General features: G+C 57.0%; 44 protein-coding genes, 1 other RNA gene and 3 pseudogenes. 26 read left to right on the top strand and 22 right to left on the bottom strand.

Annotated features, from left to right (window positions below):
- The 8 genes from P8O11_RS00875 to P8O11_RS00840 all read right to left on the bottom strand — a co-directional run.
- The coding region (locus P8O11_RS00875; RefSeq protein WP_300290667.1) for a YmdB family metallophosphoesterase at positions 1-108 on the bottom strand (108 nt) is incomplete at its 3' end.
- 27 nt (positions 109-135) lie between these two features.
- Complete coding sequence (locus P8O11_RS00870; protein ID WP_300290657.1) at positions 136-606, bottom strand: OsmC family protein; 471 nt, start codon at positions 604-606, stop codon at positions 136-138.
- Positions 607-703: 97 nt separating this feature from the next.
- Positions 704-1,261 (bottom strand): 5-formyltetrahydrofolate cyclo-ligase, encoded by a 558-nt coding sequence (locus P8O11_RS00865; protein ID WP_300290655.1) that lies wholly within the window; start codon positions 1,259-1,261, stop codon positions 704-706.
- Positions 1,258-2,640: a magnesium transporter gene (mgtE, locus tag P8O11_RS00860; RefSeq protein ID WP_300290653.1), complete on the bottom strand. Its 1,383-nt coding sequence runs from the start codon at positions 2,638-2,640 to the stop codon at positions 1,258-1,260. Before mgtE ends, P8O11_RS00865 begins: the two co-directional genes overlap by 4 nt.
- 98 nt (positions 2,641-2,738) lie before the next feature.
- Positions 2,739-3,083: a CAP domain-containing protein gene (locus P8O11_RS00855; RefSeq protein WP_300290650.1), complete on the bottom strand. Its 345-nt coding sequence runs from the start codon at positions 3,081-3,083 to the stop codon at positions 2,739-2,741.
- A 95-nt stretch (positions 3,084-3,178) separates the two neighbouring features.
- Complete coding sequence (locus P8O11_RS00850; protein WP_300290648.1) at positions 3,179-4,513, bottom strand: 8-oxoguanine deaminase; 1,335 nt, start codon at positions 4,511-4,513, stop codon at positions 3,179-3,181.
- A gap of 98 nt (positions 4,514-4,611) precedes the next feature.
- A complete protein-coding gene (locus P8O11_RS00845) occupies positions 4,612-5,409 on the bottom strand; it encodes an inositol monophosphatase family protein (RefSeq protein WP_300290646.1) in 798 nt (265 codons plus the stop codon).
- Positions 5,410-5,482: 73 nt separating this feature from the next.
- Positions 5,483-5,854: a helix-turn-helix transcriptional regulator gene (locus P8O11_RS00840; protein ID WP_300290644.1), complete on the bottom strand. Its 372-nt coding sequence runs from the start codon at positions 5,852-5,854 to the stop codon at positions 5,483-5,485.
- Between the two features lie 385 nt (positions 5,855-6,239).
- Here P8O11_RS00840 and P8O11_RS00835 point away from each other — a divergent pair, with 385 nt between their 5' ends.
- Both P8O11_RS00835 and P8O11_RS00830 read left to right on the top strand, forming a co-directional pair.
- The gene (locus P8O11_RS00835) at positions 6,240-7,199 is read left to right on the top strand and encodes an NADPH:quinone oxidoreductase family protein (RefSeq protein ID WP_300290665.1); all 960 of its coding nucleotides are present in this window, start codon (positions 6,240-6,242) and stop codon (positions 7,197-7,199) included.
- 147 nt (positions 7,200-7,346) lie between these two features.
- The gene (locus P8O11_RS00830; protein WP_300290642.1) at positions 7,347-8,081 is read left to right on the top strand and encodes a Bax inhibitor-1/YccA family protein; all 735 of its coding nucleotides are present in this window, start codon (positions 7,347-7,349) and stop codon (positions 8,079-8,081) included.
- A 215-nt stretch (positions 8,082-8,296) separates the two neighbouring features.
- Here P8O11_RS00830 and P8O11_RS00825 read toward each other — a convergent pair whose 3' ends face one another.
- Both P8O11_RS00825 and rpmG read right to left on the bottom strand, forming a co-directional pair.
- On the bottom strand, positions 8,297-8,857 hold the full coding sequence (locus P8O11_RS00825) for a CIA30 family protein (protein ID WP_300290640.1): 561 nt from the start codon (positions 8,855-8,857) through the stop codon (positions 8,297-8,299).
- Positions 8,858-9,056: 199 nt separating this feature from the next.
- Positions 9,057-9,224, bottom strand: a complete 168-nt coding sequence (rpmG, locus tag P8O11_RS00820; RefSeq protein WP_068241894.1) for a 50S ribosomal protein L33 — start codon at positions 9,222-9,224, stop codon at positions 9,057-9,059.
- 158 nt (positions 9,225-9,382) lie between these two features.
- On the opposite strand from rpmG, the pseudogene P8O11_RS00815 reads away from it, so the two are divergent.
- Positions 9,383-10,231: pseudogene (locus P8O11_RS00815) on the top strand (DMT family transporter); the annotation flags it as partial.
- 20 nt (positions 10,232-10,251) lie between these two features.
- On the opposite strand, the gene rnpB reads toward P8O11_RS00815, so the two are convergent.
- From rnpB to gatC, 5 genes are all read right to left on the bottom strand, one after another.
- An RNA gene (gene rnpB / locus P8O11_RS00810) (RNase P RNA component class A) lies at positions 10,252-10,622 on the bottom strand.
- A gap of 149 nt (positions 10,623-10,771) precedes the next feature.
- Complete coding sequence (locus P8O11_RS00805; RefSeq protein ID WP_300290636.1) at positions 10,772-11,455, bottom strand: N-acetylmuramoyl-L-alanine amidase; 684 nt, start codon at positions 11,453-11,455, stop codon at positions 10,772-10,774.
- Entirely contained in the window at positions 11,452-12,213 is a 762-nt protein-coding gene (locus P8O11_RS00800; RefSeq protein ID WP_367186808.1) for a hypothetical protein, read from the bottom strand. Before P8O11_RS00800 ends, P8O11_RS00805 begins: the two co-directional genes overlap by 4 nt.
- A gap of 45 nt (positions 12,214-12,258) precedes the next feature.
- On the bottom strand, positions 12,259-13,746 hold the full coding sequence (gene gatA, locus P8O11_RS00795; RefSeq protein WP_300290634.1) for an Asp-tRNA(Asn)/Glu-tRNA(Gln) amidotransferase subunit GatA: 1,488 nt from the start codon (positions 13,744-13,746) through the stop codon (positions 12,259-12,261).
- Positions 13,746-14,033, bottom strand: coding sequence for an Asp-tRNA(Asn)/Glu-tRNA(Gln) amidotransferase subunit GatC (gene gatC / locus P8O11_RS00790; protein ID WP_300290632.1), 288 nt, complete (start codon positions 14,031-14,033; stop codon positions 13,746-13,748). Before gatC ends, gatA begins: the two co-directional genes overlap by 1 nt.
- A gap of 188 nt (positions 14,034-14,221) precedes the next feature.
- Here gatC and P8O11_RS00785 point away from each other — a divergent pair, with 188 nt between their 5' ends.
- A complete protein-coding gene (locus tag P8O11_RS00785; RefSeq protein WP_300290630.1) occupies positions 14,222-14,917 on the top strand; it encodes a metal-dependent hydrolase in 696 nt (231 codons plus the stop codon).
- A gap of 112 nt (positions 14,918-15,029) precedes the next feature.
- On the opposite strand, the gene P8O11_RS00780 is transcribed toward P8O11_RS00785, so the two are convergent.
- Positions 15,030-15,476 (bottom strand): nucleoside deaminase, encoded by a 447-nt coding sequence (locus P8O11_RS00780; RefSeq protein ID WP_300290628.1) that lies wholly within the window; start codon positions 15,474-15,476, stop codon positions 15,030-15,032.
- Positions 15,477-15,538: 62 nt separating this feature from the next.
- Here P8O11_RS00780 and P8O11_RS00775 point away from each other — a divergent pair, with 62 nt between their 5' ends.
- The 7 genes and pseudogenes from P8O11_RS00775 to P8O11_RS00745 all read left to right on the top strand — a co-directional run bounded on the left by P8O11_RS00775 (position 15,539) and on the right by P8O11_RS00745 (position 22,529).
- On the top strand, positions 15,539-16,360 hold the full coding sequence (locus tag P8O11_RS00775; RefSeq protein ID WP_300290626.1) for a pseudouridine synthase: 822 nt from the start codon (positions 15,539-15,541) through the stop codon (positions 16,358-16,360).
- A gap of 200 nt (positions 16,361-16,560) precedes the next feature.
- Positions 16,561-17,445 (top strand): annotated as a pseudogene (locus P8O11_RS00770) (5-bromo-4-chloroindolyl phosphate hydrolysis family protein).
- 25 nt (positions 17,446-17,470) lie between these two features.
- A pseudogene (locus P8O11_RS00765) lies at positions 17,471-18,667 on the top strand (toxic anion resistance protein).
- Between the two features lie 4 nt (positions 18,668-18,671).
- Positions 18,672-19,646 (top strand): DUF2927 domain-containing protein, encoded by a 975-nt coding sequence (locus P8O11_RS00760; RefSeq protein WP_300290624.1) that lies wholly within the window; start codon positions 18,672-18,674, stop codon positions 19,644-19,646.
- Positions 19,647-19,668: 22 nt separating this feature from the next.
- A complete protein-coding gene (locus P8O11_RS00755) occupies positions 19,669-20,775 on the top strand; it encodes an SPFH domain-containing protein (RefSeq protein WP_300290622.1) in 1,107 nt (368 codons plus the stop codon).
- 48 nt (positions 20,776-20,823) lie between these two features.
- Complete coding sequence (locus P8O11_RS00750; protein ID WP_300290620.1) at positions 20,824-21,867, top strand: primosomal protein N' (replication factor Y) - superfamily II helicase; 1,044 nt, start codon at positions 20,824-20,826, stop codon at positions 21,865-21,867.
- Positions 21,867-22,529, top strand: a complete 663-nt coding sequence (locus P8O11_RS00745) for a nitroreductase (RefSeq protein ID WP_300290618.1) — start codon at positions 21,867-21,869, stop codon at positions 22,527-22,529. Before P8O11_RS00750 ends, P8O11_RS00745 begins: the two co-directional genes overlap by 1 nt.
- Positions 22,530-22,534: 5 nt before the next feature.
- Here the strand turns inward: P8O11_RS00745 and P8O11_RS00740 are convergent, their stop codons facing one another.
- Positions 22,535-23,050 carry a peptidoglycan-binding domain-containing protein gene (locus P8O11_RS00740; RefSeq protein ID WP_300290616.1) on the bottom strand — a complete coding sequence of 172 codons (516 nt, stop codon included), beginning with the start codon at positions 23,048-23,050 and terminating at the stop codon, positions 22,535-22,537.
- 189 nt (positions 23,051-23,239) lie between these two features.
- On the opposite strand from P8O11_RS00740, the gene P8O11_RS00735 reads away from it, so the two are divergent.
- Genes P8O11_RS00735 through P8O11_RS00720 form a run of 4 tightly spaced genes read left to right on the top strand, consistent with a single transcriptional unit; the run spans position 23,240 to position 25,690 of the window.
- Complete coding sequence (locus tag P8O11_RS00735; RefSeq protein ID WP_300290613.1) at positions 23,240-23,563, top strand: 2Fe-2S iron-sulfur cluster-binding protein; 324 nt, start codon at positions 23,240-23,242, stop codon at positions 23,561-23,563.
- A gap of 2 nt (positions 23,564-23,565) precedes the next feature.
- The gene (locus tag P8O11_RS00730) at positions 23,566-24,327 is read left to right on the top strand and encodes an FG-GAP repeat domain-containing protein (RefSeq protein ID WP_367186807.1); all 762 of its coding nucleotides are present in this window, start codon (positions 23,566-23,568) and stop codon (positions 24,325-24,327) included.
- A 21-nt stretch (positions 24,328-24,348) separates the two neighbouring features.
- The gene (locus P8O11_RS00725; RefSeq protein ID WP_300290610.1) at positions 24,349-25,407 is read left to right on the top strand and encodes an alpha/beta fold hydrolase; all 1,059 of its coding nucleotides are present in this window, start codon (positions 24,349-24,351) and stop codon (positions 25,405-25,407) included.
- A gap of 13 nt (positions 25,408-25,420) precedes the next feature.
- A complete protein-coding gene (locus tag P8O11_RS00720) occupies positions 25,421-25,690 on the top strand; it encodes a DksA/TraR family C4-type zinc finger protein (RefSeq protein ID WP_300290608.1) in 270 nt (89 codons plus the stop codon).
- 61 nt (positions 25,691-25,751) lie between these two features.
- Here the strand turns inward: P8O11_RS00720 and P8O11_RS00715 are convergent, their stop codons facing one another.
- The 3 genes from P8O11_RS00715 to P8O11_RS00705 all read right to left on the bottom strand — a co-directional run bounded on the left by P8O11_RS00715 (position 25,752) and on the right by P8O11_RS00705 (position 28,875).
- Positions 25,752-27,572: a M3 family oligoendopeptidase gene (locus tag P8O11_RS00715; protein ID WP_300290606.1), complete on the bottom strand. Its 1,821-nt coding sequence runs from the start codon at positions 27,570-27,572 to the stop codon at positions 25,752-25,754.
- Positions 27,573-27,648: 76 nt separating this feature from the next.
- Positions 27,649-28,581 (bottom strand): alpha/beta fold hydrolase, encoded by a 933-nt coding sequence (locus P8O11_RS00710; RefSeq protein ID WP_300290604.1) that lies wholly within the window; start codon positions 28,579-28,581, stop codon positions 27,649-27,651.
- Positions 28,582-28,875 (bottom strand): SCP2 sterol-binding domain-containing protein, encoded by a 294-nt coding sequence (locus tag P8O11_RS00705; RefSeq protein WP_300290602.1) that lies wholly within the window; start codon positions 28,873-28,875, stop codon positions 28,582-28,584. It abuts the gene before it with no gap.
- A gap of 68 nt (positions 28,876-28,943) precedes the next feature.
- Here P8O11_RS00705 and P8O11_RS00700 point away from each other — a divergent pair, with 68 nt between their 5' ends.
- The 5 genes from P8O11_RS00700 to P8O11_RS00680 all read left to right on the top strand — a co-directional run bounded on the left by P8O11_RS00700 (position 28,944) and on the right by P8O11_RS00680 (position 33,897).
- Positions 28,944-29,504, top strand: a complete 561-nt coding sequence (locus tag P8O11_RS00700) for a tetratricopeptide repeat protein (protein ID WP_300290600.1) — start codon at positions 28,944-28,946, stop codon at positions 29,502-29,504.
- 57 nt (positions 29,505-29,561) lie between these two features.
- Positions 29,562-32,330, top strand: a complete 2,769-nt coding sequence (locus P8O11_RS00695) for a helicase-related protein (RefSeq protein WP_300290598.1) — start codon at positions 29,562-29,564, stop codon at positions 32,328-32,330.
- Positions 32,330-32,707: an RNA-binding S4 domain-containing protein gene (locus P8O11_RS00690; protein ID WP_300290596.1), complete on the top strand. Its 378-nt coding sequence runs from the start codon at positions 32,330-32,332 to the stop codon at positions 32,705-32,707. Before P8O11_RS00695 ends, P8O11_RS00690 begins: the two co-directional genes overlap by 1 nt.
- A 96-nt stretch (positions 32,708-32,803) precedes the next feature.
- Positions 32,804-33,142 carry a ferredoxin FdxA gene (gene fdxA / locus P8O11_RS00685; protein ID WP_089889705.1) on the top strand — a complete coding sequence of 113 codons (339 nt, stop codon included), beginning with the start codon at positions 32,804-32,806 and terminating at the stop codon, positions 33,140-33,142.
- Between the two features lie 245 nt (positions 33,143-33,387).
- Positions 33,388-33,897, top strand: coding sequence for a CarD family transcriptional regulator (locus P8O11_RS00680; RefSeq protein WP_089889702.1), 510 nt, complete (start codon positions 33,388-33,390; stop codon positions 33,895-33,897).
- A gap of 236 nt (positions 33,898-34,133) precedes the next feature.
- On the opposite strand, the gene P8O11_RS00675 is transcribed toward P8O11_RS00680, so the two are convergent.
- Together P8O11_RS00675 and P8O11_RS00670 are read right to left on the bottom strand one after the other, a co-directional pair.
- On the bottom strand, positions 34,134-34,721 hold the full coding sequence (locus tag P8O11_RS00675) for a biotin transporter BioY (RefSeq protein ID WP_300290592.1): 588 nt from the start codon (positions 34,719-34,721) through the stop codon (positions 34,134-34,136).
- A 79-nt stretch (positions 34,722-34,800) separates the two neighbouring features.
- Positions 34,801-35,187 (bottom strand): DUF6314 family protein, encoded by a 387-nt coding sequence (locus P8O11_RS00670; protein WP_300290590.1) that lies wholly within the window; start codon positions 35,185-35,187, stop codon positions 34,801-34,803.
- Between the two features lie 119 nt (positions 35,188-35,306).
- On the opposite strand from P8O11_RS00670, the gene purB reads away from it, so the two are divergent.
- From purB to P8O11_RS00640, 6 genes are all read left to right on the top strand, one after another.
- Positions 35,307-36,614, top strand: a complete 1,308-nt coding sequence (purB, locus tag P8O11_RS00665; RefSeq protein ID WP_300290659.1) for an adenylosuccinate lyase — start codon at positions 35,307-35,309, stop codon at positions 36,612-36,614.
- 100 nt (positions 36,615-36,714) lie between these two features.
- A complete protein-coding gene (locus P8O11_RS00660; protein WP_143037421.1) occupies positions 36,715-36,867 on the top strand; it encodes a chitin-binding domain-containing protein in 153 nt (50 codons plus the stop codon).
- 145 nt (positions 36,868-37,012) lie between these two features.
- Complete coding sequence (locus tag P8O11_RS00655; protein ID WP_300290583.1) at positions 37,013-38,092, top strand: FliG C-terminal domain-containing protein; 1,080 nt, start codon at positions 37,013-37,015, stop codon at positions 38,090-38,092.
- Positions 38,093-38,175: 83 nt separating this feature from the next.
- Positions 38,176-39,042, top strand: a complete 867-nt coding sequence (locus P8O11_RS00650; protein WP_300290581.1) for a DMT family transporter — start codon at positions 38,176-38,178, stop codon at positions 39,040-39,042.
- A gap of 6 nt (positions 39,043-39,048) precedes the next feature.
- Positions 39,049-39,933: a lauroyl acyltransferase gene (locus tag P8O11_RS00645; RefSeq protein WP_300290579.1), complete on the top strand. Its 885-nt coding sequence runs from the start codon at positions 39,049-39,051 to the stop codon at positions 39,931-39,933.
- 356 nt (positions 39,934-40,289) lie between these two features.
- Positions 40,290-41,660, top strand: coding sequence for a DUF2927 domain-containing protein (locus P8O11_RS00640; RefSeq protein WP_300290577.1), 1,371 nt, complete (start codon positions 40,290-40,292; stop codon positions 41,658-41,660).
- The last annotated feature ends 156 nt before the right edge of the window (positions 41,661-41,816 follow it).

The following is a 41,816-nucleotide window of genomic DNA, read 5'->3' as shown; positions in this document are numbered from 1 at the left end:
CACCACAACAAAATCGAGCCCCCACGCTGCACGCAAGCCGGCAAGCCTCTCGCTCACAGCCCGCCGCCCTGAGCGGCCCATAACATCTCCAAGAAATAGTATTTTCATGCAAAACCCATAGGCCGCAGGGCCGCCTTATGCAATCACGTATCGTGCCGCATAATACACTGGAAAGGCTACAGAGCGCGCCATGAAGCACACTTTATGGATCTCATGGTGTACGGCCTCAGCGCGCGCAAGATCCGTGCCCTCTGCTACGGTGATCCGCGGGCGCAGCTGAGCGCTCACAAAGCGCCCCGCTCCACTTGGCTCGCTTTCCCCGTGTCCGACAGGATCGTCCTCATATCCGAGCACAACAACTCCTGCATCATGCGCCAGATGCAAATACCAAAGCATATGACAGGCCGAAAGCGCCGCAATCAGCATATCCTCGGGATTGTGCAGCTGCGGGTTCCCACCCAGAAGTGGGTCATTCGAACATTTAATTACAGTTTTACCAGGTGTGCGCACCTCCCATGTGCGCGCATACCCCTGATAGCGAGCATTACCTGTGCCTTGATTGCCCGTCCAAACCACTTTGGCGTCAAAATCATGTGTCACGTTCATGCTTAACTCCCTTACATCCACAAAAATGTCTCTTCAGACAAAAGCCCAAAGTCCTTGCGTAGGTTGGGGGACGGGAGAGTACGGCGGAGAACGGGTCTCACACCGTTATAATCCCGCGCTCCGTCACAATCATATCGAGCGGTTGGTCAGTCGCCTCAAGCGGCAAGTTTTCAGCTTCTTGCGCGGCAAAAGCAAAGCCGATGGCCAGCGTCGCCCGCTTTGTACGCAAGCCTTCCAAGCTACGATCATAAAACCCGCCACCATAGCCGAGCCGGCCACCGCTTCGATCAAAAGCGACCAGCGGCACAATCAGAATTTCTGGCTCAAAATATTGAAGCGTCGCGGGGACCATTGCCTTGAATGGTCCTTCCACCAAATCACAGTCAGGCTCCCAACGCGCAAACTTGAGCGCCTGCCCAGCGCCCTGAATAACAGGCACACCCACAGGCCCGTGCGCCGCGGACTCTTCCATCGCAGCGAGCGGATCAATCTCGGTTCTTATTGGCATATAGCCCGCAAGCGCGACGCCGCGATGCCCTGCCAAAATCTCGGAGAGATAACCCGCCTGCGCCTTACAGGCCATTTCAAACGCGACCTTGCGCCGTGCAAAAGCCGCCTTTCGCGCCGCCGCTTTGGCTTCTGTCAAATCCATCATACCAAGACCAACGCTGCCAACCCAAGGAAGGCAAAAAAACCAACAATATCTGTTACGGTGGTCACAAAAGCCCCCGAGGCCAATGCAGGATCAACTCCTGCCTTCTCCAAGGCCACAGGAATAACCGTCCCAGCAAACCCTGCCACAACCAGATTGATCACCATCGCAGAAGCAATGACCAAGCCTAGAGTCGCCGAGGAGAACCACAACAGACACACAGCCCCCATCACCAGCGCAAAAATCGCACCGTTCACCGCGCCCACCAGGACTTCACGACGGATCACCCGCCAGACGTTAGAGCCAGTAAGGTCTTTCGTCGCAATCGCGCGCACCGCAACAGTAAGGCTCTGGGTTCCCGCATTCCCACCCATCGAAGCCACAATCGGCATCAAGACCGCCAGCGCCACGAAATCACTGATCACACCTTCAAACTGGGCAATCACAAGGCTCGCCAGAACCGCCGTCACAAGGTTTACAGCCAGCCATGGAAAGCGCCGCTTGGTTGTGCTGATCACACGATCGGTCAGACTGCCCTCACCAACACCCGCAAGACGCAGAATGTCTTCCTCATGTTCTTCATCCAAAACAACCATGGCGTCATCAATGGTAATCACTCCAACGAGCCGCCCCTCATCATCCACAACGGGCGCTGAAATTAAGTGATATTGGTTGAACGCATAGGCCACATCGCCCTCGTCCTGATCGACTGGGATAATCTGGAAAACCTCTTCGGTGAGATCGCTCAAAGGCTGCTTGCGTGGCGCGCCCATAATACGCCCAAGTGTGACATTACCCACAGGGTGCATTCGCGGATCAACCAGAACGACATGATAAAACTGCTCTGGCAAGTCTTCGGATGAGCGCATGAAATCAATCACATCACCCACACACCAATGCTCAGGCGCGGCAACAACCTCGCGCTGCATCATCCGGCCCGCAGAGTCTTCAGGATAGCTTAGTGCTTGACGCGCAACCATCGCATCCGCGTCATCAAGCGCATTAAAAATTGCATCTTGCTGCAGCTGTTCCAGGTCTTCCAAAAGGTCAACGACGTCATCGGATTCCAACTCCCGAACCGCCTCGGCCAGAACCTCAGGGCGCAGTGCAGAAATCACATCTTCGCGGATACTTTCGTCGAGCTCCGACAGAATCTCGCCATCAAACTCTACACCATAAAGCTCAATCAGCGCATATCGGTCTGCCGAACTGATCTGTTCAAGCAAGTCAGCAATGTCGGCCGCATGCATCGGCTCCATGAGCGAAATCAGCTCATCGCGGGCACCAGCCTCCACAGCCTCCAGAACAGCTCCAACATCACGGCGACTTAGCTCGTAAACTTCGTCTTCGGACTCAAATGTATCTGTCTCGTATTCGCTCAAATCAGCCCCCGTTTTCTTGCCCTTAACCTAAGCGCAAGCTATCAAAGGAGCAATCGGCGAATTGAGTTTTCAGCAGGTTCCGCGCTTGGCCGCCAGCATCAAACCCAGTTGTTGTTTGGCCCACGGACCACGGCAATATCGCGCGCCTTTGGTTTAAGCATATTCTTACGGTGCCCTGGCGAGTTGGCCCAAGCCTGCATAACCTCAGCAGAGCTTTCCTGACCAGCCGCAACATTTTCGGCCACCGTACAAAATTTGTAGCCCGCCCGCTTAGCACGCTTAGCAGGGGTCGATACGTTTGAACCCGTGTGGGTAAACACGCCGCGCCGCGCTATGTCACTTGCGTGTAGGTCTGCCGCTTTTTCCAGCTGCGGGCTCACATTCAAAGCATGCAATCCATTTTCAGCGCGAAGCTTATTTACCATGGACACGACGTCTCGCATGGGTTCCGCCTGTAAAAGCCCTGCTGGGGCCAAACAAAAGATTCCACACAAAAATACCTGTTTTAGACTCATACCACATCCTCTCACGCCAAACCTTAACTCATCAATTTTTGCGCCAACTTATTCTGTCGCGCGATAGCGCCGCCAAGGTCAAGATGCTTCATATGTCCATCCTGCACGATATGCCTACCCTCGACAAACAAATCTTTGACTCGCGTTGGCCCTGCAAGCAAAAGCGCCGCCGCATCCCAGCTGCCTGCGCTTTCAATGCCGCGTGTGTCCCAGAGCGCGATGTCAGCGCGCTTGCCCACAGCAATTTGGCCACAGTCCCTGCGTCCAAGCACTTCGGCGCCTCCACGTGTCGCAATTTCAAGCGCCTCTCTCGCGCTCATCGCATCGGCGCCAAAAGCAACCCTCTGTAAGAGCATCCCTTGCCGCGCCTCGGCCATCATCTGCCCAGTATCGTTGCTCGCAGAGCCATCTACACCAAGACCAACTTTCACATTCGCGTGTCGCATCGCCCGCACAGGTGCGATGCCCGATCCAAGACGGCAGTTCGAACAGGGACAATGAGCGACACCCGTTCCTGAGCGTGCGAACAGATCAATCTCTTGCCCATCAAGCTTGACGCAATGCGCATGCCAAACATCAGGCCCTGTCCATCCCAGATCTTCCGCATACTGCCCGGGGCGGCAACCAAATTTCTCAAGGCTATAAGCGACGTCTTCGTCGTTCTCTGCCAAATGCGTGTGCAGCATCACGCCTTTATCACGGGCCAAAATAGCGGCATCCCGCATCAGATCTCTGCTCACAGAAAACGGCGAGCAGGGCGCAACCCCGACCCTGACCATCGCGCCTTCGCGAGAATCGTGGTGCGCGTCAATCACGCGAATACAATCTTCAAGGATATCTGCTTCGCGCTCTACCAAACTATCAGGCGGCAATCCGCCGTCACTCTCACCAATACTCATAGCGCCCCGCGTAGGATGAAACCTGAGACCAACTTCCGCCGCGGCCGCAATCGTGTCGTCAAGCCGTGATCCGTTCGGATAAAGATAAAGATGGTCCGAGCTCATGGTGCAGCCGGTCAGCGCCAACTCCGCCAACCCTACTTGCGCACTTATAAACATCTCCTCTGGACCAAATTTGGCCCAGATCGGATAAAGTGTCTGAAGCCAACCAAACAAGAGCGCATCCTGCCCACCAGGAACAGCTCGGGTGAGACTTTGATACAGATGATGATGCGTATTCACGAGCCCTGGCGTAACCACGCAGCCCGCTGCCTCAAGTACCGCACCAGAGGTGGCTAACCCGTACCCCACGGCAGCAATCGCACCCTCACGGAGCAAAATATCCGCCCCTTGGAGCTCCTCGCGCCTGTCGTTCATTGTCAGGATATGGTCCGCGCCGCGGATGAGTGTTTCGCGCATGAGAGCTCCTCGCTTCAAACGCCCCCTCATCTCGAAAAACAGGTTGCGCTGGAAAAGGGCCGAGAAGCGCGTGTGTTTAGGCTAACGCCAATCTCAGCTCAAGAAAAGCGTGAGAGGATATCAAGTGCTGCTTTGTGCTGTTCTTCTCCCGCCGCCGCCAAGACCCGCCCGCCGTCATGGGCCTTGTCGCCCTTCCAGTCTGTGACAATGCCACCAGCGGCTTCAATGAGCGCGATGGGCGCACAGATGTCATAGTTAGAAAGCCCCGCTTCGATCACTAGATCAATCTGCCCCGCCGCCAAAAGCGCATAAGCATAACAATCTATGCCAAAGCGCGTGAGCTTCACATGCTGGGCAACCGCCTCAAAGCCTGCGCGCTCCGCCATGGTTCCGACTTCGGGAAAGGTCGTAAACAAAATCGCCTCGCTCAGCGCACGACTGCCGCGGACGCGCAAGGAGGAGTCACCCATCGGCCCAGTCATTTCTGCCGTGCCGAACCCGCCCCAAAAGCGCTCGCCCACATAAGGCTGATCAATCATGCCAAATATCGGGCCACCCGCGTCGCAAACCGAGATCAATACTCCCCAAGTCGGCGTGCCCGCCAGAAACCCGCGCGTTCCGTCTATTGGATCGAGAACCCATGTCAGACCGCTTCGCCCCGCGCAGACACCGAACTCTTCACCAATAATTGCATCATCAGGGCGCTGTTCTGCCAAAACAGAACGCATCACTTGCTCCGCAGCCTTGTCCGCCGCTGTAACGGGATCGAATCCTTCGCTGAGTTTATTTTCCGCGCTCAATCCAGCCGAGCGGAAATAAGGCAGCACGACACCCCGCGCAGCCTCGGCCAGCGCGTGTGCTGTGCGTGTGATCTCTTGAAAATCATGCTGTGTCATGGGCGTCTCCTCGGGGTGTCTATGCCGCAGGAGCACTCATGGGCACAAGCCCCGCCATCAGAGCTGCGATGGCTCAGGCCACATCACTCAAGACACGTGCCAGATCAAACAAGCGTTTGCGCTGGTTCTCGGGGATAGAGTAGTAAGAGCGGATCAACTCCATTGCCTCTTTGTCGCCCATCAGGTCCGATGGCATACGCTCTTCCTTCGCGACCGCTGCCTGATCGACATCCAGTCCTTCAAAGAAAAACGACACAGGCACATCCAACACTTCGGAAATGTCCCAAAGTCGAGATGCACTGACGCGGTTTGCACCCGTCTCATACTTTTGAATCTGTTGAAATTTAATGCCGACTTTTTCGGCCAATTGCTGTTGTGTCATGCCAACAAGCCAGCGTCGGTGACGCACTCGCTTACCTACATGAACGTCCACTGGGTGAGCCATATTCTACTCCTAAATTCACACTCGCACACTTAGAACGCGTCCAATCTCCTGGATCGTTCGACCGGTCAACCCCACACGGCTCAGCGAGAGATACTCTCTTACGCCGCGAAAACAAACAATAATCTGTGAGCACCGGTATGCACATGTAAGAAAGACTACCGCATAAAGCTAAACAAAATCTTACGCACACGCATTACGCGTTTTTGATCCGCCTTTGTCAAGTAGGGGGCCTTTTGCCCTGCGCATCTCTGCCTATTGCGCGGAAGCTCGAGCCAGACATACTTTTTGCATGAAAGTCTCTCATAGGAGTAGAAACCCCGCAAAAATCTAGGCAAACTGCGGCTACGATCAAGCCAAAGGACCAAGACCAATGAGCCCAACAACGATGCGCGCCCTGCGCTGCATGACCAAAGGTCAATCACCTGAAATTCAAGAGATTGCACGTCCTGAGCCCGCAAAAGGCGAACTGCGTATCAAGGTGTCGGCCTGCGGATTGAACTTTGCGGACTTGCTCATGGTTCAAGGCACCTATCAAGACACCCCGCCCTATCCTTTTACGATGGGCATGGAAGTCGCCGGCATTGTCGATGCACTGGGGGATGGCGTGAACGGCCCTGCCGTAGGCACTCCTGTAATGGTATTTGGCGGCCAAGGCGGCCTTGCCGAATATGCCTGCTACGACGCCGCGCGCGTAACCCCGTTGCCAGACGGAGCCAATATGAACGAAGCTGCTGCTCTTCAGGTCGCCTATGGCACAAGCCATGTGGCACTTGGCTATAAAGCTGGCCTGAAAGCCGGTGAGACACTGCTGGTGCTTGGTGCAGCAGGTGGCGTCGGCCTCACAGCCGTCGAAATCGGTAAGCTCATGGGCGCAAAAGTAATTGCCTGCGCGCGTGGTGCAGACAAACTTGCCGTGGCAAAAGCTGCTGGAGCGGACCATTTGATCGATGCAGAAACAGACGATATCCGCGAGGCTGTGCGCGCTCTTGGCGGAGCGGATGTTGTTTATGATCCTGTCGGTGGAGATCAATTCAAAGCCGCCATGCGCGCCTGTAACCCAGAAGCCCGGATTTTGACAATCGGGTATGCTTCAGGCGAAGTGCCCCAAATCCCTGCCAATATTCTACTCGTCAAAAACCTTACAGTCATGGGGTTTTACTGGGGTGGTTACCTAGCCTTTAAGCCATCGGTCATCACAGACAGTCTCGCAGAACTGGTCTGCTGGCATGCAGAAAAAAAGATTAAACCTCATGTGAGCAATAGCTTGCCGTTAGAGCAAGCCACGGAAGGTATGGAACTTCTGCGCTCCCGCAAATCTACGGGGAAGGTCGTGATAACCCTTTAGCAGCTCATACTGAAAAAAACGCTCGATTCCTGACTAAATCGCTAACGGTAATGCTTGAAAAAGTGGCCCGCCTCACCGATATTTGCTCTGAGGGCTCTGTGAACAGGCAGGGCCACACAAACGCCTATGCAACCTCGGAGGCTACACATGGCAGAATTTGACACCGTCCATTCCGGCGCACACACACAAGACGCCGCAATTGACCAAGGGCTTCGCGCCCATATGAACAAGGTCTACGGCCTCATGTCGGCCGCACTCCTTGCCACTTTCGCTTTGGCCTACATGGTCGCCCAAAGTCCAGCTGCACAGCAGGTCTTGCTCGTGCCGCCAATCGTTTATGCAGTCATCTTTGGCCCACTGGCCTTCGTTCTGGTCGCCAACTTCGCGTTTGAACGCCTCAGCGTTGCCAGCCTCAACATGATTTTCTGGGCCTATGCCGCGCTCACAGGCGTGTCACTCTCAGTGATCTTCATCATGTTCTCCATGTCCAGCGTGATCATGGGGCTGCTTTACACCGCTGTCGCCTTCCTCGGCCTCAGCCTCACAGGCTACCTTACCAAGCGCAATCTTGGCCCAATTGGCCAAGTCGCCACGATGATGGCGTGGGGTATTGTCGCCATTGCAATGTTCAGCTTCTTCACAGGCGGCATGGGCGCCGCTGGCGCATGGTGGATGAACCTTGCAATCCTTGGCGTCTTCGCCGTTCTCACAGCGACGTCCACGCAGGACATCAAGAATACCTACCTCGGCGCACGCTACCAAGGCGGCCAGGAGGCAGAAATGTTCCTCGAAAAAGCCGCCATCATCGGCGCGCTGCAACTCTACATCAGCTTCATCGCGATGTTCCGCTCGATCATGTTCCTCTTCATGCCGCGCGACTAAGCGAGATGCTTTTGACAAACACAAAGGGCCAGCCACCGCGCTGGCCCTTTCCTTTAGACCCCTTGCCCACTTGCCCACCATTGACAGGGCCTGCCGCATGGCCACTCGCTTTATCGCCGAACTAAGTAGACACGGCTAAATGTGCTTCAGGCGAGGTTTTAAAGGGACTTTCGCGCTGCAAGACCGAATGTGCCAAAAGCAAAGCTCTGACCACTTTAATAAACTGAAATCCGCGCCACAGAAACATCTGCAGTATGGTCGCGCCCGTAAGCGACAACCGCTATGGATTTAACTGCCACAGCGCGCAGCTCTTTGCGCAATAGCCGCCCCTTGGCTTTGAAGCTCGCAAACGGAATACGCACAGTGCTCCACTCTTCATCCGCCTCAAAACGCCCCTGATAGAAGTTCCAAGGCAAAAGAGTACCTCCAGTGCGGATATGGATAAAATACGTCTGCCCATTGCCCCGCACTCTCAGTTCGAGCCCTGCCGCTTCGAAAGATAGCGCTTCAGAGAGCTGCAAGCGCGCCTGTATAAAGCCGCCGTTGTTTTTCGTGCTCACATCGCCAGTAAGGTGTACAAACCCCTGTGAGCCCTCGCGCTCAAGCGCCACAGTGCCCGTTGACACCCCGCCCATCACCTGATCGGAGATAAACTCCCAACGCGCATCGGGTGTACCGCTAAAATCCTCAATCATCTGCTCGCCCCCTGTCGCCGCAGTGCCCGAAACCAAAACGCCGAGCGCCATCACAGCCATAAAATTCTCAAACCTGACCATATAAAGTTCGCTCTCTCCAACCTTGATCGCCTTTTCCCTCGATATTTCTACGGGTCGGGCGACCAGCCCCTACCACCAGCACATGGTATCATGACCCGCTCCTACAGACCTAGGCACGCCCTAGCGCCCAAACAACCACGCAAAGAAAAAGGCCGCCCCTTTCGGAACGGCCCAATCACATCAAAGTCAAAATCAAGACTTACTTGATTTTGCCTTCCTTATATTCAACATGCTTGCGCACAACGGGGTCGTACTTACGAACCGACATTTTCTCTGTCATTGTACGTGCGTTCTTCTTGGTCACATAGAAGTGGCCAGTGCCTGCGGTCGAGTTCAGGCGGATTTTGATCGTGGTTGGCTTCGCCATTGGGCTTCTCCTGCGGCTGAGTCTCGCAAACAAAATGCAGACCCGTGAATTCTCTTGAAGCCTGCCTTTTAAGGATCACCGCGCCCGAGTCAACCGCAAAGCGTGCCTAACGCATAGATTTGCTTTGCATCCCCTAAAAGAAGCCGCGAAAAGGCCCTATGACACGTGCCTCACCTACCCTTCTCGCGCTCTGCGCGATCCTCGCTGCCGCTGTTCTCTGGGGGACCACTGGTACATTGCAGAGCTTTCTACCCGACACCCGTGAGCCCCTCGTAGTCGGTGCGCTGAGGCTCGCTATCGGCGCGTTCTCACTGCTCCTGCTCGCATCCATGACACGCGGGGCGTTCGCCGCTTTGCGTAAGCTGCCAAAAACTCCGCTGTTGGTCGCTGCCCTCGGTATGGCCGTCTACAACCTCCTCTTTTTCGCCGCAGTGGCCCAGGCAGGCGTCGGTCTTGGCACAGCGGTTACAATAGGCTCAGCTCCACTCTGGGTCGCCGCATATGACACTCTACTGCTACGCCGCGGGCCCAGTCGCCGCAAAGCCCTTGGTCAGGCTCTAGCCATTGCAGGCGCCGCCCTCCTCGTACTCGCGGGCACACAAGGAGGTGCCTCTTCTATTGGCCTCCTGCTCGCCGCAGCCGCAGGTCTCAGCTACGCGAGCTACTCGCTCGCCTCCTCCAAAATGGTCGCCGACGCTCCCGCAGCGACCATCGCCGCCAGCACCTTTGCGCTCGCAGCCCTGTTTACGGCCCCTGTTTTCGCGTTTGTCCCGTGGCATTGGGCGCTGACAGGCACGGCTCCAGCCACACTTCTCGCGCTTGGGGTGGGCTCAACAGGTCTCGCCTATGCACTCTACACATGGGGCCTCAAATCCGTGCCCGCCTCCACAGCGGTCACGCTTGCGCTCGCCGAGCCGCTCACTGCATGGGTGCTCGCCCTCGTCGTCGTGGGCGAATCTGCCACGCCACTCAAGCTCGCAGGCGCCGCCTTGCTCTTGGCTGGTCTTTATGTGGTCACAACAGATAAACGCACGGAAGGCCTATAAGCCGGATCTTGTCCAAGCAGGTTGCCCCGCTCTGGATGACCATTCATCTTAAGGCGCTGTTACCAACGCCTCTCTAGCTGCCAACCCGAACCTCAAAGCCAAGACGGCTTATAGCGAGGTTCCTATTCGGCATTGCTCCCAGTGGGGTTTGCCATGCGAGGTCTGTTGCCAGCCCCCCGGTGGGCTCTTACCCCACCGTTTCACCCTTACTTCCTCGTGAGAAAGCGGTCTCTTCTCTGTGGCACTTTCCGTCAGGTTGCCCTGCCCGGGCGTTACCCGGCACCGTTGTCTTGTGGAGTCCGGACTTTCCTCGAGGCGCCCAAAGGCCCCCCGCGGTCACCCAGCCTTCCGCGCCCCTCGCAGATAGAACTCCGCGCCACGCCCGTCAATCGTCCAATCTACACTTTTTCTTTCCCCAAATATCTCTGGGGTGGCTGGGAGAAGCCCACCAAAAGCGAGAGCTTGCAAGCGCATGAGACGATGCCAGAGGCAACGCAACCTTCAAACAAAGACGCGTTTACACGGCCAGCGCGCCGCCAACCCCGACATCAACGCCGCGTCCTCGCAGCTCAATCTCCCAGACGCCCATGGCCGAAAGCGTAAACGAAAGGCCTCAAGAATAAGCGTATCCTCCACATCCCCGACAGGATAGCCAAACCTCTCCGCATCTGCGTAAAACTCCCCGGCCGAGCCCGCATCAGGCCAGACGGACAAGCCTCCCCGCGCCAAGCGCGCCCAGTCAAACCGCGCACCGGGATCACCCTTGCGTCCTGGCGCCATATCCGAATGCCCGATAACCCGCTCGGGAGGGATCGACCAGCGTGCCATAATCTCAGACATCAATAGCTCAAGGCGCGCCAGCTGCGGCTCGGGAAACGGATGATTTCCACGGTTTGCCAGCTCTATTCCGATAGAGTGGGAGTTCACATCCGTGACATCCCCCCACCGCCCTGCGCCCGCGTGCCATGCCCTCATTTCTTCGGGCACAAGTCGCGTAATCTGACCACACTCACTGATCACATAATGCGCAGAAACCTCAGCTTCAGGCGCGCACAGTCGCGCAATCGCCGCTTCGGCGCTCTGCATCGCAGTGTAGTGGATCACAAGCAAATCAGGGCGCGCAGCCTCACGCCGCGCGCCCTGATTTGGCGATATCACATCGCAAATTGTGAGCGTGTTGCTCACTCGCCCGTAACAGCTGCCGCATCCAGCGGCTCTTCCGCTTGCAGCCCTACTGACTTGGCTGCACGAAAAGGTGCAGGATCCCAGGAGCAGGCATAACCGTCACCATCAGGGTCAAGTCCGAGACGGTCGCGCTCAGGCCCGCCCTTCGACAGAAACTCACTCTGCGCCAAGTCAGGTGATGGGTATTTCGCACAGTTGCGCGTGTATTTCGCCTGCAAGTTCAAGCCGACACGGCGATAAATGCCTTGCCCTCGCGGATTTGATGTATTGAGCGCAAACTCAACAATATTCGGTCCACCACGTCCTGTCCGAGTGGGCACAGCCGTCGGAGCCACATCTTGATACTGCGCTTTCAACGCCGCGCGCCGCGCCGCGTCGTCTTCAATACTGCGCTGTTCGCCAACAGCGCCAAAGTCATTTTCATTTGAAATCCCCGCCGCATTGATCACAGCGGGCGCTGGGTTGCTCGGGCTCGCGTTCAGAACCTGCCCGCTGGGACGCGTCGCATCCAAGACCGCGCTGACCTCCGAGGCCACATCACTTTCAGGCGTCCCGAGAATTTCCTCACTCACAGCGTTTGGACCTGGCAAAGCTGTTTGGCTCAGCTGCGCCTCGCGTGCGGCTTCTTTCGCGCTATACTCTTGGTAGCTGCCAAAGCCGACGCCATCGCCAGTGTTTAGCGCGCCGCTATCAAGGATCGCTGGCGCACAGGCGGCGAGAGCCAAACCTGCAAAACTCATCAAAATAGTATTTTTCACAGTCTGTCCTGCCTTTTCAAAGCAACTTTGCAATTGCGCAGCCCCTTACCACCATTTTGCAGGTTTGGCCACAAAACCAGCCGCTTGCTCAAGCGCATAGGCGGTATTCAGCAAGTCACCTTCTTCCCAAGGCCGTCCAATCAGTTGCAAGCCCAAAGGCAAGCCTTGGCTGTCTGTCCCCGCGGGAACAGCGATGCCAGGCAGCCCCGCAAGGTTTACTGTTACAGTGAACACATCATTTAGATACATCGCAATTGGATCCGCCTCGGACATCTCACCCAGACCAAACGCCGCGCTTGGCGTCGCTGGCGTGAGAATAGCATCGACACCCGTGGCAAAAACCTCTTCAAAGTCGCGCTTGATGAGCGTGCGCACTTTGCGGGCGCGATTGTAATAGGCATCATAAAACCCTGCGGACAAAACATAAGTGCCGACCATGACACGGCGTTGCACCTCATGCCCAAAGCCCTCGGCACGCGTTTTTTCATACATCTCTGTGATGCCATCACCTGCGGCAAGCTTGGCGCGGTGGCCATAGCGCACACCGTCATACCGCGCGAGGTTGCTTGAGGCTTCCGCAGGCGCGATCACATAATAGGTTGGCAATGCATATTTCGTGTGTGGCAGGCTGATATCAACAATCTTCGCACCCGCCGCCTTGAGCATCTCCGTGCCCTCAGCCCAGAGCTTCTCGATCTCCTCTGGCATTCCGTCCATGCGGTACTCGCGCGGAATCCCGATGGTCTTGCCGCGGATGTCTCCCGTCAGCATCGCCTCAAAATTCGGCACAGCCAGATCAGCACTTGTGCTGTCCTTGGCGTCATGGCCACACATGGCCTCCAGCATAATCGCTGCGTCGCGCACATCCTTGGTCATCGGCCCAGCCTGATCAAGGCTTGAGGCAAAAGCGACAACACCCCAGCGTGAGACGCGGCCATAGGTCGGCTTGATACCTGTGATGCCAGTAAAGGCCGCCGGCTGACGGATCGAGCCGCCGGTGTCAGTGCCTGTCGCCGCCAAGCAAAGGTCCGCAGCAACAGCTGAGGCAGAGCCACCAGAGGAGCCGCCAGGCGTCAACGCCGCTTCGCTTCCATCCCGCCGCCAAGGGTTCACCGCATTGCCATAAGCGCTCGTCTCGTTTGAAGACCCCATGGCAAACTCGTCCATATTGAGTTTGCCAAGCATAACCGCACCTGCGTCAAAGAGCTGACTGGTTACAGTGCTTTCATATTCAGGCTTAAAGCCCTTCAAAATATTGCTAGCGGCTTGCGAGGGCACGCCTTTGGTGCAGAACAAGTCTTTAATTCCGAGCGGAATGCCACACATATCTGGCGCATCGCCCGCCTTGATCCGAGCATCGGCAGCCGCCGCCTGCGCGCGCGCAATCTCTGGGGTATTATGCACAAACGCATTGAGAGCGCCCGCACTCTCGATCTCGCCGAGACAAGCCTCGGTCAACTCCGCACTGCTCACATCGCCCTTGCGAAGCGCGTCTCGTGCTGCTGCAATCGTAAGTTTGTTCAGATCACCCATTATTCCATCACCTTCGGAACCGCAAAGAATCCCTCACGCGCATCAGGCGCATTCGCCAGCACTTTGGCCTGCTGGCCTCCGTCGCTCACAACGTCGACACGGCGTGGCAAACGCATCGGCGTGACCGAGACCATCGGCTCCACTCCCTCCACATCTACTTCACTCAACTGTTCGATAAAGCCGAGCACCGCGTTGAACTCTTCAGCCAAAGCAGGCAAATCCGCCGCCTCAACTCTGATCCGTGCCAGCTTGGCCACTTTGGCTGCTGTGTCCTTGTCAATCGACATGGGGTCTCTCCGTTTCTGTGTTGCTCTGCCTTTAGCGCGCGGCGCGCCCCGCTTCAACCTCAACTGAAGCCCAAGCACTCGGTTTTCGCAGGCTTTCGCCCCAGTTCTTGCTTTTTCGCCCGATTGCGCCTCAAATTCGCACACGGCGCAGACCTCGACATTTTCAAGCCCTTTCAAGGAGACACATCATGCAAATCCTCTGGCTCGGCCACGGCTCGTTTCGCTACGTCATTGGCGGCAAAGTCCTCTTGGTAGACCCCTGGCTCACAGGCAATCCTATGCTGCCCGCAGGCAAACACGGAGAGGCCATCGAGGGCGCAACCCACATTCTGCTCACCCACGCCCATTTTGACCATGTCGCCGATGTGCTTCCATTGGCCAGACAGCTCAAGATACCCGTTGTCGGCCAGTATGATCTTATGACGCACTGGGAAGCCACTGAAGGCATTGAAACCATCGGCTTTAACAAAGGCGGCACAATAGATCTCGGCAACCTGCGTGTCACAATGGTGCACGCAGTTCACTCGAGCTCATTTGGAACAGACACAGGCCCCAATGTTCCAGGCTCCGAATGCGGTTTTGTCATCGAGGGCGAAGGCCATTCAATCTATCACTCAGGTGACACAGAGGTTATGGCTGACATGCAAATCATCCATGATCTTCATGCACCTGACATTGGCGTGCTTTCGGCGGGCGGCCACTTTACAATGGACATGCGCCGCGTCGCCTATGCCGCCAAAAAATTCTTCAAATTCAAAACACTAATCCCTGGACACTACCGCACCTTCCCGATCTTGGAGCAATCTGCGGACCTCTTAGTTCGCGAGCTTCCCGAAGTCGAAGTGATAGAGCCAGAGGTTCTCGAGCCCATTCGCTTCACGTGATGCCACCCCGCAACTGTACCTTTTCCTCTCCAAAAATATCCTTGAGGGAGCTCGAGGGGCAGACAGCCCTGTCAAAAAATCGGATTACCTGCAGGGCAATTAGATCTGAGGCCTAGCGTTTTCCCGCAAAGAACGCTTCCAGCAAACTCGCGGAGGCTCGTGCGCCAATTCCCTCATAAATTTCAGGAACATGATGACACTGCGCATGGCCAAATATACGGGGTCCCTGCGCCACCCCCCCGCTTTTGGGGTCACCTGCCCCATAGTAAAGCCGCGCCAGACGTGCATTGGAGATCGCTCCCGCACACATCGGGCAAGGCTCAAGCGTCACATAAAGCGCAGCCCCCTCAAGCCGCTCCTGCCCAAGGGCCGCGCAGGCGGCGCGGATCACAAGCATTTCGGCATGGGCCGTCGGGTCATCTAACTCGCGGCAGCGGTTGCCCGCCTGCGCTACAATTGTACCATTCATGACTATACAAGCGCCCACAGGCACTTCGCCACGCGCCCCTGCCGCTTCAGCCTCTCTCAAAGCCACATCCATATGCGTATCAAACACCATATCTCCACATGCCCCATGAAAGCCCTCTTTCGCAAGAGCCGCGAATGCTCTAAGCGGGCCTTATGAGCAACACATCCAAACCAACAGCCCCCTCCTCTTCCACACCTGAAGGGGACCGCATCGCGAAGGTCATCTCCCGAGCAGGCGTCGCCTCTCGCCGCGAAGCTGAGCGGTTGATCGAGCAAGGCCGCGTTTCTGTAAATGGCAAGGTCATCACGAGCCCTGCACTCAATGTGACAAGTGCTGATAAGGTTGTTGTTAATGGCAAGGCTCTCAAAGCCCCGGAGCCGCCCCGTATGTGGCTCTATCACAAGCCCCAAGGCCTCGTGAGCACCAACAGCGATGAACAGGGGCGGACCACAATTTTTGACAAGCTCCCTGAAGAGCTGCCCCGTGTCATGACAGTTGGCAGACTTGATCTCAACTCAGAGGGGCTCTTGCTCCTCACAAACGACGGAGGCGTCAAGCGTCAGCTTGAGTTGCCCTCTACAGGCTGGCTGCGCCGCTACCGCGTGCGCATCAAGGGCCGTCCCACCGAAGAAAGCTTTGAGCCGCTACGCAAGGGCATCACCGTGGATGGCGAAAACTTCCAACCCATGATCGTGACACTTGATCGTCAGCAAGGCGCCAACGCATGGGCCACAATCGGCCTGCGCGAAGGCAAAAACCGCGAAATCCGCCGCGCCATGGAAGCCGTCGGTTTCTCAGTCAACCGCCTGATCCGCGTCTCTTACGGCCCCTTTCAACTTGGCGATCTCAAGCAAGGCGAAGTGCAGGAACTGCGCGCTAAAGTCATCCGCGATCAGCTTGGCTTAGAAATGCCCGATCCAGTGATAGAAAAGCCCACTCGCGGCAAAAAACCGGTCCGCCGCCGTACCCGCTGAGCCAAAACAGACGGGCGAAACTCTGCCTTGAAGCAAATCTTCGCCGTTTCCCCCTAGCGCCTCGCGCATGCGTCCCCTACCTTAAGTCTCAGTAACGATGGGGATTGGTGGGGATTTATGACCGAAACTGGCTTGCAAAAACTGGCCTTTGCACTCTTGGTGCTGCTCATGCTCTATGCTTCCGTCTACGGAGTCGCCTGATGTCAGAGCAATTTGGCGGAAAATATAGCCCAGAAGCAGGCAATGCCGCAGATGGCAACAGCTATCAAGGCGCGCGTCGCTCTCGCGTCGGCGGGAGGGTCAATTTCCTATTCCTCGCTCCCCTGCCGATGATCTGGCAGGCGTTTACTTCTCCTCCGTTGGAAATGTTCCTTTGGCTCGTGGCGCTGGCTGATCTTTTGCTGGCCGCTTGGCTCACCCGCTCAGGCCAACAGGCCCATGAAGCCTACGACGCCCGCAAAATTGCACGTCGTCCCGCCCTACCACGCAAAATCCTTGGCTAAATTCTCACTGGCACAGGCCTCGCTCTCGCGGGTTATGTTGGCTTTGGTGTCCTTGAAGCCGTGCTCTTTGGGGGTCTCGGGCTTGCGCTCCACTTCGCCGCCTTCGGTCCTGATCCACTTGTAAACAAGGGCATGGACGGAGTGGATCAATTCCAGACAGACCGCGTGGCACGTGTTGTCACCCAGGCCGAAGAGCACCTCACAGCCATAACCGCCGCCGCTCACCGCGCCGCCGACCGTCAGGTAAGCTCCCGTGTTGAGCGCTTTCAGCGACAGGTTCGCGAACTGCTGCGCACTGTCGAGGAGGACCCGCGTGATCTCACTGCAGCGCGCAAATTCATGGGCGTTTATTTGAAAGGCGCACGTGACGCGACCGAAAAATTTGCCGATATTTACACCCGCGCCCGCGCCCGCAGCACAGAGGCCAGAAATGACTACCTCGCTCTGCTGAGCGATCTACAAGACAGCTTCTCAGCCAAGAACCGTTCTCTTTTGCTGGATGACCGCAGCGATCTCAATATCGAGATCGAAGTGCTGCGCGACCGTCTCGCCCAAGAGGGCATCCGTTTAGACAAGTCCTAATTTTATCAAGAAAGTGAGGTCCGACATGGCCACAGAAATCCAGAAAAAAGCCCAAGACACACTCGCCCTCGTCGAGGAAGTAAATGCCGTGGTCCTGCCAGAACCTGCTGAGGTAAACGCCATAGTACCCATGAGCGAAGCCAAAGGCGCTCTCGGCAAAGAGATCAAATCCCGCATGGGCGAGCTTGACATGAGCGACACGCAGTCGATCGTCAGCTTCGGCTCCGCTGCGCAGGCCGAGCTCCAGGAAATTTCCCAAGCGATGCTTCAGGGCGTGCGCAACAAGGATGTCGGCCCCGCTGGCGATAGCCTGCGCGGCATCATCACAACAATCCGCGGCTTCTCCGTCAGCGAGCTTGATGTGCGCCGCGAGCGCACATGGTGGGAAAAACTCCTCGGCCGAGCCGCGCCTTTTGCCAAGTTCACAGCAAAGTTCGAGCAAGTCCAAGGCCAGATTGACCGAATCACAGAGAGCCTGCTTGACCACGAGCACACGCTTCTGAAAGACATCAAATCGCTCGACATGCTCTATGAAAAGACACTGGCGTTTTATGACGAGCTCGCGCTTTACATCGCTGCGGGTGAAGAAAAGCTCCGCGTGCTCGACGAAAAAGACATCCCCGCGCTCGAAGCCAAAATCGAGAAAGCGCCCGAGAAAGACAAGGTCATGCGCGCGCAAGAACTGCGCGACCTGCGCGCCGCGCGCGACGATCTGGAGCGCCGCGTGCATGACCTGAAGCTGACGCGTCAGGTCACCATGCAGTCACTCCCGTCAATCCGTTTGGTTCAGGAAAATGACAAATCGCTCGTGACAAAGATCAACTCGACACTGGTCAACACCGTGCCGCTCTGGGAAACACAACTCGCCCAAGCGGTCACAATCCAGCGCTCCGCAGAGGCCGCCGCCGCCGTGCGCGACGCCAATGATCTGACCAACGAGCTGCTAACGGCCAATGCCAAAAACCTACGAGACAGCAACAAGATCATTCGTCAGGAAATGGAGCGTGGTGTCTTTGACATAGAAGCCGTCAAACAGGCCAACGCCGATTTGATCGGAACGATTGAGTAGAGCCTTCATATCACTGACGAGGGCAAAGCCAAACGCGCCTCCGCCGAAGTCGAGCTCAAGAAAATGGAGGCTGAATTGCGCGACACACTTGCCGCCGCAAAAGCGCGCAAAACCGGCACGGGCGATACCGCTGGTACAGCTGTGCCACACTAAGCCGATGGCCCGCGCCCGTCGCCTCTTTGCCCAGACAGGGGCAGCTCTTCTCGGGCTGTCCCTTCTGGTTTGCTGCACCTTTCCCTTGCGCGAAAGCCTCAAACCCCAACTGCGCCCAGCAAGCCTCACACCCACCAAAACCGCGCCAAAGCCCGATGCGCCACAAGCACCCACGGCCAAATCACGCGAGCTTGCCGCTTATTATGAAAAGCTCGAAGAGCACCTGCTCTCCCAAGGCCTTCTACGCCGCGACGGGGGCGGGCCCGACACCAAATTCCGCGCCCTTGATCTCGCGCGCAACTTCGAGGCCATCGCTTTTTATGACGAACATTCAAGCGGCGCGCTTCTGTCCGAGTCTACAGCCGTAAGCCGCTTTCACCCTTGGCGTGGCCCTGTGCATTTCAATGCCCACTTCGGGCCCTCGGTCTCCGCTTCACAACGCATAAACGACAGAGCGACCGTAAATGCATACGCCGCCCGCTTGGCCCGCGACACGGGCCATGAAATCAGCACGACAGACGCCAAAGGCAACTTCCATGTGATATTCGTAAGCCATGATGACGACGACGCTCTGAAAGATATTGTCGCCAGCGTCTGGCCCGACTTCCCAAAATCTCGGTTGCAAACTTTGACAAACCTGCCACGCGACATTTACTGCCTCGTCCACACGAACACACCGTCGGCCGGTGAGGGAAGCGAGCGCGCCCTCGCTATCATCCGCGCCGAACACCCTACCCTCATGCGCCTATCGTGCGTGCACGAAGAGCTCGCCCAAGGCCTTGGGCTTTCCAATGACAGCCCTCTCGCGCGTCCATCAATCTTCAATGACGATGAAGAATTCGCCACCCTCACCAGTCACGACGAGCTTCTGCTCAAAATGCTCTACGACCCGCGCCTCAAAAGCGGCATGAGCCTGCCTGAAGCCCGCCCCACCATCAAACAAATCGCCGCCGAGCTCACTGGCGAAACCAACAGTTAACTTCGTAAAAAGGATCGTCTCCATGGGCATTTTTGATTTTCTGACAGGCGAATTTATTGACGTCATCCACTGGACCGATGACACGCGCGATACAATGGTCTGGCGCTTTCAGCGTGAAGACCACGAGATCAAATACGGCGCCAAGCTCACCGTACGCGAGGGTCAGGCGGCCGTCTTTGTTCACGAAGGCCAGCTGGCAGATGTCTTCACCCCCGGTCTTTACATGCTTGAAACCAACAACATGCAGATCACAACCACGCTCAATCACTGGGACCACGGCTTCAAAAGCCCATTCAAATCTGAGGTCTATTTCGTCAATACAACCCGCTTCTCCGATCTGAAGTGGGGCACAAAAAACCCCATCATCGCGCGAGATCCAGAGTTCGGCCCTGTGCGCCTGCGCGCCTATGGCAGCTACACGATAAAGGTAAGTGATCCCGCCCGTTTTCTAACTGAAATCGTAGGTACCGATGGCGAATTCACGATGGACGAGATCAGCTACCAGATCCGCAACATCATTGTGCAGGAGTTCTCCCACACCATCGCCCGCGCAGGTATCCCAGTGCTCGACATGGCCGCCAACACGCGCGAACTCGGAACGCTTGTGGGCCGTGATATCGCACCAAGGCTCGCGGAATATGGCCTTGAAATGCCCGAGCTTTATATCGAAAATATTTCTCTGCCAGAAGCCGTTGAAGCCGTGCTCGACAAGCGCACCTCGATGGGCGTCGTCGGCGACCTTTCAACCTACATGAACTATCAGGCCGCCGAGAGCCTGACGGCCCAAGGCACGGGAGCCGCCGCGCTTCAGGCTGGTGTCGGCGCAGGCTTGGGCATGCAAATTGCCCACGAAGCTTCTGCGCAAGCAGGTCCGTGGGGCGCACCAGCGCCCAAAGCCCAAATCGCCCCGCCGCCCCCGCCAGTCGAACAGGTCTGGCACATCGCCGAAGCAGGCAAGACAAAAGGCCCCTTCTCGCGTGCTTCCATGGGCCGTATGTCTGCCGACGGAGCACTCACGCGCGACACTCTGGTCTGGACCGCAGGTCTAGACGGCTGGAAAAAGGCCGCAGACGTCACTGCGCTTGCGACCCTCTTCACAGTGCTGCCACCGCCTCCGCCAGAGGGCTGATCGGCTCTTTCTTTTGCTCTAAACATCCGTCTAAAGGCATAGAATATCTTGTCCGAAACCGCGCCCACCAACGTGACCACAAGTCACCGCTTCCCCTGCACGGCCTGTGGAGCAGACTACCGATTTGATCCAGCACAGGACAGGCTCGCCTGCGACCACTGCGGACATACAGAGGAGATCGGTCTCACACGAGGCCCCTCCATCCGCGAACTTGATTTTGAAGACGCACTGCAGGCCAAGCTCCCCGCTCAAGATATTGAGGAAACCCGTGTTTCCCAATGCCCCAACTGCGCCGCTGAGGTGGAGTTTGACGCGCATACTCACGCTGCTGAGTGCCCATTCTGCGCAACCCCAGTCGTCACAGACACGGGCCTGCACCGCCACATCAAGCCCCGAGGTGTGCTCCCATTCGCGCTTGATGAGAAAACCGCGCGCAACGCCATGACAGACTGGCTCGGCAGTCTCTGGTTTGCCCCGAATGGCCTGCAAGATTACGCTCGCAAGGGTCGTGCGATGTCGGGGATCTATGTGCCCTACTGGACCTTTGATGCCGACACCACCTCGCGCTACTCGGGCGAGCGCGGAACGGTCTACTACGACACAATAACAGTTGTCCGCGATGGCAAGCGTGAACGCCAGCAAGTCGCCAAAATTCGCTGGTCCCCTGCACGCGGCCGTGTCGCACGCTTCTTTGACGACGTTTTGGTGCTCGCCTCCCGCTCCCTGCCCAAGCGTTTTACGGATGCGCTTGAGCCTTGGGATCTGGCAGCCCTTGAGCCTTACAAGCCCGAATATCTCGCAGGCTTTCGCGCGGAGGGATACTCTGTCGAGCTTTCCGAAGGCTATGAAGAGGCCCGCGTCATCGACACCTCCGTAAAAGACGTGACCTTCAAGCACATCCTTTTGCCAGTCTGGCTCGCCGCATACAAATACCGCGGTCGCAGCTTCCGCTTTGTTGTCAATGGGCGCACAGGCCGCGTCCAAGGCGAACGTCCCTATTCAGCATGGAAAATCTTCTTTGCGGTTCTACTCGGGCTTATCATCGCAGGAACAGTCGGCTATCTCTACGGGCTTGAGCAAGGAGCCTTATGATGACATCCGCCCTAGAAACCACGCTACACGCGCGCCACTCTTGCCGCGCATATCTACCCAAGCCAGTGGCACCTTCGCTCATTGAGCAGGCCGTGGCCACAGCCGCGCGAGCGCCCTCGTGGTGCAATGCCCAGCCGTGGCAGCTCATTGTCACCCAAGAGGCAGAAACAGCCCGCCTGGGAACAGCTTTACATGCCCATGCCCAAGCGCATGAGATGCAGCCCGATTTACCTTGGCCAGAAAGCTATACGGGCCAGTATAAGACACGCCGCTTTGACTGTGGCATGCAGCTTTACGATGCGGCCTCCATCGCCCGCGAAGACAAGCCAGCAAGAATGACGCAAATGCTCGAAAACTTCCGCTTTTTTGGCGCGCCTCACATGGCACTCATCACGAGCCCGCGAGAACTGGGAGCTTATGGAGCGTTGGATTGCGGCGGCTTCGTTACTGCCTTTTGCGCAGCCCTGACAGAAGCAGGGCTTGGCAGTATTCCACAAGCTGCCCCCGCTGGCTATGCGCCCTTTCTGCGAGACTGGTTTGGTCTACCAAAAGACCGCCTGATACTCTGCACCGTTTCCTTTGGCTACGCTGACACATCTGCGCCAATCAACAGCTTCCGCACCCCCCGCGCTGAGACAAATACCCTCATCGACTGGCGTTAAAAAGCTTAGCTGCGCTCGATCGCAACGAGACCGAGCTTGCGCGCGGCCCAAAGGGAAAGGATGGAGCTATCAAGACCTTCTTTCACTTGAAAGCGGCGGATCGCAGCCCTCGTCGGTCCGTCCATCTGGCCTGACAAAGCCCCGGTATAGAGCCCCCGCGCCTTCAGTGCGCGCTGCAACGTGGCGATAATATCGGGCGTCAGTTTGTCCTGGCATGGCGTCTCGAACCAAAGCTCACGACGTTCTTTTACAATGGCCTGCCGCGTCTCGCGTTTATAAATCGGCTCGCTCACAACTGTACCGTCCGAGGAGACTTCAGCAGGCTGAACTAGAATATCCTGTGTCACCATTTCAATAACCGCTGGCGTCACATCCTTACCCCAGTAAGAGTTCGGATCAGAGCCAGGCGGTGGCGCAGCGAAGCTTTCCACAAGCACAGGCTCGACAGGGCTGATCAGGGTTTGCTCGGCACAAGCCGTAACAGTCAAACCCAAGATCATTGATGTAATCGCCCGTTTCAATCTCGTGCTCGCTCGCATTTTGGCTTTTGGGCAAGATACGCGCAAAAGCGAAGCGCAGCAAAGCCCACATCCAGCCTCGATCACGAAGTTTTTGCCCTGTGACATCCCTGCAGGCCACAATTAGGGCTGGCAGCGGCGCGCGCGCTTTTGTAACAAAGCCAAAGCAATGTTTTTGAGGAGCGCTGAGCAATGGCGAAAATCACCTATATCGAACACAACGGCACAGAACATGTTGTCGAAGTCGCTTCTGGTCTCACCGTCATGGAAGGCGCCCGCGACAACAACATCCCAGGCATCGAAGCCGACTGCGGCGGCGCCTGCGCCTGCTCCACATGCCACGTCTATGTTCACCCTGACTGGGTCGCCAAAATTCCGGGCAAAGACGACATGGAAGAAGACATGCTCGACTTCGCCTTTCAGCCTGATCCCGCACGCTCACGCCTGACCTGCCAGATCAAAGTCAGCGATGACATGGACGGCTTGATTGTCCATATGCCAGAAAAACAGATCTGATTGTGAAAACAGCGCCGCGCCAGAGCAAACACCCCCTGCACCGCCTCTTTCGCGGCGCGTCTCTGGCGATGGCACTCAACTTGGCCTGCTCACTTACAAGCGCGGCTCACGGTCTGATAACATCCGCCAAATTCACCGAGCCAACAACACGCTATGCCCACGGTGTTCTCGGGGATGACGTCGAATATGGTGCAATTGAACTGCATATCCAGGCCTTAGACGGTTCGTCTCAGGCAATCACACTCCGCCTGCCAGAAACCCGCGTGTTCGAAGATCTAGACCCACGCCTGATCGATCTCGATACAGACGGCGCGCCAGAAGTGGTCGTCGTTGAATCCGACGCAGCTCTTGGAGCACGGCTGTCGGTTTATGGCCCTAAAGGCCTGATTGCCGCCACACCCCATATTGGCCAACGCAACCGTTGGCTCGCGCCCATCGGCGCAGCCGACTTTGACGGCGACGGCTTTGTCGAAATTGGCTATATTGATAGACCACATCTCGCCAAAACCCTCCGCCTCTGGCGTTTTAAAGACGGCAAGCTCACTGAAATCGCTACAAAAACCGGCCTAACCAACCACAAAATTGGCTGGGATTTCATAGCAGGCGGTTTGCGCAACTGTGCAGACACCCCCGAAATGATCACCGCTGATGCCAACTGGTCGCGTATCATCGCCACAGCTTACGATGGCACATACCTCAGCGTGCGTGACATTGGCCCCTATGCAGGCCCTCAAAGCCTTACCAAAGCGCTTTCCTGCCCCTAGGCAGCATGACATAAGCTCCCTATGGTAAATCGTTTTCTGGTCCTCCTCGCACTCCTCGCGCTCACCGCCTGCGCTCGGCCGCAGTCGGCCGGCTTTGTCGCACCAGTGCCAGAAGCCAGCCGCGAAACGATATTCATCGCCACCATGCGCACAGAAGGCCAACGCGGCCAAATGTTTGGCGAAAAGCGCTCAACAGTGATGAGCTATGCTGAACTGAATATCTCGATCCCACCCAATCACCAGATTGGCCGCATAGAGCGTAGCCGCGGCCAGATCGATGCGCGCCGACACTTCGCTCCGCTGAGAGCCACTCCCCTCGCAAACAGCGCCAAGCTCAATGAGCGCTTAAAAGCCAGCCGCATATCCGCTGAAGAGCCGCTTCTGATCTTTGTTCATGGCTACAACAACACACTTGAAGATGCAGCCTTCCGCCTTGCCCAAATCCAGCATGACTTTGAGCTCAATAATCCTGCGCTCCTCTTCTCATGGCCCTCCGCGGGCGACCCATTGGGCTATGCCTATGACCGTGACTCTGTCCTCTTTGCGCGCACCGACTTTGCTCGCCTCTTGGAAGCCCTCAACCGCGCAGGCCAACGCCGAGTGATTATACTGGCACACTCAATGGGCAGCTACCTCGTTATGGAATCACTTCGTCAGCTCGCTCTTGAAGGCAAGACGCATAACATCGACGCTCTCGAAGCTGTGGTGCTGATGTCGCCCGATATAGACCCTGATGTCTTTCGCCAACAGGCGGGTGAAATCGGCACACTCCCACAACCCTTCATCATCATGACCACCCAGAAAGATCGCGTCCTGAATGTGTCGAGCCTGCTCACAGGGCGTAAAGAGCGCTTGGGGCGCATCCAGAACGCTGAAGAAGTAGATGGGCTAGATGTGAGCGTTATGGATTTCTCCCTCTTTGAAACAGGCGAAAACATGGGCCATATGGTGCCTGTCTCCTCCCCTGCCGCTATCCGCTTTTTGCGCCGCTTCACAAAGGGTGTGGGCTTGGCAGCCAACGAATTCTCACGCTATGTTCTGTTAGGCGAAAGCCGCAAAGACGGCAGACTTTTGAAGTAATAGGAGAACAGTGATGGCAGGCGGATGGGCCAAAGACGGCGCAGTCAGCGAACAGATTGAAGCCTCGATCAACGACGAACTTGCCCGCCTTAAAGCGCGTCGCCAACCTATGGGCGAAAGCCTGACCCATTGCGCAGAGTGCGACGAAGAAATCCCCGAAGCGCGTCGCACAGCCCTCCCAGGCGTTAAGCTCTGCATCGACTGCATGAGCGAGCGTGACGCCACTTCGGCAAAACGCGGCGGCATCAACCGTCGCGGCTCCAAAGACAGTCAGCTTAAGTAAATGGGTTATGCGAGGGCTTCGCCCCCGCACATAGCACGTTTCGCTATTTGCGCACGCCAGATCACGCCTCCATGGCCTCCAGCTCGTCGATAAAGCCTGAGATCATGCTGAGGCCCTTGTCCCAGAAAGTTGGATCTGTCGCATCCAGCCCGAAAGGCGCCAGAAGAGCCGTGTGATGCATAGATCCACCCGCTTTGAGCATGTCAAAATACTTGTCCTGAAACCCTTCGGGGTTTTCTTCATAGACCGCATAAAGCGCGTTCACCAAGCCATCGCCGAAAGCATAGGCATAAACATAAAACGGCGAATGCACGAAATGTGGGATATAAGCCCAGAAATGCTCATAACCGTCCATAAACTCAAAGGCTGGCCCAAGGCTTTCGCCCTGCACAGACATCCAGAGCGCACCGATATCTTCTGGCGTAAGCTCGCCTTCGCGCCGCGCTGCGTGGAGCTTGCACTCAAAGTCATAAAACGCGATCTGGCGCACAACGGTGTTGATCATGTCTTCGACCTTGCCCGCAAGCATCACGCGGCGTTGTGCGTCTGTCTTGGCCTCCGAAAGCATCTTGCGGAAGGTTAGCATCTCGCCAAAGACACTCGCGGTCTCGGCCAGTGTCAGCGGCGTTGAAGAGAGCATCTCACCCTGCTCTGCGGCCAAGACCTGATGCACCCCATGCCCCAGCTCATGTGCCAGCGTCATCACATCGCGCGGTTTGCCGAGATAGTTCAGCATCACGTAAGGGTGCACATCCGTCACGGTCGGGTGTGCAAAGGCCCCAGGAGCCTTACCAGGCTTCACGCCGGCATCAATCCAGCCCTTGGTAAAGAACGGCTCGGCAATCTCGGCCATCCGAGGGTCAAACCCTGCATAAGCGCTCATAACGGTCTCGCGCGCTGCGTCCCAACCAACGATACGTTTGTCTTCCATCGGCAAGGGCGCGTTGCGGTCCCAGACCTGCAGCTTATCGAGACCCAGCCACTTGCGCTTCAGCTCATAGTAGCGGTGGCTCAGCTTGGGGTAGGCCTTAACAACTGCGTCGCGCAGCGCCTCCACAACTTCGGCTTCCACATCATTGGAAAGATGCCGCCCCGTCTGTGCCGTGGGCATTCCACGCCAGCGATCAACGATCTCTTTTTCCTTGGCCTGCGTGTTGTGCACGCGCGCGAAGGTCTTGATATTGCTACCAAAGACATCAGCAAGCTCACGCGCTGCCGACTCACGCGTTTCGCGCGTCTCGTCAGTCAAAAGATTGAGAGTGCCCTCAATGTTCAGCGGCTCACCATCCACTTCAAACTCTAGTCCTGCGATGGTTTCGTCAAACATCCGTTCCCAAGCGTCGCCAACAACGCCCATATCATGGAGGAATTTCTCCAGCTCATCAGAAAGCTGGTATGGCTTCATCGCGCGGACGCGGTCGAACACGGGCTTGTAGCGTGCAAGTTCGGCGCTCTCAGCAAAGAGCCCGTCGAGCACTCCATCATCCAACCGGTTTAGCTCAAGCGTGAAAAAGACAAGCGGCGTGGTGAAATTGGTGATCTTTTCTTGCATATCCGAGAGAAACTTCGCGCGCCCCGCGTCAATCGTGAGCTGGTAATAGCGCAGTCCCGCATACGACATGATACGCCCGGCAATGCCGTTGATCTTTTCGTTGCGCAATACGCAGGCAAGAAAGCCCGCCGCATCAAGCTCCGCAAGCTTGCCTTCGTAGTCTCTCGCAAAGTTAGCGCATTCTTCCTCAAGCCAAGCCAGATCGCAGATCAGTTCGGGCGCATCTTCAGCAGTGTAAAGGTCGCTCAGGTCCCACTCAGGCAGATCGCCAAACTCGTCAGCGCCCCCGCCTACATTTGCATCGCGAACAGGAAAAGGAAGTTGAAACATCTCTGGGCGCCTCTTTGATTATATCTCTCAGAGACATAGAGCGCAGCAAGGGCGATCTCAAGTCACCCTCCGCGTCTCATTCAAAGAAAAACTGCACCATCTCGTCGAGAACCTTACCGCGCATCGCAGGTTTCTCCATCAACACCTCGTGCTCGGCCCCCTCGACCATGCTGAGCGTGCCAGCGCTCCAGCGGCTCATGCGGTCAGTAATCCGAGGCACATCGACAATCCGCTCACACGTGCCAAGCAACGTGATTGTGCGTGTCTTAGGAGAGGGCAGACGGTGCAAGGCCCGCGTCTCGCCCAACGCCTCAGCCAGCCAGCCCAGCGATGGCCCCGCCAGCGTCAGTTCAGGCTGCGCCTCAGCTTGAGCCACCATATAGGCCCACATATCGGGGTCAGTTGTGAGCATATTGTCGTCAAACAGGTCGGCGATGACATATGTCTCAGTTTTCGTGCCAGGCGCGAAGCGCGCGCCATAGCCCAGAGCACTACCCAAATTCGACAGCCCCCACGCCACAGGTCGCATATGCGGGGCCAGATAAATCCCCCACATCGGAGCAGAAAACGCTGCCGCCTTCACGTCAATGCCCTCGTAAAGCGTGCGCAAGCCGATACAGCCGCCCATAGAATGCCCAAGCAGGAAAAACGGCTCTGCGACGCCCTCGGCCTTCGCCGCCGCAACCATAGCCTTTACATCACGCTGATAATCGCTGAACGCCTTGACATGACCGAGCAAAGCAGGCTCTGCCAGTCTGTCGGCCAGCCCCTGCCCCCGCCAATCAATTACAAATGTCGCAAGCCCGCGCGCAGCAAACTCAGCCGCCGTTCGACCGTATTTTTCACAATATTCCGTTCGACCGGGCATCAAGAGCACAGTGCCGCGCGCACCCTCTTTTGGCCAGTGCACCGCCCGCAAGCGCACACCATCATCCGCCTTGAGCCAGAGCGCGTAGCCGCCCTCTGGTCCCTCTGCGATATCTCCAAAAAAGGGGGCTGCGGCGTTCATTTAGCTCAACACCGCGCCGAGCTGCATCGCCATACCCATGTCACCATCGACAGAAAGCTTGCCGCCCATAAAGGCTGCCGTGGCGTTCATATCCCCCGACAGGATCGCCTCAAAGACATCGCGATCCGCCGAAAGCGTCACATCTGCCTCGTCGTCGCCCGCACGAGCGCCCTCGCCGTCAATCACAACAGCGCCTTCGCCATTGATCACAAATTTCGCCGTGCCCGCAGAAAAACCGCCTCCGGCCATCTTTTCGTTCAGGGCCTTTACCGCGCCGTTAATCACATCGCTCATCATTCATTCCTTCACATTGTTGCGACAAGGCTTGCCTCAGCCCTGTCAGTGGTTATCCTGAGCCTACTATGGTCAAGCTCAGAGTCCATCTCAAACCTGCCGTCGCGGCACTTGTCGCCCTGCTCACGCTGGGTCAGCCAAGTTTTGCCGAAAGCCGCGATACCTCCGAGCTGCTCACGGAGTTGCAAAGCGCCAAAGCGCCCGAAGCCCAAAAAATCGCCCGCGATATCGAGATCCGCTGGTCTGCTTCTGGTTCTGCTTCTGCCAACCTATTGTTAAAACGCGGTGAAGACGCACTTGAATCGCGTGAGTTCACCAAAGCGGTCGAGCACTTCACCGCCCTCACAGATCACGCCCCTGGTTTTGCTGAGGGCTGGCACGGCCGCGCACGCGCATTCTTTGGCTTGGGCGAATATGGTCTTGCGCTCGCTGATCTACGCCAAACCCTTGCGCTCAATCCCTCTCACTTCGGGGCAATCTACGGTCTCGCCGCCCTGCTGGAACAGCTCGAAAAGCCCGAAGAGGCGTATGACGCCTACAAGATCCTCTTGAACCTCTACCCCGCACATGAGAAAGCGCTTGAAGGCATCTCCCGTCTTGAGCCTTCCGTAAACGGTGTAAAGCTTTAGTCGCATCTTTCCGTGTCACGCCCCGCCAGACTGGGCCAGCAAAAGAGTTTTCCCGAAATGACCCAGCAAAAGCGCATCACAGCGGTGCTCGGTCCGACCAACACCGGCAAGACGCACTACGCAATCGAACGTATGCTTGGCTACCGTACTGGCGTGATCGGCCTGCCCCTGCGACTGCTGGCCCGTGAGGTTTATGACAAAATCGTGGCCGTGCGTGGCCCTTCCGTTGTCGCGCTGGTCACAGGCGAAGAGCGCATTGTTCCACCGCGTGCCCAATATTGGGTTTGCACAGTTGAGGCGATGCCAGAAGGCATGGCCGCCGACTACCTAGCGATTGACGAAATCCAGCTCTGCGCAGATCCAGAGCGTGGCCATGTCTTCACGGATAGGCTCCTGCGCGCCCGTGGCATAGACGAAACGTTGTTCCTTGGGTCTGATTCCATGCGCGGCATTATCCGTGCTCTTGTCCCCGACGCCGATTTTCTGGGCCGCGAGCGTATGTCCCAGCTTGTCTACGGAGGCTCCAAAAAGATCAGCCGCATGCAAGCACGGTCAGCTATCGTCAGCTTTTCGGTCGAAAACGTTTATGCCATCGCCGAGCTTCTCAAGCGCCAAAAAGGCGGCGCTGCTGTTGTCATGGGCGCGCTTAGCCCCCGCACCCGCAACGCCCAAGTCGAGCTCTACCAAAATGGTGATGTCGATTTCCTCGTTGCCACCGACGCCATCGGCATGGGGCTCAACCTGGATATCAACCATGTCGCTTTTTCGGCCACCGCCAAGTTTGATGGCCGCCGCATGCGCTCACTCATGCCCCACGAACTCGCCCAGATAGCGGGTCGTGCTGGGCGTGGCATGTCCCATGGCTCTTTTGGGGTCACAGGCGAAGCCGCCCCGCTGGATGACGGCGTGGCTCAAGCCATCATGGATCACCGTTTCGCACCAGTGAAAAAGCTCATATGGCGTAACCCTGCGCTACAATTTGGCCAGCTCGATGCGCTCATTCACTCGCTCGAAATCAGCCCAAGCGATGAGCTTCTTGTCAAAGCCCGCGAGGCAGATGACCTCCTCGTGCTCAAAACGCTCGCCGCCGAAGCCGAGCCGCGCGCCCGTGCTTCTGATGTGGCCTCCGTGCGCCTTTTGTGGGATGTCTGCTGCGTGCCAGACTTCCGCTCTATCTCTTCAAGCGAACACGCCGCCCTTTTGGGGCAGATTTTTGCGCACCTTCACGAGCGCGGCGAACTGCCTGAAGACTGGATCGCACGGCACATAAAACACATTGATCGCCCTCAAGGGGACATAGATACTTTGTCCAAACGGCTGGCCTTTATCCGCACTTGGACCTATGTCGCACAGCGAAAAGGCTGGACAAGGGACGATTCTCATTGGCGCGAGACGACTCGCGCTGTAGAAGATCGCCTGTCAGATGCGCTACACGAAGCGTTGACCCAGAGATTTGTCGACAGGCGCACCTCCGTGCTCCTGCGGCGCCTAAAACAAAAGGAGGCCATGTTGGCCGAAGTAAATGAAAATGGTGAAGTGACAGTCGAAGGCGAATTCGTCGGCCGTCTCGAAGGGTTCCGCTTCTCGCAGGACAAATCCGCAGCAGGCCAAGAGGCCAAGACTCTAAAAACCGCAAGCCTTGCCGCGTTGACCCCGCATTTTCACTTGCTGGCCGACCGCTTCTATAATGCCCCCGACACAGAGATCGACTTTACTGAGCAAGGCGGCCTCATGTGGGGCAACACAGCCGTCGGTAAACTCGTCAAAGGAGCGGAGGCCCTCAAGCCCACAGTGAAGGCTTTTGTTGATGACGAAGCTGGCGCAGATGTGGCCGAGAAAGTGACACGCCGCCTTCAGCACTTCATTGATCGCAAAATTGCCACCGCCTTTGAACCACTGTTCAATCTATCACGCGACGAAACGCTCACAGGCCTCGCACGTGGCTTTGCCTTCCAGATGGTAGAAGGCTTGGGCCTCTTGCCCCGCGCGGTTGTCGCCAATGATGTCAAATCACTCGATCAGGACGCACGCTCTGCACTGCGCAAACACGGCATCCGCTTTGGCCAGTTCACAATCTTCCTGCCGCTGCTCTTGAAGCCCGCGCCCACGCGCCTGCGCCTCGTGCTTTGGTCCCTCGCGCAAGACTTGCAAGAATTCCCCGAAGCGCCCCCCGCGGGTCTCGTGACCGTGCCAAGCATGTCGTCTGCGCCACAAGGCACAGACACAATGGCCGGCTATCGCAACGCAGGTGAGCGCGCGATCCGCATCGACATGCTGGAGCGCCTCGCCGATATGCTGCGCGGTGAAGATAGCCGTGGCGGTTTTGAAGCCAAAGCAGACATGCTTTCGATCACAGGCATGACCCTTGAGCAATTCGCTGATCTGATGGCAGGTCTTGGCTATAAGGCCGAAAAAGGCGAGCGCATCAAAGTCAAATCCGCGCCAACCGTAGCCGCAGCCCCCGCTGAAGAGGCAGACGTACCGGTAGAAGCTGCAGCTGAAACACCGGCCCCAGAAGCCAACGCCGAGGCGCCAGCAAGCGAAACCCCAGCCGAGACCGAGGCAGAATCCCCAGACATGGAAGTATTCTACAGCTTCACATGGGGCGGAAACCGTGGCGGCAACGCACGTGCGCCTCGCCAAGAAGGTGACAAACCCCGTGGTAAAGGCAAGCCACAGGGAAAACCCCGCGGCAAGCCTCAAGGTGGTGCCAAAGGCAAACCGCAAGGCGCACAGAGCTTTCAGGCTCGTCCGCCCAAAGAAAAAGCCATCGACCCTGATAATCCCTTCGCTGCAGCGCTCATGGGCCTCACCAAGAAAGACTGATGGCAGAGACGCCCACCGCCCCCGCAAAACTGCGGATCGACAAATGGCTCTGGCACGCGCGTTTTTTCAAAACGCGTGGCCTCTCGGCCAAGCAAGTGTCTGGCGGCCATGTGCGTATCAATAGCCAAAAGACTTTAAAACCCGCCCATGGCGTAACCTTCGGCGATGTGCTCACCTTTGCGCAGGGTGATACCATACGCGTGGTCAAAGTCCTCGCCTTAGGCGAACGGCGCGGGCCTGCCCCTGAAGCCCAATCGCTCTATGAAGACCTGACCCCACCACGTGAAGAGCGCCTGCCTGAGCCGGCACGGACAGGCCCACGCCCCACAAAGAAAGATCGCCGCGATATTGCCGCCTTCAAAGACGAGGGCAACTGAGCCACAGCCCCATCCCTGCGGCATAGAGTGCGCTTGAATGATCGGCCAAAACCGACTAGCTCAGCACGGAAAGCCATAAGTTAGGGGGTCTCCCATATGACCTACATCGTCAACGACGCGTGCATCGCTTGCAAATACACAGACTGCGTCGAAGTCTGCCCAGTAGATTGCTTCTACGAGGGCGAGAACATGCTGGTGATTCATCCCGATGAATGCATCGATTGCGGCGTCTGCGAGCCTGAATGCCCTGCCGATGCCATCCGCCCAGATACAGACGCAGGCACCGAACAATGGGTGGAATTCAACCGCAAGTATTCCGAGCTCTGGCCTGTGATTGTCAGCAAAAAAGACCCCCTTCCCGAAGCCGAAGAGCGCGATGGTGAAGAGGGCAAGCTTGAGAAGTATTTCTCCGAAGCTCCCGGAGAGGGCGGCTAAGCGCTCCGCCGCCTGCCGAACCTTACGCAAGCAAACCCTTCTACCAGCACGCTTTCTTTTGCCTCCGATTCGTGCTATGTGTCAGACATGTGAAATATGAAACCTGCCTGAACCCATCCCCCGAGCTGCCGCTTGCTGGATGGTTTTGTTTGTCAAAAACTCTGGCCTGTCGGGGCGGCTCTTGCGGCCCCCAGCATCGTTTTTGACCTACTCACAGGATTATCGGCAATGCGAGGAAAGATTGCATGACCAAATCGAAGAAACCGGACTTCCGCGCCAATGAATTTGTTGTCTACCCCGCCCACGGCGTTGGACAGATCGTATCGATCGAGAAACAAGAGGTCGCCGGCTTTGAGCTCGAGCTTTTCGTCATCTCTTTTGAGAAAGACAAAATGACTCTGCGCGTACCCACTAACAAAGCCACAGAGATCGGCATGCGTGGGCTCTCAAGCCCCGATGTGGTCAGCCACGCGATGAAGACCCTCAAAGGCAAAGCCAAAGTCAAACGCGCAATGTGGTCCCGCCGTGCGCAAGAGTATGAGCAAAAGATCAACTCGGGCGACCTTATTGCCATCGCAGAAGTCGTACGCGACTTGCATCGCTCCGATGATCAGCGCGAGCAAAGCTACTCCGAGCGCCAGCTTTATGAAGCCGCCCTCGAACGTCTCACACGCGAAGTTGGCGCCGTCGGCGGCGGCGATGAAATGGCGGCCGCCAAGCAGATCGACGACGTTCTGGTCAGCCGCGCCGCATAAACCAAAAAACACAGCCCAATATGTAAAGCCCGCCTCCCCCAAAGAGCGCGGGCTTTTTGACGCCCTCAAAGCGGCAAAAATCCCAATGCGCTTTTTCTTTCCTCAAATATCCTGGGGGAGCGCGAGGGGGCTAGCCCCCTCGCAACAGTCGGATTGTGCGCAGCACAATTCGAAAAGAAAAAAGGGCGCAAGCTCACCCGCTCGCGCCCCTTACAAATCTGTAGTTGTCTAAAACCTCAGCCGCGCGCGCGGCCCACAAGCTTCCATGCAGCAGGCAGGATCATCGCCGCAAGAACAAGCTTAACCGCATCGCCAACAAGGAAGGGCGTGAGGCCCCATGCCAGCAGCGGCTTGTCAAAGCCATAAAGCAAACCAAGGCCGACAAGGCCCGGCACATAGATCAGCGCATTGCCAATAAGCATCGCACCCGCCATTTTGCCCGCCGAGCGGTCCCAGCCCATACGTGCCAGAACGCCAAGTGCCAGAGTTGCCAGTACGTACCCAACAAGATAGCCGCCTGTGCTGCCCATCATATAGGCAAGACCATGGCTTTCAGCGGATGAACCAGCAAACACATCAAAGCCCATCACGCCAACAAGCATGTAAGCCATGATGGTCGCAAGGCCGAGCCGCGGGCCATAGGCTGCGCCAAGAGTAAGCACAGCAAAAGTGCCCATTGTGATCGGCACAGGCCACATTGGCACAGCAATCTTGGCAGAGATTGCCAGCGCCATAACGCCCGCAATCACAAGCGCCACGCGCTTGGCCACGAGGCCCAAGCCGCTGGTCGCGCCTAATGTTTCGATCAAAACTTTATTCGTCATGGCAGTGGCCATTCCACGTCCCTCCATTTGTTTGGGCAATTTCTGCACCAGCGAAGTATTTTTCGCAAGTCAGAACAGCCTATGCAGGCGAATAATCCGAAATCATTTCATAATTTTTGCGAGGTCCAAGCACCTGCCAACTCACCTGCCAGCGCGGCCATGTACCAAAATCATAGACCACATCATATTGGTCCGGATCACACCAATGCCCTGTCTCTCCCCCCAACGGCGGAACCTTGTGAAAAAACTGCCCGTCCTCAAAGTAAACACTCAAATCAGCGTCCCAACGATACCGCCGCTCCGCCTGCATCGGTGGCTGACCCTGCACACTCAAAACGCCACGTTCCTCATAGGCGCCTTCAGGCGTCCACTCGGCCACGCCTTCAAAACGCGCCTCAGCGCCCGTCACAGGCACAATCCGCCGCGACAGCGCCCAGCGCCCCGTAAAGTCGCTTAAAACGCGCATATCAGCTTTCTATCTCGGGCAAAGCGTCTCATATCCCCTGTCCTGACTTGAGGTTAAGCACCCCCCAGTCTATGAGCAGCGCAACCCCACCTGCAACCCGCAACAGCGAAGGCATCCTTATGATCGAGCGTTACTCCCGCCCCGAAATGGTTTCTATCTGGTCCGCTGCGACCAAATTCAAAATCTGGTACGAAATCGAGGCCCACGCCTGTGATGCCATGGCGGATTTGGGTGTAATCCCGCGCGAGAACGCCGACGCTGTCTGGAAGGCAAAGGACGTTGAGTTTGATGTCGCCCGCATCGACGAGATCGAGGCCGTGACCAAACATGATGTCATCGCCTTTCTGACGCACCTCGCCGAGCACGTCGGCTCCGATGAGGCCCGCTTCGTCCACCAAGGCATGACAAGCTCTGATGTGCTCGACACCTGCCTCAATGTGCAGCTCGTCCGCGCAGCCGATATCCTGATTGCAGATATGGAAAAGCTGCTGACCGCGCTCAAGACCCGCGCCATGGAGCACAAAATGACAGTCCGCGTCGGCCGCAGCCACGGGATTCACGCAGAGCCCACGACAATGGGCCTCACGTTTGCACGCTTTTACGCCGAAATGGATCGTAACTTGGCCCGTCTGCGCGCCGTGCGTGAAGACATCGCCACAGGCGCAATATCAGGCGCGGTCGGCACATTCGCCAATATCGACCCGCGCGTCGAAGAACATGTCTGCGCCCAGCTCGGCCTCACGCCAGAGCCAATCAGCACACAAGTCATCCCACGCGATCGCCATGCCATGTTCTTCGCCGTGCTCGGCGTCATTGCGTCAAGTATCGAAAATGTCGCCATCGAAATCCGCCACATGCAGCGCACCGAAGTCCTCGAAGGCGCGGAGTTCTTCTCAATGGGGCAAAAAGGCTCCTCAGCGATGCCGCACAAGAAAAACCCGGTCCTGACCGAGAACCTCACAGGTCTCGCGCGCCTTGTGCGCATGTCAGTTATCCCAGCGATGGAAAACGTGGCCCTCTGGCATGAGCGCGATATCTCGCACTCATCCGTCGAACGCGCCATCGGCCCAGACACAACCATCACGCTTGATTTTGCCCTCGCCCGCCTCACCGGCGTGATCGAGAAAATGCTGATCTTTCCCGAGAATATGCTCGACAACATGAACAAATTCCCCGGCCTCGTGATGTCCCAGCGCGTGCTGCTCGCCCTGACCCAAGCAGGCGTGTCTCGCGAAGACGCCTACTCGATGGTCCAGCGCAACGCGCTCAAAGTTTGGGAAGAACGCCTCGATTTCCAAGAGCTTCTCTTGGCCGATGATGAAGTCGTCAAAGCCCTCGGTGAGGACGGCATCAAAGCCAAGTTCGACATGGAATATCACACCAAACACGTCGATACGATCTTCCAGCGCGTGTTCGGCGAGAGCTGAAGCGGCTCAAAACACTGGGGCGCGCATCACAGCGCGTCCTTCCCCTAGGTCCGAATCTAAATTTATGCTAGCATCTCTCCACCCATAGAGAGGATACAGCATGTCTAAACTCTTCCTTACCGCCGCCTTCATCCTGTCCGCGAGCTTTGCGTCTGCTGAGTGTAACCGTGGCCACGACCAAGCCATGAGCTGCCCCCAAGGCCAAAGCTTTGACGCCCAGTCAGGCGCTTGTGTGCCACTGATCAACAGCTAAGGCGTTAAAAAACCAAACCAATTTTAGCCAAAGTTTGCACAAAACCTTGGTTTAAATGCCTTTGGCCTCTGCGTCCCACGCAGGAGTCGAAAGGCTTTTTTAGGAGCTTCGCTCTAGGGTCTTCTTAAGTCAGATAGGAAGCCCCATGTCCGCGTTGCAGCCCCACACGTCTCTCTCCTCAAGTCTTCCCTCCGCACGTGGCCCCGCGCGGCTCTCCTCCGCCCAAAAGGCGGCTATCATTGTGCGCTTCTTGCTCAAGGAAGGCGCCGATGTCCCTTTGGAACGCCTCTCAGACGATAGTCAGCGCACTCTCACTGAAGCCATCGGCGGAATGGGCTTCATCAATCGCGAAACTCTCGCCGACGTCCTCGCCGAGTTTGCCCGCGAAATCGAAGCCATGGGCCTTGTCTTTCCGGCCGGCCTCGCCGAGGCGCTGCACTCACTAGAAGGGCGCATCTCGCCTCAAACCGCTGCGCGCTTGCACAAAGAAGCGGGCGTGCGCCAAATCGGCGATCCTTGGGAGCGTATTCGCGCACTTGAGCCCGACAAGCTTCTTCCCCTCCTTGAGCAAGAAAGCACAGAGGTGGCCGCCGTGCTCCTGTCCAAGCTACCCGTCGTCAAAGCCGCTGAGCTTCTGGGCAAGCTTCCTGGACCCGAAGCGCGCAAAATCAGTTATGCCGTCTCCCTCACAGGTCAGGTCACGCCCGACGCCGTGGACCGGATCGGCCTCTCCCTTGCCGCACAGTTTGAACATGAGCCCCTGCGCGCTTTTGAGGATGATCCCGTGGAGCGTCTCGGCGCAATCCTCAACATCGCCAATTCCGAAATGCGTGATAGCCTGCTTGCCGGCCTTGCAGAAGAAGACAAAGCTTTCGGACAACGTTTGAAAAAGGCCATCTTCACGTTCGTGCATATTCCAGCCCGTGTTGGCCCAGTCGATGTGCCCAAGCTTATCCGCGATGTCGATCCTGAGACAATGCTCATTGCCATCGCCTTCGCTGTCAAAAGTGGTGATGAGGCCCTACACGGCACGGCCGAATTTATTTTAACCAATATTTCCAAGCGCATGGCCGAGGGGCTGCGCGAAGAAATCGCCGAGAAGGCCAGCATCAAAGCCAAAGATGGCGAGACCGCCATGAACGCCGTGATTGCAAGTATCGGCAACCTGCAAGCGGCAGGAGAACTCACTTTGATTGTCGAGGACGAGGAAGACGACGAAGACTGACCCTCATCAGGCACAAGGGCATAAGCGCTTCCCCTCCCTCGACTAAGTCGTTAACCTGCGAATGAATTTTGGCAGGACAGCGCATGCCCCTCTCTTCCACAACCAAGGCGATTCTGCTCATGCTGGCAGCAATCTTCTGTTTCTCAACGATGGATATGCTGGCCAAGCTGCTCTCGGGCAGAGTCGGAACCATGACAACCCTTTGGGTCCGATATTTAGGCCAAACTCTTTTTGTCACCGCACTTATCGCCCCCAAATTTTCGCAGATCGTGCGCACGCGTTATCCCAAGCTTCAGCTCGCCCGCTCAGTCTTCCTGCTTTGCGCCACAAGCTTCTTCTTCTTTGGCATTTCCAATATTGGGCTGGCCGAAGCTGCTTCCGTCATGTCCACCAACCCGATCTTCATCACGCTTGGCGCAGCAATTTTTCTCGGCGAGCGCTTCGGCCTCAGACGCGCCCTCGCCATTGCAGCCGCCCTGATTGGAGCGCTTCTTGTTATTCGACCCGGCTCTGAGGTCTTCTCGCCCTTTGCCTTGCTGCCGCTCGCCGCGGCCGTTTGCTACTCGGCCTATGCCCTTGTAACACGCTTTGTCGGACGCGATGAAAACGCATGGACATCGCTCTTTTACACCGCCCTCTTTGGCGCTGTGGTGCTTACGCTTGCCTTGCCGCAATTCTGGCAACCCCTCGCATTGGCCGATGCACCGCTCGTGATAGGCATCACGCTCTGCGCCACGCTGGGGCAGCTCGCACTCATCCGCGCCCTGATGGAAGGCGAGGCCGCGATGCTCGCCCCCTTCTCTTACGCAGGCATCCTCTTTGCCATCTGCTATGGTTACTTTGTTTTCTCCGACAGTCCCGATCTCTTCACAGCGCTTGGCGCGCTTGTGATTGCAGCGGCAGGCATTTATGTCTGGCACCGCGAGACCTTCGGAAAAACAAAAAGCTAAACACCTATGCCAGCTGCCCCACTCCCCTTGCGCAAACGTGCAGGTTATTTTGTTAGCAACCTGCTGTTTCGCGGGCTGATTGGCGCTGGCCTCTTGCTGCCATACCACTGGCGTGTTCCTGCGATGGGTTGGGTCGTTTCGCGCGTCCTTGCACCTGTGGCCGGCTGGCGCGCCCGCGTGCGCACCAACCTCGCGCATGTCATGCCTGACCTACCCGAAGAAGAAGTCCGCCGCATCTGTCGCGCAGTGCCCGACAATGCAGGCCGTACGCTGATTGAGATCTATTCGGGAGATTCGTTCAAAGCGCGCGCAGTGAACGCGCCCATCACAGGCCCTGGCCTCGCCGCCTTGGAAGAGGCACGAAAAACAGGCCGCCCTGTCATTTTGGTCACAGGTCACTTTGGTAACTACGACGCCGTCCGCGCCGGCCTGATTGCGCGAGGCCACAATATGGGTGCGCTCTACCGTGCCATGCGCAACCCATACTTCAACGCGCACTACGTCCGAGCCATCTCGGCGATCGGTGAGCCAATGTTTCTTCAAGGCCCAAAAGGCATGAAACAACTCGTCAAACATCTGCGTGCAGGTGGGGTGCTGGGTATCCTGACCGACCTGAACAATCTTTCAGGGGAAGCTCTTGATTTCTTTGGTAAACCCGCGATGACTTCAATGATCACGGCGGAGCTTGCCCTGAAATATGACGCCGCACTTATCCCCGTATATGCCGTGCGTCAAGACAACGGGCTCGACTTTGAAATCATCGCACAAGCTCCTATCACGCCGACCGATGCAAAGACCATGACTCAAGATGTGAACCACCAGCTGGAAGCTCTGGTGCGCGAAAATATTGGCCAATGGTTCTGGATTCATCGCCGCTGGAAGTCCAAATAACCTCGCCTTTTTCGCACCGTTTCAGGCCCCTCCAGATGACCCCTTAGCACCTCAGCTTGACATGTTGCGAAAAGAACCCACTCGAACCTATTGATTTTTCTGATATTTCCGAGTTATGCACAGGTCTTGACCAGTTATGACAAATTGTCACTTTTTTGCCCCAATTCATCCTTATGGAAGACAGGAAGAGTAGCGAAAAGTCTGCTCAACGATAATATTTGAAGGCAGAAGCTGAACATGGAAAAGAAAGAGCTGGCTCGCGCCACGCGTCTGCAAGTGTCTTGTGCGCTTGTCCCCGCATGCCCAAGCACCTCCCATCTGCTCCGCGCTTCTTCCCCACAAGGGAGGGCCGCATAATGCGCAAACTCCTGCTGCCCATGTGCTTGACACTCGTCGGCTGTATGCCCGGCAATATGGCTGACACCCCCTCGCGCGACTTTGTGCAAGAAAGTGCTCTCGGCTTGCCTCCTCTCAAATCTTTCGCAACCTCTTCTGTCGAAGCGCCTACGCGCTCAAACATTGATATAGCTCGTGACTTCCTTGAACTCAGCTTTCATCTTGAGTCAGGTAGAGAGCTCCCCGTACTCACCCGTTTCGAAGGTCCGATCAGCATCCGCGTTACAGGTGCCCCGCCTGCGACACTCCTGCCCGATCTTACGCGTCTGATCTATCGCTTCCAAAGCGAGGCCCGCCTTAATGTGAGCCTGACAAACGCTCTGGATGCCAACATCACAGTTCAAGCCGTAAGCCGCGCCGACATTCGCAAAAACCTGCCGCATGCGGCCTGCTTTGTTGTGCCCAATATTTCCGATATTTCCGAATACAAGTCCGCCCGCCGCAGCGCCAAGACCAACTGGGCCCAGCTGCGCCAGCGCAATCGACTCGCCGTATTCGTTCCCAATGACGCAAGCCCCCAAGAGGTCCGTGACTGCTTGCACGAAGAGCTCGCCCAAGCCATTGGCCCCTTGAATGACCTTTACCGCCTACCTGACTCCGTCTTCAACGACGACAATATGCACACGGTCCTGACAGGCTTTGATATGCTCGTTCTGCGCGCCTATTACGCGCCCGAACTGCGCACTGGCATGAGCAAACGTCAGGTCGCTTCCGTGCTACCCGGAGTTCTCGCCCGCCTCAATCCCGCGGGCGAAGCCCGCAGCCCAGAGCGCGCGGCGCCAACCCCCCGCAGCTATATCGCCGCTGTTCAAACAGCCCTTGGCCCTGGCGCCAGCATGCCACAGCGCCGCAAAGCCGCCGAGAAAGCCCTCGAGATTTCGCGCGCCTTTGGCTGGCAGGATCACCGCCGCGCCTTTGCCCATTACGCTATGGGCCGGATAGCGCTGCAGTCCGATCCCAGCGAAGCGCTGAAGCACTTTCAAGCGGCGGATCAGTTTTACGCCAACTCAAGCGCAACAACGCTGCACCGCGCTTATGTCGCGTCTCAGCTCGCCTCCCACGCCATCAGCGAAGGCAACGGCGTGCGCGCACTCACCCTTGTGAACCCAGCGATGCATATCGCCAAGGAACATGAAAACGCTGCACTCCTTAGCACGTTGATGCTCTTGCGCGCCGAAGCGCTCGAACTTACGGGCCGCTCCTCTGAGGCACAACACGTTCGGCTGGACAGTCTGGGCTGGGCGCGTTACGGATTTGGTCCGGAATGGGCAGTGCGCGCAAAGATGCGCGAAATCTCCACGCTCAGTCCACGACGAGGCCAACGCGGGTAAGACCAAATGATTGTAGGACTAGGATTTCTGATCGGCGCTCTAATTGGGGCGCAGATTGCACGTAAAAAGGGCGGCAACCGCCTCGACATTCTGCAGCATGCTGCCGTGATTGGCGTTATGGTGGCTATCTTGGCACTCTTCGTCAACATTTTGATC

It is taken from the genome of Lentibacter sp. (assembly GCF_029254145.1).
Taxonomy (GTDB): domain Bacteria; phylum Pseudomonadota; class Alphaproteobacteria; order Rhodobacterales; family Rhodobacteraceae; genus Lentibacter.
This window is presented reverse-complemented; position numbering and strand designations above follow the sequence as displayed.

What these genes read in the sequence shown, in the direction of transcription:
- P8O11_RS00870 (WP_300290657.1), bottom strand. Translation starts at nt 606, where the DNA reads ATGAACGTGACACATGATTTTGACGCCAAAGTGGTTTGGACGGGCAAT.
- P8O11_RS00865 (WP_300290655.1), bottom strand. Translation starts at nt 1,261, where the DNA reads ATGATGGATTTGACAGAAGCCAAAGCGGCGGCGCGAAAGGCGGCTTTT.
- P8O11_RS00855 (WP_300290650.1), bottom strand. Translation starts at nt 3,083, where the DNA reads ATGCGAGACGTCGTGTCCATGGTAAATAAGCTTCGCGCTGAAAATGGA.
- P8O11_RS00850 (WP_300290648.1), bottom strand. Translation starts at nt 4,513, where the DNA reads ATGCGCGAAACACTCATCCGCGGCGCGGACCATATCCTGACAATGAAC.
- P8O11_RS00845 (WP_300290646.1), bottom strand. Translation starts at nt 5,409, where the DNA reads ATGACACAGCATGATTTTCAAGAGATCACACGCACAGCACACGCGCTG.
- P8O11_RS00840 (WP_300290644.1), bottom strand. Translation starts at nt 5,854, where the DNA reads ATGGCTCACCCAGTGGACGTTCATGTAGGTAAGCGAGTGCGTCACCGA.
- P8O11_RS00835 (WP_300290665.1), top strand. Translation starts at nt 6,240, where the DNA reads ATGCGCGCCCTGCGCTGCATGACCAAAGGTCAATCACCTGAAATTCAA.
- P8O11_RS00830 (WP_300290642.1), top strand. Translation starts at nt 7,347, where the DNA reads ATGGCAGAATTTGACACCGTCCATTCCGGCGCACACACACAAGACGCC.
- P8O11_RS00825 (WP_300290640.1), bottom strand. Translation starts at nt 8,857, where the DNA reads ATGGTCAGGTTTGAGAATTTTATGGCTGTGATGGCGCTCGGCGTTTTG.
- rpmG (WP_068241894.1), bottom strand. Translation starts at nt 9,224, where the DNA reads ATGGCGAAGCCAACCACGATCAAAATCCGCCTGAACTCGACCGCAGGC.
- gatA (WP_300290634.1), bottom strand. Translation starts at nt 13,746, where the DNA reads ATGGGTGATCTGAACAAACTTACGATTGCAGCAGCACGAGACGCGCTT.
- gatC (WP_300290632.1), bottom strand. Translation starts at nt 14,033, where the DNA reads ATGTCGATTGACAAGGACACAGCAGCCAAAGTGGCCAAGCTGGCACGG.
- P8O11_RS00785 (WP_300290630.1), top strand. Translation starts at nt 14,222, where the DNA reads ATGCAAATCCTCTGGCTCGGCCACGGCTCGTTTCGCTACGTCATTGGC.
- P8O11_RS00780 (WP_300290628.1), bottom strand. Translation starts at nt 15,476, where the DNA reads ATGGTGTTTGATACGCATATGGATGTGGCTTTGAGAGAGGCTGAAGCG.
- P8O11_RS00775 (WP_300290626.1), top strand. Translation starts at nt 15,539, where the DNA reads ATGAGCAACACATCCAAACCAACAGCCCCCTCCTCTTCCACACCTGAA.
- P8O11_RS00760 (WP_300290624.1), top strand. Translation starts at nt 18,672, where the DNA reads ATGGCCCGCGCCCGTCGCCTCTTTGCCCAGACAGGGGCAGCTCTTCTC.
- P8O11_RS00755 (WP_300290622.1), top strand. Translation starts at nt 19,669, where the DNA reads ATGGGCATTTTTGATTTTCTGACAGGCGAATTTATTGACGTCATCCAC.
- P8O11_RS00745 (WP_300290618.1), top strand. Translation starts at nt 21,867, where the DNA reads ATGACATCCGCCCTAGAAACCACGCTACACGCGCGCCACTCTTGCCGC.
- P8O11_RS00735 (WP_300290613.1), top strand. Translation starts at nt 23,240, where the DNA reads ATGGCGAAAATCACCTATATCGAACACAACGGCACAGAACATGTTGTC.
- P8O11_RS00725 (WP_300290610.1), top strand. Translation starts at nt 24,349, where the DNA reads ATGGTAAATCGTTTTCTGGTCCTCCTCGCACTCCTCGCGCTCACCGCC.
- P8O11_RS00720 (WP_300290608.1), top strand. Translation starts at nt 25,421, where the DNA reads ATGGCAGGCGGATGGGCCAAAGACGGCGCAGTCAGCGAACAGATTGAA.
- P8O11_RS00715 (WP_300290606.1), bottom strand. Translation starts at nt 27,572, where the DNA reads ATGTTTCAACTTCCTTTTCCTGTTCGCGATGCAAATGTAGGCGGGGGC.
- P8O11_RS00710 (WP_300290604.1), bottom strand. Translation starts at nt 28,581, where the DNA reads ATGAACGCCGCAGCCCCCTTTTTTGGAGATATCGCAGAGGGACCAGAG.
- P8O11_RS00705 (WP_300290602.1), bottom strand. Translation starts at nt 28,875, where the DNA reads ATGAGCGATGTGATTAACGGCGCGGTAAAGGCCCTGAACGAAAAGATG.
- P8O11_RS00700 (WP_300290600.1), top strand. Translation starts at nt 28,944, where the DNA reads ATGGTCAAGCTCAGAGTCCATCTCAAACCTGCCGTCGCGGCACTTGTC.
- P8O11_RS00695 (WP_300290598.1), top strand. Translation starts at nt 29,562, where the DNA reads ATGACCCAGCAAAAGCGCATCACAGCGGTGCTCGGTCCGACCAACACC.
- P8O11_RS00690 (WP_300290596.1), top strand. Translation starts at nt 32,330, where the DNA reads ATGGCAGAGACGCCCACCGCCCCCGCAAAACTGCGGATCGACAAATGG.
- fdxA (WP_089889705.1), top strand. Translation starts at nt 32,804, where the DNA reads ATGACCTACATCGTCAACGACGCGTGCATCGCTTGCAAATACACAGAC.
- P8O11_RS00680 (WP_089889702.1), top strand. Translation starts at nt 33,388, where the DNA reads ATGACCAAATCGAAGAAACCGGACTTCCGCGCCAATGAATTTGTTGTC.
- P8O11_RS00675 (WP_300290592.1), bottom strand. Translation starts at nt 34,721, where the DNA reads ATGACGAATAAAGTTTTGATCGAAACATTAGGCGCGACCAGCGGCTTG.
- P8O11_RS00670 (WP_300290590.1), bottom strand. Translation starts at nt 35,187, where the DNA reads ATGCGCGTTTTAAGCGACTTTACGGGGCGCTGGGCGCTGTCGCGGCGG.
- purB (WP_300290659.1), top strand. Translation starts at nt 35,307, where the DNA reads ATGATCGAGCGTTACTCCCGCCCCGAAATGGTTTCTATCTGGTCCGCT.
- P8O11_RS00660 (WP_143037421.1), top strand. Translation starts at nt 36,715, where the DNA reads ATGTCTAAACTCTTCCTTACCGCCGCCTTCATCCTGTCCGCGAGCTTT.
- P8O11_RS00655 (WP_300290583.1), top strand. Translation starts at nt 37,013, where the DNA reads ATGTCCGCGTTGCAGCCCCACACGTCTCTCTCCTCAAGTCTTCCCTCC.
- P8O11_RS00650 (WP_300290581.1), top strand. Translation starts at nt 38,176, where the DNA reads ATGCCCCTCTCTTCCACAACCAAGGCGATTCTGCTCATGCTGGCAGCA.
- P8O11_RS00645 (WP_300290579.1), top strand. Translation starts at nt 39,049, where the DNA reads ATGCCAGCTGCCCCACTCCCCTTGCGCAAACGTGCAGGTTATTTTGTT.
- P8O11_RS00640 (WP_300290577.1), top strand. Translation starts at nt 40,290, where the DNA reads ATGCGCAAACTCCTGCTGCCCATGTGCTTGACACTCGTCGGCTGTATG.